The sequence below is a fragment of the Kineococcus deserti genome, assembly GCF_050871945.1.
GTDB lineage: Bacteria > Actinomycetota > Actinomycetes > Actinomycetales > Kineococcaceae > Kineococcus.
In genome coordinates this window covers 1-57,671 of the sequence record NZ_JBJLSI010000014.1, presented here as the reverse complement: position 1 = coordinate 57,671, position 57,671 = coordinate 1, and the positions used below count along the sequence as shown (strand labels likewise).

The 57,671-nt window shown below is 74.0% G+C and carries 49 protein-coding genes (1 of these 49 running past the window's edge); 34 read left to right on the top strand and 15 right to left on the bottom strand.

Going from position 1 to position 57,671, the window contains the following annotated elements; genetic code table 11:
* From uvrA to ACRYR2_RS12715, 6 genes are all read left to right on the top strand, one after another.
* On the top strand, nt 1–439 hold the 3' portion of the coding sequence (gene uvrA / locus ACRYR2_RS12740) for an excinuclease ABC subunit UvrA (protein WP_432563280.1). The gene continues 2,468 nt to the left of window position 1, outside the view; 439 of the gene's 2,907 nt are visible here — the last part of the coding sequence; its start codon lies off the left edge, out of view; the stop codon is at nt 437–439.
* A 236-nt stretch (nt 440–675) separates the two neighbouring features.
* Nucleotides 676–1,914 carry a hypothetical protein gene (locus tag ACRYR2_RS12735; protein ID WP_432563237.1) on the top strand — a complete coding sequence of 413 codons (1,239 nt, stop codon included), beginning with the start codon at nt 676–678 and terminating at the stop codon, nt 1,912–1,914.
* A gap of 52 nt (nt 1,915–1,966) precedes the next feature.
* Nucleotides 1,967–3,253: a glycosyltransferase gene (locus ACRYR2_RS12730; protein ID WP_432563236.1), complete on the top strand. Its 1,287-nt coding sequence runs from the start codon at nt 1,967–1,969 to the stop codon at nt 3,251–3,253.
* Complete coding sequence (locus ACRYR2_RS12725; protein WP_432563235.1) at nt 3,250–4,608, top strand: FAD-dependent oxidoreductase; 1,359 nt, start codon at nt 3,250–3,252, stop codon at nt 4,606–4,608. The genes ACRYR2_RS12730 and ACRYR2_RS12725 overlap by 4 nt, the downstream gene beginning before the upstream one ends.
* A gap of 220 nt (nt 4,609–4,828) precedes the next feature.
* Nucleotides 4,829–5,170 (top strand): HIT domain-containing protein, encoded by a 342-nt coding sequence (locus tag ACRYR2_RS12720; protein ID WP_432563234.1) that lies wholly within the window; start codon nt 4,829–4,831, stop codon nt 5,168–5,170.
* 9 nt (nt 5,171–5,179) lie between these two features.
* The gene (locus tag ACRYR2_RS12715) at nt 5,180–5,791 is read left to right on the top strand and encodes a chemotaxis protein CheB (RefSeq protein WP_432563233.1); all 612 of its coding nucleotides are present in this window, start codon (nt 5,180–5,182) and stop codon (nt 5,789–5,791) included.
* Between the two features lie 170 nt (nt 5,792–5,961).
* Here the strand turns inward: ACRYR2_RS12715 and ACRYR2_RS12710 are convergent, their stop codons facing one another.
* Together ACRYR2_RS12710 and ACRYR2_RS12705 are read right to left on the bottom strand one after the other, a co-directional pair.
* Nucleotides 5,962–6,336: a hypothetical protein gene (locus ACRYR2_RS12710; protein ID WP_432563232.1), complete on the bottom strand. Its 375-nt coding sequence runs from the start codon at nt 6,334–6,336 to the stop codon at nt 5,962–5,964.
* Nucleotides 6,337–6,679: 343 nt separating this feature from the next.
* The gene (locus ACRYR2_RS12705) at nt 6,680–8,617 is read right to left on the bottom strand and encodes an HD-GYP domain-containing protein (RefSeq protein ID WP_432563231.1); all 1,938 of its coding nucleotides are present in this window, start codon (nt 8,615–8,617) and stop codon (nt 6,680–6,682) included.
* A 299-nt stretch (nt 8,618–8,916) separates the two neighbouring features.
* On the opposite strand from ACRYR2_RS12705, the gene ACRYR2_RS12700 reads away from it, so the two are divergent.
* Nucleotides 8,917–10,509 (top strand): methyl-accepting chemotaxis protein, encoded by a 1,593-nt coding sequence (locus ACRYR2_RS12700; RefSeq protein ID WP_432563230.1) that lies wholly within the window; start codon nt 8,917–8,919, stop codon nt 10,507–10,509.
* 40 nt (nt 10,510–10,549) lie between these two features.
* Here ACRYR2_RS12700 and wecB read toward each other — a convergent pair whose 3' ends face one another.
* Entirely contained in the window at nt 10,550–11,662 is a 1,113-nt protein-coding gene (gene wecB, locus ACRYR2_RS12695; RefSeq protein ID WP_432563279.1) for a non-hydrolyzing UDP-N-acetylglucosamine 2-epimerase, read from the bottom strand.
* Nucleotides 11,663–11,922: 260 nt separating this feature from the next.
* Between wecB and uvrC the strand changes: the two genes are divergently transcribed.
* From uvrC to ACRYR2_RS12635, 12 genes are all read left to right on the top strand, one after another.
* Nucleotides 11,923–13,929: an excinuclease ABC subunit UvrC gene (uvrC, locus tag ACRYR2_RS12690; protein WP_432563229.1), complete on the top strand. Its 2,007-nt coding sequence runs from the start codon at nt 11,923–11,925 to the stop codon at nt 13,927–13,929.
* A gap of 160 nt (nt 13,930–14,089) precedes the next feature.
* Complete coding sequence (gene rapZ / locus ACRYR2_RS12685) at nt 14,090–14,932, top strand: RNase adapter RapZ (protein WP_432563278.1); 843 nt, start codon at nt 14,090–14,092, stop codon at nt 14,930–14,932.
* 65 nt (nt 14,933–14,997) lie between these two features.
* Nucleotides 14,998–15,996, top strand: coding sequence for a gluconeogenesis factor YvcK family protein (locus tag ACRYR2_RS12680; protein ID WP_432563277.1), 999 nt, complete (start codon nt 14,998–15,000; stop codon nt 15,994–15,996).
* Between the two features lie 85 nt (nt 15,997–16,081).
* Nucleotides 16,082–17,062: a DNA-binding protein WhiA gene (gene whiA, locus ACRYR2_RS12675; protein ID WP_432563228.1), complete on the top strand. Its 981-nt coding sequence runs from the start codon at nt 16,082–16,084 to the stop codon at nt 17,060–17,062.
* Nucleotides 17,063–17,281: 219 nt separating this feature from the next.
* A complete protein-coding gene (gene gap, locus ACRYR2_RS12670) occupies nt 17,282–18,286 on the top strand; it encodes a type I glyceraldehyde-3-phosphate dehydrogenase (protein WP_432563227.1) in 1,005 nt (334 codons plus the stop codon).
* Nucleotides 18,287–18,382: 96 nt separating this feature from the next.
* Nucleotides 18,383–19,621, top strand: a complete 1,239-nt coding sequence (locus ACRYR2_RS12665) for a phosphoglycerate kinase (RefSeq protein WP_432563226.1) — start codon at nt 18,383–18,385, stop codon at nt 19,619–19,621.
* A gap of 28 nt (nt 19,622–19,649) precedes the next feature.
* Complete coding sequence (gene tpiA, locus ACRYR2_RS12660; protein WP_432563225.1) at nt 19,650–20,435, top strand: triose-phosphate isomerase; 786 nt, start codon at nt 19,650–19,652, stop codon at nt 20,433–20,435.
* Nucleotides 20,436–20,508: 73 nt separating this feature from the next.
* The gene (secG, locus tag ACRYR2_RS12655; protein ID WP_432563224.1) at nt 20,509–20,760 is read left to right on the top strand and encodes a preprotein translocase subunit SecG; all 252 of its coding nucleotides are present in this window, start codon (nt 20,509–20,511) and stop codon (nt 20,758–20,760) included.
* Nucleotides 20,761–20,773: 13 nt separating this feature from the next.
* The gene (locus ACRYR2_RS12650) at nt 20,774–21,124 is read left to right on the top strand and encodes an RNA polymerase-binding protein RbpA (RefSeq protein ID WP_432563223.1); all 351 of its coding nucleotides are present in this window, start codon (nt 20,774–20,776) and stop codon (nt 21,122–21,124) included.
* A 109-nt stretch (nt 21,125–21,233) separates the two neighbouring features.
* On the top strand, nt 21,234–21,944 hold the full coding sequence (locus ACRYR2_RS12645) for a FadR/GntR family transcriptional regulator (RefSeq protein WP_432563222.1): 711 nt from the start codon (nt 21,234–21,236) through the stop codon (nt 21,942–21,944).
* Nucleotides 21,945–22,029: 85 nt separating this feature from the next.
* Nucleotides 22,030–23,457, top strand: a complete 1,428-nt coding sequence (locus ACRYR2_RS12640) for a four-carbon acid sugar kinase family protein (protein ID WP_432563221.1) — start codon at nt 22,030–22,032, stop codon at nt 23,455–23,457.
* A gap of 41 nt (nt 23,458–23,498) precedes the next feature.
* Nucleotides 23,499–24,401 carry an NAD(P)-dependent oxidoreductase gene (locus ACRYR2_RS12635; RefSeq protein ID WP_432563220.1) on the top strand — a complete coding sequence of 301 codons (903 nt, stop codon included), beginning with the start codon at nt 23,499–23,501 and terminating at the stop codon, nt 24,399–24,401.
* Here the strand turns inward: ACRYR2_RS12635 and ACRYR2_RS12630 are convergent, their stop codons facing one another.
* Both ACRYR2_RS12630 and ACRYR2_RS12625 read right to left on the bottom strand, forming a co-directional pair.
* Nucleotides 24,402–24,809 (bottom strand): carboxymuconolactone decarboxylase family protein, encoded by a 408-nt coding sequence (locus ACRYR2_RS12630; RefSeq protein ID WP_432563219.1) that lies wholly within the window; start codon nt 24,807–24,809, stop codon nt 24,402–24,404.
* Nucleotides 24,806–25,663: an MBL fold metallo-hydrolase gene (locus tag ACRYR2_RS12625; RefSeq protein ID WP_432563218.1), complete on the bottom strand. Its 858-nt coding sequence runs from the start codon at nt 25,661–25,663 to the stop codon at nt 24,806–24,808. The genes ACRYR2_RS12630 and ACRYR2_RS12625 overlap by 4 nt, the downstream gene beginning before the upstream one ends.
* A gap of 74 nt (nt 25,664–25,737) precedes the next feature.
* On the opposite strand from ACRYR2_RS12625, the gene ACRYR2_RS12620 reads away from it, so the two are divergent.
* The 4 genes from ACRYR2_RS12620 (at nt 25,738) to ACRYR2_RS12605 (ending at nt 28,982) form a co-directional block, all read left to right on the top strand.
* A complete protein-coding gene (locus ACRYR2_RS12620; protein WP_432563217.1) occupies nt 25,738–26,301 on the top strand; it encodes a TetR/AcrR family transcriptional regulator in 564 nt (187 codons plus the stop codon).
* A 259-nt stretch (nt 26,302–26,560) separates the two neighbouring features.
* A complete protein-coding gene (locus ACRYR2_RS12615) occupies nt 26,561–27,022 on the top strand; it encodes a DUF7010 family protein (protein ID WP_432563216.1) in 462 nt (153 codons plus the stop codon).
* A gap of 49 nt (nt 27,023–27,071) precedes the next feature.
* Nucleotides 27,072–27,434 carry a hypothetical protein gene (locus ACRYR2_RS12610; protein ID WP_432563215.1) on the top strand — a complete coding sequence of 121 codons (363 nt, stop codon included), beginning with the start codon at nt 27,072–27,074 and terminating at the stop codon, nt 27,432–27,434.
* 60 nt (nt 27,435–27,494) lie between these two features.
* Nucleotides 27,495–28,982: a protein adenylyltransferase SelO gene (locus ACRYR2_RS12605; RefSeq protein WP_432563214.1), complete on the top strand. Its 1,488-nt coding sequence runs from the start codon at nt 27,495–27,497 to the stop codon at nt 28,980–28,982.
* A 315-nt stretch (nt 28,983–29,297) separates the two neighbouring features.
* Here ACRYR2_RS12605 and ACRYR2_RS12600 read toward each other — a convergent pair whose 3' ends face one another.
* The 5 genes from ACRYR2_RS12600 to ACRYR2_RS12580 form a co-directional block, all read right to left on the bottom strand.
* The gene (locus ACRYR2_RS12600) at nt 29,298–30,881 is read right to left on the bottom strand and encodes an APC family permease (RefSeq protein ID WP_432563213.1); all 1,584 of its coding nucleotides are present in this window, start codon (nt 30,879–30,881) and stop codon (nt 29,298–29,300) included.
* A 247-nt stretch (nt 30,882–31,128) separates the two neighbouring features.
* Nucleotides 31,129–32,271, bottom strand: a complete 1,143-nt coding sequence (hflX, locus tag ACRYR2_RS12595) for a GTPase HflX (protein WP_432563212.1) — start codon at nt 32,269–32,271, stop codon at nt 31,129–31,131.
* 96 nt (nt 32,272–32,367) lie between these two features.
* The gene (locus tag ACRYR2_RS12590; RefSeq protein WP_432563211.1) at nt 32,368–32,952 is read right to left on the bottom strand and encodes a hypothetical protein; all 585 of its coding nucleotides are present in this window, start codon (nt 32,950–32,952) and stop codon (nt 32,368–32,370) included.
* Between the two features lie 122 nt (nt 32,953–33,074).
* Nucleotides 33,075–34,535 (bottom strand): aminotransferase class I/II-fold pyridoxal phosphate-dependent enzyme, encoded by a 1,461-nt coding sequence (locus ACRYR2_RS12585; RefSeq protein WP_432563210.1) that lies wholly within the window; start codon nt 34,533–34,535, stop codon nt 33,075–33,077.
* Nucleotides 34,536–34,734: 199 nt separating this feature from the next.
* Nucleotides 34,735–35,091 carry a hypothetical protein gene (locus ACRYR2_RS12580; protein ID WP_432563209.1) on the bottom strand — a complete coding sequence of 119 codons (357 nt, stop codon included), beginning with the start codon at nt 35,089–35,091 and terminating at the stop codon, nt 34,735–34,737.
* A gap of 273 nt (nt 35,092–35,364) precedes the next feature.
* Between ACRYR2_RS12580 and ACRYR2_RS12575 the strand changes: the two genes are divergently transcribed.
* The 11 genes from ACRYR2_RS12575 (at nt 35,365) to ACRYR2_RS12525 (ending at nt 49,449) form a co-directional block, all read left to right on the top strand.
* The gene (locus ACRYR2_RS12575) at nt 35,365–37,299 is read left to right on the top strand and encodes a methyl-accepting chemotaxis protein (protein ID WP_432563208.1); all 1,935 of its coding nucleotides are present in this window, start codon (nt 35,365–35,367) and stop codon (nt 37,297–37,299) included.
* A 26-nt stretch (nt 37,300–37,325) separates the two neighbouring features.
* Nucleotides 37,326–39,002, top strand: a complete 1,677-nt coding sequence (locus tag ACRYR2_RS12570) for a chemotaxis protein CheW (protein ID WP_432563207.1) — start codon at nt 37,326–37,328, stop codon at nt 39,000–39,002.
* Between the two features lie 17 nt (nt 39,003–39,019).
* Nucleotides 39,020–40,141 (top strand): chemotaxis-specific protein-glutamate methyltransferase CheB, encoded by a 1,122-nt coding sequence (gene cheB, locus ACRYR2_RS12565; RefSeq protein WP_432563206.1) that lies wholly within the window; start codon nt 39,020–39,022, stop codon nt 40,139–40,141.
* A 32-nt stretch (nt 40,142–40,173) separates the two neighbouring features.
* Nucleotides 40,174–40,803, top strand: coding sequence for a HEAT repeat domain-containing protein (locus ACRYR2_RS12560; RefSeq protein WP_432563205.1), 630 nt, complete (start codon nt 40,174–40,176; stop codon nt 40,801–40,803).
* On the top strand, nt 40,800–41,678 hold the full coding sequence (locus ACRYR2_RS12555) for a CheR family methyltransferase (RefSeq protein ID WP_432563204.1): 879 nt from the start codon (nt 40,800–40,802) through the stop codon (nt 41,676–41,678). Before ACRYR2_RS12560 ends, ACRYR2_RS12555 begins: the two co-directional genes overlap by 4 nt.
* Nucleotides 41,675–42,133, top strand: coding sequence for a response regulator (locus ACRYR2_RS12550; RefSeq protein WP_432563203.1), 459 nt, complete (start codon nt 41,675–41,677; stop codon nt 42,131–42,133). The genes ACRYR2_RS12555 and ACRYR2_RS12550 overlap by 4 nt, the downstream gene beginning before the upstream one ends.
* Nucleotides 42,130–44,583 (top strand): chemotaxis protein CheW, encoded by a 2,454-nt coding sequence (locus ACRYR2_RS12545; protein WP_432563202.1) that lies wholly within the window; start codon nt 42,130–42,132, stop codon nt 44,581–44,583. Before ACRYR2_RS12550 ends, ACRYR2_RS12545 begins: the two co-directional genes overlap by 4 nt.
* Entirely contained in the window at nt 44,564–45,007 is a 444-nt protein-coding gene (locus ACRYR2_RS12540; protein WP_432563201.1) for a hypothetical protein, read from the top strand. The genes ACRYR2_RS12545 and ACRYR2_RS12540 overlap by 20 nt, the downstream gene beginning before the upstream one ends.
* Complete coding sequence (locus tag ACRYR2_RS12535; protein WP_432563200.1) at nt 45,004–45,372, top strand: response regulator; 369 nt, start codon at nt 45,004–45,006, stop codon at nt 45,370–45,372. Before ACRYR2_RS12540 ends, ACRYR2_RS12535 begins: the two co-directional genes overlap by 4 nt.
* A 31-nt stretch (nt 45,373–45,403) precedes the next feature.
* Nucleotides 45,404–46,393: a methyl-accepting chemotaxis protein gene (locus ACRYR2_RS12530; protein WP_432563199.1), complete on the top strand. Its 990-nt coding sequence runs from the start codon at nt 45,404–45,406 to the stop codon at nt 46,391–46,393.
* A 377-nt stretch (nt 46,394–46,770) separates the two neighbouring features.
* On the top strand, nt 46,771–49,449 hold the full coding sequence (locus tag ACRYR2_RS12525; protein WP_432563198.1) for a SpoIIE family protein phosphatase: 2,679 nt from the start codon (nt 46,771–46,773) through the stop codon (nt 49,447–49,449).
* A gap of 109 nt (nt 49,450–49,558) precedes the next feature.
* On the opposite strand, the gene ACRYR2_RS12520 is transcribed toward ACRYR2_RS12525, so the two are convergent.
* The 5 genes from ACRYR2_RS12520 to ACRYR2_RS12500 form a co-directional block, all read right to left on the bottom strand.
* A complete protein-coding gene (locus ACRYR2_RS12520) occupies nt 49,559–53,131 on the bottom strand; it encodes a PAS domain S-box protein (RefSeq protein WP_432563197.1) in 3,573 nt (1,190 codons plus the stop codon).
* 409 nt (nt 53,132–53,540) lie between these two features.
* Complete coding sequence (pgl, locus tag ACRYR2_RS12515) at nt 53,541–54,287, bottom strand: 6-phosphogluconolactonase (protein ID WP_432563196.1); 747 nt, start codon at nt 54,285–54,287, stop codon at nt 53,541–53,543.
* A complete protein-coding gene (gene opcA, locus ACRYR2_RS12510) occupies nt 54,284–55,522 on the bottom strand; it encodes a glucose-6-phosphate dehydrogenase assembly protein OpcA (protein ID WP_432563195.1) in 1,239 nt (412 codons plus the stop codon). The genes pgl and opcA overlap by 4 nt, the downstream gene beginning before the upstream one ends.
* Before the next feature lie 28 nt (nt 55,523–55,550).
* Nucleotides 55,551–57,092: a glucose-6-phosphate dehydrogenase gene (zwf, locus tag ACRYR2_RS12505; RefSeq protein ID WP_432563194.1), complete on the bottom strand. Its 1,542-nt coding sequence runs from the start codon at nt 57,090–57,092 to the stop codon at nt 55,551–55,553.
* Nucleotides 57,089–57,671: transaldolase family protein (locus tag ACRYR2_RS12500; RefSeq protein WP_432563193.1), on the bottom strand; the 583-nt coding region annotated here is incomplete at its 5' end. The genes ACRYR2_RS12500 and zwf, both read right to left, overlap by 4 nt.

Below are 57,671 nucleotides of genomic sequence, written 5' to 3'. Positions count from 1 at the left end.
GGTCGGCCTGGGGTACGTGCGGCTGGGGCAGCCGGCCACGACGCTGTCCGGGGGTGAGGCGCAGCGCGTCAAGCTGGCCTCCGAACTGCAGCGACGGTCCAACGGCCGGACGATCTACGTCCTGGACGAGCCGACGACGGGTCTGCACTTCGAGGACATCCGCAAGCTGCTGGGCGTGGTGCAGGGGCTGGTCGACAAGGGCAACAGCGTCCTGGTCATCGAGCACAACCTCGACGTCATCAAGTCCGCCGACTGGCTGGTGGACATGGGTCCCGAGGGCGGCAACGGCGGCGGGACGGTGCTGTGCACCGGAACGCCGGAAGAGGTCGCGGCCCACCCCGGCAGCTACACGGGGCAGTTCCTCGCCGAGGTCCTCGCCTCCTCCGCGTCCTCGTCGGCGTCCCCGTCGCGGGCGCGGGGGCGCGCTCGGGCCAGCTGAACGACAGCCGTTGCCCGAGAGGGCGATCGGAATCGCGCAAGGATTCCGATCGCCCACTCTCCGTAGTCTTTCCGGCCTCCTCCTCGACACGCGTCGTGAGCGCCGGAAACTCTTCGTGTTTCTTCGCGGCATTTCGGGATTCAGGGTCCAACGGTGGGTTCCCTCCTGCCACACTTCGTCGCGATCAAGGCTCTGAACATCGGGGGATGTGGGCCGACGCGACGAGGGGGGAACGGATGAGCGAGACGACCACCGGCACCGGGACGACCACCGCACGGGGACCGCTGGGGGTGGTGCCGCGCCCGCGCACCAGCCGGGCCGTCCCCGCCCTGGAGGCCGCCCGTCGCGGGGTCCGCTGGCTGCACGAGTCGGGCATCCAGAGCCCGACCGGTGGTTACCACTCGTGGTTCGACCGGACGGCCGAGGTCTACCCGTTCGAGTACTCCGAGGTCACCGGGTACCAGGTCACGCTCGCCGCCTGGCTGGCCGCCCGCGGTGACCTGACCCTGCGCGAGGTGGCCCTCGGTGACGCCGAGCGTGCCGTGCAGTGGCTGGCCGAGGCGGTGCAGCCGGTCCCGGGCGCCTTCCGCTGCCTCGACGCCTCGGCCGCGGTCGGCCGCTTCGCCGGCAAGGCCGACCGGCTCTACACCTTCGACGCCGGGATCATCCTGCAGGGCCTGGTGGCCCACCACGTCGCGACCGGCAGCGAGCTGGCCCGGCGCACCGCCGTCGACACCGGGGAGTGGCTGCTGGGCCTCGTCGACGCCGCCGGCGTCGTCCAGCCGTGGCCGGCCACCGCCGAGGCCGGCCGCTGGCAGGACGCCCCGGGCGACTGGTCGACCCGCCCCGGCGTGCACCACGCCAAGATCGGGATCGGCCTGGCCGCCCTCGGCGACCTGACCGGCGACGAGCGGTACACCCGCGCCGCCGTCGCCGTCTGCGAGGACGCGCTGAAGCTGCAGCTGCCCTCGGGCCGGTTCGTCACCAACCCCGACGCCGGGACGACGAACATCCACCCGCACTGCTACGCCGCCGAAGCCCTGTGGGCCGTCGGCACCGCCACCGACCGCGAGGACCTCGTCGAGGCCTCCGAACGGGCGACCCTGTGGGCGCTGGCCGCCACCGACCGGCACGGCCTACCGCCGCGCCGGTACGGCCTCGACGCCGACGGGAGCATCGTCGCCGTCCGTCACCCGCGCGTCGACGGCGTCGCCCAGGTCCTGCGGCTGGCCGCCCTGCACTCCGCCCACGGCACGCACGCCGCGCAGCGACTGCTCACCGCGCTGTTGGAGCGGCAGGTCCACGCTCCCGGTGAACCCCGCGCCGACGGCGGCTTCGCCTTCGGCGCCGGCACCGACGGGACGCCGCTGCCGCACGCCAACGTCTGGGTCACCGCCTTCGCCGTCCAGGCCCTCGTGCTGGCCGCCGGGGAGCGCCGCGGCACCGCGGTGCTCGACTGGCGCCACCTCGTCTGAGCCGGCCGTCCACGAGAGGTCGGTTCCAGCAGTGGCTCGCATCCTGCTCCTCATGACCCGACCGCTGGCAGGCGCCGGCGGTCGGGGTCTGGTGCTGCGCACCATCGTCGACTCCATCACCGGAGCCGGGCACGAGGTCGTGTGCGCCGTCGTCGGCGGCCCGGCCGACCCCGTCCCGGTCGACCGCTCCGTCGCCACCCACCGCCTGCCCGACGTGCGCTGGTGGGAGGTCCTCGGACCCGCCGCCGCCCGCCGCGGCCTGCGCTCGGGCAACGAACGGCTCTACTGGTCGCCGCGCGTGGCCGCCGAGGTCCGCCGCCTCGTGGAGGTCGAGCGGATCGACGCCGTCGTCGCCGACGGGGTCCGGCTCGCCCCCTACGCCGAGGACTCCGGCCGGCCCTGGTTCGTCGACCTCGACGACCTGCTGTCGGACCGGTACGACCTGTGGCGCTCGCGGGCGATGGACCTGCACCAGCTCCTCGGGCACCGCCGCCCGACCTCCCGGCTGGCGGCCGAGGTGCTGCGCCGGGTGCCGGTGGGGCGCGTGCTGGCCCTGGAGGCCCGCCGGCTGCGCGAACGCGAGGACGTCCTGGCCCGTACCGCCCACGGCACCTCGCTGGTGTCGCCGACCGAGGCCGCCCGGCTCGCCGAGCGGGTCGGGGTCGAGGTGCAGGCCCTGCCGATGGCGGTCACCGCGCAGGTGCGGCGGCAGTGGACCGGTGGTGCGCCCCTGGACCGGCGGCTCGCCTTCCCGGGGTCGCTGACCGCGTTCGCGAACGAGGAGGCGGTCCGCTGGTGGATCGACGAGCTCGAGCCGGCGTTGCGTGCCCACGGCCTGCAGGGGTGGGAACTGCACGTCTTCGGCGAGGTGCCGGACGCGGTCCGCGCCCGGGTCGGCGCGCCCTCGGTCGTCCTGCGCGGGGCCTTCGACCGTGAACGGCTGCACACCGAGCTGGTGCAGCACTCGTTCCTGCTGGCCCCGCAGCGCGAGGCGCTGGGGCTGACCGTCAAGGTCGTCGAGGCCGCCGTCCTGGGGCTGGTGCCCCTGACGACGCCGCAGGGTGCGTCCGGCATGGGCGTCGCGCACGGGGACCAGATGCTGTTGTTCCGCGACGGCGACGGGCTGGCCCGGGCACTGGGAACGCTGGAGCGGTGGGCCGCCGAAGGTGGTTCGCAGACCGCGGAACTGGCCGGCCGGGCGCACGCGTGGGCCCGGTCGAGCTTCGCCGCGGAAGTGCTGACCCGGCGGTGGGGCGCCGTGGTCGAGGGGTTGGTACCGGGCGCGGCGGCGTCCGGGCCGCAGTCGGGAGTTCAGGTGGGGGAGAGGGGTTCGAGGTGAGCGCTCCTGTCGTGGAGGGTGTGGCCGGTCGCCACGGGGGCGACCAGCCGGTCGTCGTCATCGGGGCCGGGCCGGCGGGCCTGGCCGCGGCCGAGCACCTGCTCGACGCCGGCGTCCAGGTCGTGGTCGTCGACGGTGCACCCGGGGTCGGTGGGCTGAGCCGGTCGGTCGAGTTGTGGGGGCACCGCTTCGACCTGGGGCCGCACAGCTTCCTGTCGAACTCGCACCCGGAGTCGGTGACCCGCTGGCTGGACCTGGCCGGTGCCGCCGGTGGCGTCGAGCGGACCGAGGCCGTGCGTGCCGCGGTGTGGCGCGGACGGGTGGTGGGTTTCCCGCCGAGCCCGGTGGACGTGCTGCGCACGACCGGGCCCGCGCGGACGGCCTCACTGGTCGGCGCCCGGGTCGCCGCCCGGGTCCGCCCGCAGGCGGCGCCGGCCCGCACCGCCCACGACGCGCTCGTGGCGCGGCACGGCCGTGCGGTCGTGGAGGAACTGTTCGTCCCCTACTGCCGCAAGTACCTCGGAGTGCACCCGCGCGAGCTGTCGAGCGCGTTCGCGGACAAGCTGCAGGGAACCCGCCGGGGCTGGCGCGGGCCGGTGGAACTGCTGACCCCGCGCGAGGGCACCGGGGCGGTGTGGGAGGAACTGGCCCGCCGGCTGCGGGCCCGCGGTGCGCGGATCCTGCTGGGGACCACCGTGACCGGGTTGGCGACCGAGGGCGAGCGGGTGACCGCCGTGCAGGTGCGCGACGCCGTCTCGGAGTTCGCCGTGCCGGCCCGCGCGGTCGTGTCCAGCGTTCCCGCCCCCGTGCTGCTGCGCTGGCTGCCGGGAACCCGGGCCCCGGCGGGGCCGGCGCTGCGCAGCCGGGACACCTACCTGGTCCACCTGCTGCTGGAGGGCACGGGGAACGGCCGCGAGGTGGGCCAGAGCAGCCACTACGTCACGGCCTACGACGAGCAGGTGCGGACCGGGCGGCTGACCAACACCCGGGCGTGGCGGCCGGCGACGTTCCGCAACGAACCCCGGACCGTGCTGTGCGCGGAGTTCTGGAGTTCGGGGGACGACGACCTGTCGGCCCGCTCGGACCACGAACTGGCGGAGCTGGCGATCTCCGAGCTCCCCGCCTTCGGTGTGGACCCTCGCGTCCGGATCGTCGACACCGACGTGATGCGCCTGCCGCGCAGCGTGCCGGTGCTCACGGCCGGGGTGGAACAGGCTCGCGCCGCCGTGGACGCCCAGCTCGACCGCTTCACCAACCTGGCTCGCGTCGGCCGGCACGGCAAGCACGACTGGGACGGCCAGGAGGACTCGCTGCTGACCGGCCGCAGCATCGGCGCGCACGTCCTCGCCGTCTGAGCCGTTCGAGCCGTCCGAGTTCCCGACCGGCCGTGAGGGCCCTGCGCCGCAGCGCAGGCCCTCACGGGCCCAGGCGCAGTCGCCGGTCAGCGCCTCGGGGTGACCGCTGGACCGCCGGGGACCAGTGCGCTGCTCACCTGGCTGCCGGGAACCCGGTGGCGCCCCTCCCCGCTCCGGGACGTGCTGCGGGGGTGGGCGACGCGGGCCAGGACTGCCTCCGGTGCCGTCTCCGGGACGGCGGCTGGAGACCAGCCGGGTCCTCGAGGACGAGCACGTCGTCGCCCTCACGGACCACCAGCCGGTCGATCCCGGTCACGTCCTGGTCGCCCCGCGCCGGTACGCCGCCGGCCTGGAGGACCTCGAGGCGGACTGGCGTGCCCGGGAACGCGCGGAACCGGACGTTGCGGCCGCGCAGGTGCGCGGGAGTCCCGCGGCGCTCGCGGGGCGGCCGGGACCGGCCGGTGACGGGTCGGACACGGGTGACCCGTCGGTCCGGGGGCCCAGGGGGGACACGAGCGGTGCGGTGCTCGGTGGTCGTCGTGCTCGCCCGCCCTCGCCGTAGGGTGCTGCGATGCGCGGCGTCACGGATGAGGAGCACCTGTCCACCACCGCGGTCATCGCCCTGGTCTGCTCCAGCGGAGGACTCGAAGCGCTGATCCAGGTCCTGGGTTCCCTGCCGGCGGACCTGCCGGCCGCGGTCGTCGTGGCGCAGCACCAGGACCCCCGGGCCGACGACCTGCTGGCCCACGTCCTGCAGCCGCACACCGACCTGGCGGTGCGTCCTGCCCGGGACGGGCTCCTGCTGGAACCCGGGGCCGTGCACCTGCCCCCGGCGGGTCACCACCTGCTCGTCACCGCCGAACGGCGCCTGCTGCTCCTGCCCGTCGGACCACCCCCGCCCCCGCGTCCCAGCGCGGACCTGCTGCTGTGCAGCCTGGCGGTGGCCGCGGGCAAGGACGCCATCGCCGTGGTCCTGTCCGGACGCGGCAACGACGGCGCCACCGGCGCCACCGCCATCGACCGCTGCGGCGGCCTGGTCATCACCGCCACCGAGGCGGGCAGCTCCCAGCCGGACATGCCCCGCGCCACGGCCGAACGCGATCACATCACCGACCACGTCGTGGATCCCGTCGACATCGCCGCCCTGCTGGTCAGCGCGGTCACCGGCGCCCGGCTGGGGTGAGCGGCCAGGCCGGCCGCCGCGCGGACCGCCGCCGGCAGGCCCGACTGCGCCGGGTCGGGATGCTCGCCGGAGCATTCCTCGTGTCCGTCAGACCGGGTCGGCCCCGGACGGGGCGGGAGCCATCGGTGAGCGGTGCCGTCGGGCGAGGAGGCAGCGCACGGACGTGCTGGTCAGCGGTGGGTGCGCTGTGCCGGGACGACCCGGTGCCCCGCGGGGCGAGGTCGGCCGGCGGTCAGGAGCCGCTCGCGCAGGAACGTCTGCACCGTCGCGCCCAGCGGCTCCCCGGCCACGACCCGGTGCGGGTCGTCCAGCCCGCGCCGGTCGGCGGCCCCGGCGCTCAGGGCGGTCCGCAGCGAGGCCAGCAGGGCCCGGGAGTAGGTGCCCGACGACAGGCAGGCGCGGGCTTCGGCCAGTCCGACGCCGTCGAGGCCGGCCAGCCACTGGTCCAGCGCGGTCCAGGTGTCGATGGTGACGCGCGTTCCGGCCCCCCGCGTCTGGTCGGTCACAGCCTGCACGGTCACGGCCTGGTCGGTCACGGTGCTCACCCGGGCAGTCTGGCGACCCGCGCACGACGGAGGCAAACGGCGGGAGTCCCGCGTGTGACGGCCGGTGTTCCCTCGGCTCCACCGGTGGCCGGTCCGGCACCGCCACCGTCTCGTCCACTCCGGTGCAGCGACCGACTCCGGGGCAGCTCGCCGTCCACGACACGGCCGTGCCCGCGTTCCCGTCGCCGTCCGAGACCATCAGAGGTCCTGGGTGGTCGATGCCGAGTCCGGTACGACGTGAGCGTCGCCGCGCACGTCGGAGCACCGGCCACCGCCCGGTCACGGTCACCGTTGCACCGTGCCTCAGCACCCGTCGTGGACCGCCGGCCGCCCTGAGAGCAGTTCAGCAGTGGGCGTTGCCGTTGCCGTTGCCGTTGCCGACCCCACCGTTGCCGTTGCCGTTGCCCCGAGGGGTGCACGTGGGGCTGGGGCTGGTGGTCGGGCTGGTGGTGGGGACGGCGGTCGGGCTGACGGTCGGGCTGGCGGTCGGGCTGGTGGTGGGGACGGCGGTCGGGCTGGTGGTGGGGACGGCGGTCGGGCTGACGGTCGGGCTGGTGGTCGGGCTGGTGGTCGGGCTGGTGGTGGGGACGGCGGTCGGGCTGACGGTCGGGCTGACGGTCGGGCTCGTGGTCGGACTGGTGGTGGGGACGGCGGTCGGGCTGGTGGTGGGGACGGCGGTCGGGCTGGTGGTGGGGACGGCGGTCGGGCTGACGGTCGGGCTGGCGGTCGGGCTGGTGGTGGGGACGGCGGTGGGGCTCGTGGTGGGGCTGGTGGTGGGGCTCGTGGTCGCCGCCGAGCGCGTCGGAACCGACGGGGACGTGCGGGCGGGCGGGGTCCGGACCGGGGAAGGCGACCGCACCGGCGTGGAGACGCTCCGGGTGGGAACCGCGACGGCACGGGACGCCGGCTCGCTGGGGAAGCCCGTGCCCGCGGTCGCCGGGTCGATCACCGTCTGGTCGGGGAGTGCCGGTGCAGGCGCCGGGGAGGTGGGCTGCCCCGCAGGGACGCTCGCGCCGGTGTCCACCGCAGGAGCCGAGCCGGACGAGGTCGCGGCGGGAACCGCAGGCTCCGCGCCGGCCGCGACCTGCGCCGCCGGACCCGCCACCGCCTGCGCGGGAGCGGTGGCCATCGCCTGCGTGACGCCCAGCCCCCCACCCACGCCCACCCCGGCGGTCAGCACGGCGGCCAGCACCTGACCGCCGGTCGTCTGCACCAGCGCGGAAGCGTGCGAGAGCGCCTGCGCGGGGGTGGCGCCCATCCCGGGCAGCGCGGCCAGCAGCGTCGCCGGGCCCGCGATCAGCCGCAGCCGGCCGATGCCCACGGCCAGGAACGCTCGCACGACCTCGGGGTCGAACTGGGTTCCGGCGCAGCGGGTGATCTCCGCGCGGGCCTGCTCGGCCGACATCGGCTTCTTGTAGGCGCGCGCGGAGGTGATCACGTCGTAGGTGTCGGCGACGGCGATGATGCGCGCGGCCAGGGACACCTCCTCGCCGGCCAGTCCGTTCGGGTAGCCGCCGCCGTCCCAGCGCTCGTGGTGCTGCTCGACCCCCTCCAGCCACGGGCCCAGCCAGGCGCGCAGCGGCTGCACCAGCCGCCCGCCGTGGCAGGGGTGCTGCTGCAGGGCGGCCCACTCCTGCTCGGTGGGTCGGCCGTTCTTGTTGATGATCGCCACGGGAACGTGGACCTTTCCCACGTCGTGCAGGAGCGCGGCCCAGCTGAGCCGGTCCACGTCCTCGTCCGGCAGACCCAGCTCGCGACCGATGAGGGCTGCGTAGGCCTGCACGCGCTCGCCGTGCGCGCGGGTGCGCGCATCGTGCTCGGCCAGGGCGCCCACCAGGGCCAGCACCCGGTGCGCCGAGCCGTGCCGGGCGTCCCCGTCACTGTCCTCACCACCGCCGTGCGCCCCCTCGGCGCGGTCCGGCGCCGTGTGCAGGCGTGCGGGGGCCCAGGTGCGGCGGGCGATGGCGAAGCGGCCGGGGACGCGGTCCGGCAGGACCAGGCTCAACCGCAGCAGCGCCGAGAGGGGCACCAGCCTGCGCAGCCAGCGCGAGCCGGCGATCAGCACGACGCAGGACGAGCCCACCACGAGCAGCAGCCACACGGTGGCGGGCAGGCCCAGGCGTTCGGCCGGCGCCCACCGGGCGGCGGCGACACCGACGCCCAGGGCGAACAGCAGCGGCCCGGCGAAGACGGCGGCCCGCACCGCGGTGGCCAGGACGGGCCGCGGGCGCCAGGTGGTCTGCGCCGTCTGCCCGTAGTTCTGCGTCGGTCCCGAGGCCATTGTTCCGGCCTCGGAACGGGAGCCGGGGCGGTTGAGCGGTTCCCGGGAGGTTCACCCGCGCAGGCCACACCCCTCGCCCGAACGGTCGATCCGCGTCCCAGCCACAGCTCGCCCAGGCGCAGGTGCGGTCCGCTCCGGTGACACGTGCGAGAGCCGCCCAGCCGCTGAACCGGCCCGCTCAAGAAGACCGACGAACCGCCGATGCCTAGAACAGTGCGTCCAGCTGGCCGATCAGGCGCACGACCTGCTCCCCCCGTGGCTCGGCACCTCCCTCCTGAGAGAACCCCGAAAGGCGCCTCATGCGTACCCTGCGCGACCTGAAGGTCGCTTCCAAGCTGTTTGCCGGGTTCGGCGTCGTCTGCCTGCTGCTGGCCGCCGTCGTCGCTGTCGGGATCGCCAAGTTGGGCTCGTCCCAGCACACCCTGGAGGTCATGAGCTCCAGCGGGCTGACCTCGGTGCGCAGCATCGAGCAGATCCGCGCCGGCTACGTCCAGACCCGCCTCGACCTCGCCAACCTCGTCATGGTCCAGGGCGAGGCCGAGATCGACAAGGCGCTGCAGAAGATCGACGAGACCGACACCCGCGTCGACGGCTACCTGGCCGACTACCAGGCCAGCCAGCCTGCGGCCGCCGACGCCGACCGTCAGCGCCTCGTCGAGCTGGTCGACGACTACCGCACCAAGCGCGAGGACCTCGTCCCCCTGGCGAAGGCGGGCGACACCCAGGGCTTCATCGCCCTGCGGGCCACGACGACCACGCCGATCTCCCAGGAGGTCGAGAAGACTCTCACGAGCCTGTCCGAGCAGGAGTCCAAGGCCGCGGACACCATCGCCACCAACGGTGCGTCGGCCTACCACGCCGCCGTCGTCCTCTTCCTCGTCCTGGGCGCCGTCGCCCTGCTCGTGGCGGTCGTCGTGGCCGTCGTCGTGGCCCGCGGGATCGCCAGGCCGCTGGCCCGCACCCTGACCGTCGTGCAGGGCCTGGCCTCCGGGCGCCTGGACCAGCGCGTCGGCATCACCGGCAAGGACGAGGTCGGCCAGCTCGCCGACGCCCTCGACGTGACCATGGACCGGCTGACCGTCACGATGCGCCGCATCGCCGGGAACGCGACCACCCTGGCCGCCTCCAGCGAGGAGCTGACCACCGTGGCCACCCAGCTGTCCGGTGGGGCCGAGGAGGCCTCGGTGCAGGCGCAGGTGGTCTCGGCGGCCACCGAGCAGATCAGCGCCAACATCGGGACCGTGGCCGCCGCGGGGGACGAGATGAGCTCGGCCATCCGCGAGATCGCCACCTCCACCGCTGAGGCCTCCTCCACCGCCGCCAGTGCGGTGGCCGCGGCCACCGCCGCCGGTGACACCCTCTCGCGGCTGTCGGCCTCCAGCCGGGAGATCGGTGAGGTGGTCAAGCTGATCACCTCCATCGCCGAGCAGACCAACCTGCTGGCCTTGAACGCCACCATCGAGGCCGCCCGGGCCGGGGATGCGGGCAAGGGGTTCGCGGTGGTGGCCGGTGAGGTCAAGGAGCTGGCGCAGCAGACGGCGCGGGCCACCGAGGAGATCATCTCCAAGGTCGATGCGACCCAGGCCGATGCTGCGGCCGCTGCGGGTGCGCTGACCGAGATCACCGAGGTGATCGCGCGCATCGACGGGTTGCAGGCCACGATCGCGGCGGCGGTGGAGGAGCAGTCGGCCACCACCAGTGAGATGGTGCGCAACGTGACGGAGGTGTCCACCGGTAGTCAGGAGATCGCCTCGAACATCTCCGGGATCGCGGCGGCGGCCGATCAGACCACCTCGGGGGCCACGCACACGGCGACCACGGCCGGTGAGGTCTCGCGCGCCGCGACCGAGCTCAACGAGCTCGTGGGGTCCTTCACCCTGCCGCGGGACTGACCCCGTCCGCGTCCGCGGAACGGATCCGCCCGGCGCGCCCTCAGAACGGCGCGACGAGCTTCACGACCGCCTCGACGACGACCCGGCTGGCCGATCCGTCGCCGTAGGGCGAGGGCACGTCCCGCAGCGCCGCAGGGTCCTCGGCCAGCGCCGAGCGCACTGCGGCGGCCAGCCGCAGCCCGCCGGGCACCAGCGAGGCGAACGTGCCCATCACCTCCGGACGTTCGGTCGAGCGGCGCACCACGACGAGGCGCTTCTTCAGGACGCTGACCTCCTCCTGCACCCCGCCGGAGTCGGAGACGACGAGCCGGGCGCGGTTCTGCAGGGCCAGGAACTCCGCGGGCGGTTGCGGGGCGATGACGGTGAACTTGTCCAGCAGGTCACCGAGACCGTTGCCGCGCAGCCGGTCCAACGTCCGCGGGTGGGCGGGGAACACGACCGGCAGGCCGTCGTCGGCGATCGCGGCCATCTCGCTGAGCACCTGGCGCAGCACGGCGGGGTTGTCGGCGTTCTCCGGTCGGTGCACCGTCAGCAGCACGTACTGCGCGGGCAGCCCCAACCCGGCCACGACGGCGTCCTGCACGCTCTCGGACGGCAGCAGGTGCAGCACCGACTCCACCACGGTGTTGCCGGTCAGCAGGATCCGCTCGTCGGCGATGCCCTCGGCCCGCAGGTGGCCCACGGCCGTCGCGGTGGGGGCGCAGCACAGGTCGGCGAGGTGGTCGATCACCACCCGGTTGTGCTCCTCGGGCATCCGCCGGTCGAAGCTGCGCAGCCCGGCCTCGACGTGCACGACCGGCAGGTCCGCGGCGTTGCCGGCCAGGGCCCCCGCCAGGGCGGCGGTGGTGTCGCCCTGGACGATCACGGCCGAAGGGCGGTGCCGGGCGAAGGTGGCGTCGAGCGCGGCGACGGCCGCGCCGAGCTGCTGCCCGCGCGAGGAACCCCCGACCCCCAGGCCGATCGGCTCGGTGCCGAACCCCAGCTGGGCCGTCACGTCCGACCACATGGCCGCGTCGTAGTGCTGCCCGGTGTGCACCAGCAGCCCGGCCGCGCCGAGCCGGCGCACGATCTCGGCGAGCTTGATGGCCTCCGGACGGGTGCCCAGGACGACCGCGACCGGTCCCGGTGCACCTTCGCCGACGGGGAAGCCCAGTGGCCGGCGCTGCGCCTGCGGGGAGCCGGCGCCTCGCGCCGGAGGGAGCTGGTGCGCCGGAGCAGGAGTGGTGATCGTCGGAGTGGCCACGGCGGGGACGCTAGGCCAGCACGCCCCCGCTGCGGGGCGCTTCGCGCAGATTGCGGAACGCGTTCACGCACACCGCGCACGTGTTGTGGCGCAACGTGATCGACGGCTCACGAAGGGTTGAGGCGAGACACGCCGGGACGGTGTCCGAGCGGCGACCTAACCTCGTACCCGTGCCCGACCCCGCCACCTACCGCCCCAAGCCGGGGGAGATCCCGGTCGAACCCGGGGTGTACCGCTTCCGCGATCCGCACGGCCGCGTCATCTACGTCGGCAAGGCCAAGAGCCTGCGGGCCCGGTTGTCGAACTACTTCCAGGACCTGTCCGCGTTGCACCCGCGCACCATGGCCATGGTCACCACGGCCGCCAGCGTCGAGTGGACCGTCGTGGCCACCGAGGTCGAGGCCCTGCAGCTGGAGTACTCCTGGATCAAGGAGTTCGACCCGCGCTTCAACGTCAAGTACCGCGACGACAAGTCCTACCCCTACCTCGCCGTCACCATGGGCGAGGAGGTCCCGCGCGTGCAGGTCATGCGCGGCGCCAAGCGCAAGGGCACCCGCTACTTCGGCCCGTACACCCACGCCTGGGCCATCCGCGAGACCGTCGACCTGCTGCTGCGCGTCTTCCCCGTCCGGACCTGCTCCACCGGGGTGTTCAAACGCGCCGGCCAGGTCGGCCGGCCCTGCCTGCTGGGCTACATCGACAAGTGCTCGGCCCCCTGCGTCGGGAAGATCTCCACCGACGACCACAAGGCCCTGGCCCAGGACTTCTGCGACTTCATGGCCGGCAACACCGCCCGCTTCGTGCGCCGCGCCGAGCAGCAGATGAAGGCCGCCGCGGCGGAGATGGACTACGAACGCGCCGCCCGGCTGCGCGACGACCTCGGCGCCCTGACCAAGGCGCTGGAGAAGTCCGCCGTCGTCCTGCCCGACGCCACCGACGCCGACGTCTTCGCCATCGCCGACGACGAGCTCGAGGCCGCCGTGCAGGTCTTCCACGTGCGCGGCGGCCGCGTGCGCGGCCAGCGCGGCTGGGTCTCGGAGAAGGTCGAGGACGTCGGCACCCCCGAACTCGTCGAGCAGCTGCTGCTGCAGGTCTACGGCGGCGAGAGCGGCGAAGGCGTCCCCCGCGAGGTCCTGGTCCCCGAACTGCCCGCCACCGTCGAGTCCGACGTCGAGGACTGGCTGTCCGAACTGCGCGGCTCCCGCGTCGACCTGCGCGTGCCCCAGCGCGGCGACAAACGGGCCCTGATGGAGACGGTGCACCGCAACGCCACCCAGGCCCTGGCCCTGCACAAGACCCGCCGCGGCGGTGACCTGACCACCCGCAGCCAGGCCCTGCAGGAACTGCAGGAGGCCCTCGGTCTGGACGAGGCCCCGCTGCGCATCGAGTGCTACGACGTCTCCCACACCCAGGAGACCAACGTCGTCGCCTCCATGGTCGTCTTCGAGGACGGCCTGCCCAAGAAGTCCGACTACCGCCGGTTCGCCGTCCGCGGTGACGAGGGCGGCGTCGACGACACCCGCGCCATGCGTGAGGTCCTCACCCGTCGCTTCCGGCGCATGCGCGCCGAGGAGACCATCAGCGAGACCGCCGACCCGTCCGGCGGGGTGGTCGAGGTCGAGACCTCCGGGGCCGTCGGGGGTGAGGTGCCCGCCGGCATCGACCCCGACACCGGCCGCCCCCGCCGCTTCGCCTACGCCCCCAACCTCGTCGTCGTCGACGGCGGCCAGCCCCAGGTCGAGGCCGCCGCCCGCGCCCTGGCCGACGCCGGCGTCGTCGACGTCGCCCTGTGCGGTCTGGCCAAGCGCCTGGAGGAGGTCTGGCTGCCCGGCGAGGACCACCCCGTCGTGCTGCCCCGCACCAGTCAGGGCCTGTTCCTGCTGCAACGGGTGCGCGACGAGGCCCACCGCTTCGCCATCACCTACCACCGCTCCAAGCGCAGCAAGGCCATGACGACCTCCGCCCTCGACGGGGTTCCCGGTCTGGGCCAGGCCCGCAAGAGCGCGCTGCTGAAGCACTTCGGCTCGGTCAAGCGACTGCGCGCCGCCAGCGAGGACGAGGTCGCCGCGGTCCCCGGCATGGGACCGCGCACCGCCAGGGCCGTCGTCGAGGCGCTCGCCGCCGGCAAGCCGGCCGAGCCGACGATCAACACGGCCACGGGGGAGATCCTGGACTGAGACGCGTTCGCCACCGCACGTGATGGAGCGAGCGCGACGCGTGCTGGCCTCGTCGCGAACGACACGCCCGGGATGACAGGATGGCCGGGTGGAGGACCAGACGGGCGGTGCGCAGCGCGCAGGAGGGGCCGAGCGGCAGCAACGCCGTCCCGAACTCCTCATCATCACCGGGATGTCGGGGGCCGGCCGGTCGACGACCGGCAAGGCCCTGGAGGACCTCGGCTGGTACGTCGTGGACAACCTGCCGCCGCAGATGCTCGAACCGCTGGCCGAGCTGGCCGCCCGCGCCGGGCTGACGATCCCGCGGCTGGCCGTCGTCGTCGACGTGCGCGGCCGCAGCTTCTTCGCCGAGCTCACCGGCGCCCTCGCCGCCCTCGACACCCGGCACGTCTCCCCGCGCGTGCTGTTCCTCGACGCCACCGACGACGTGCTCGTCCGCCGCTTCGAGTCCGTCCGCCGCCCCCACCCGCTGCAGGGCGACGACCGCATCGTCGACGGCATCGCCCGCGAACGCGCCCTCACCGGGGAACTGCGCGCCCGCGCCGACGTCGTCGTCGACTCCAGCTCCTTCAACGTCCACCAGCTCGGCTCGCTGGTCGCCTCCCTGTTCGAGGCCGACCGCGCCGAGGACCTGCGCGTCACCGTCATGAGCTTCGGCTTCAAGTACGGCACCCCCGCCGACGCCGAGCACGTCGCCGACGTGCGGTTCATCCCGAACCCGCACTGGGAACCCGACCTGCGCCCGCTGACCGGCCAGGACGGACCGGTCTCCGACTTCGTCCTGGCCGCCGAGGGCGCCAAACCGTTCCTGGACCGCTACGAGTCCGCGCTCGGGCCCGTCTTCGAGGGCTACCGCCGCGAGAACAAGCGGTACGCGACGATCGCGATCGGCTGCACCGGAGGCAAGCACCGCTCGGTGGCGATGGCCGAGGAACTGGGAACGCGACTGCGCCGCGACGGTGTGCCGGTGCGCGTGCTGCACCGCGACCTGGGTCGGGAGTGAGCCCCGGTTCGTGGGCAGGGCCCGCCACCGCCCACCCTTCCGCCACCAGTTTCCCGACCGGCCTGATCCCCACCGTTCCGGCCGGCGGCGCCCTGCCCGGGCCGACGGGCACGTCGGCGGCCCCGGCCGTCGTCGCCCTCGGCGGCGGCCACGGCCTGTCGGCCTCGCTGTCGGCGCTGCGCCACCTCACCGACCGCCTCACGGCCGTCGTCACGGTCGCCGACGACGGCGGTTCCTCCGGCCGGCTGCGCCGCGAACTGGGCGGACTGCCGCCCGGCGACCTGCGGATGGCGCTGTCGGCGCTGTGCGACGACTCCGAGTGGGGCCGCACCTGGCGCGACGTCCTGCAGCACCGGTTCACCTCCTCCGGGTCGCTGCACCAGCACGCCACCGGCAACCTGCTCATCGCCACCCTGTGGGAACTGCTCGGCGACGAGGTCGCCGGCCTGGACTGGGTCGGGCGCCTGCTCGGCGCTCGCGGCCGGGTGCTGCCGATGGCCGCGGTCCCGCTCGACATCGAGGCCGACGTCCGCGGGCTGGTGCCCGGGGCGCCGGAACAGCTGACCGCCGTGCGCGGTCAGGTGGCGGTCGCCTCGACCACCGGCCAGGTGGCGGCCGTGCGGCTGGTCCCCTCCGACCCGCCGGTGCGCCCGGAGGTCGTCGAGGCCGTCGAGGCCGCCGACTGGGTCGTGCTCGGCCCCGGGTCGTGGTTCACCAGCGTCCTGCCGCACCTCATGGTGCCGGGGCTGGCGCAGGCGCTGACGAGGACGCGGGCGCGCACGTGTGTCACGCTCAACCTCGCCGTGCAGCCGGGGGAGACCGACGGTTTCAGCGCGGAGGCGCACCTGGAGGTCCTGGCCGCGCACGCCCCGGACCTCGTCGTCGACGCCGTCGTGGCCGACCCGGTCGCCGTGGGCGACGTCGACGCGCTGACCCGCGTGGCCGAGGGACTGGGTGCGAAGGTGTTGCTGCGCAACGTGTCCCTGGGCGACGGCACGGCACGGCACGACGCGCTGCGGTTGGCCGCGGCCTACCGTGACGTCTTCGGCGGCGCCGGGTGGTGAGCGGTCGGGTAGCGGGCCCCGCAGTGCGGGCAGAGGAACGACGAGGAAACTGCGTGATGGCGAAGGTGTCGGGGAAGGACCAGTCATGGCGATGACGGCGGCGGTCAAGGACGAGCTGAGCCGGTTGCCGGTGACGACGACGGCGGCGCGCAAGGCCGAGGTGTCGGTCATGCTGCGCTTCGCCGGCGGGCTGCACATCGTCTCGGGGCGCATCGTCATCGAGGCCGAACTGGACTCGGCCTCGATCGCGCGGCGGCTGCGCCGCGACATCGCCGACGTGTTCGGCCACCCCAGCGACCTGCTGGTCGTGCAGGCCGGTGGGCTGCGGCGCGCCACGCGCTACGTCCTGCGCGTCGCCCGGGAGGGGGAGTCCCTGGCCCGGCAGACCGGTCTGCTGGACGGGCGCGGTCGCCCGGTGCGGGGGCTGCCCTCGCACATCGTGTCCAGCTCCACCCAGATCGCCGAGGCGGCCTGGCGCGGAGCGTTCCTGGCCCGCGGTTCGCTGACCGAACCGGGCCGGTCCGCGGCGCTGGAGGTCACCTGCCCCGGCCCCGAGGCCGCGCTGGCCCTGGTCGGCGCCGCCCGCCGGCTGGAGCTGTCGGCCAAGGCGCGCGAGGTGCGCGGCGTGGACCGCGTCGTGCTGCGCGACGGCGACGCCATCTCGGCGCTGCTGACCCGCCTCGGCGCGCACGACGCGATGATGACGTGGGAGGAGCGGCGCATGCGCCGCGAGGTGCGCGCCACGGCCAACCGGCTGGCCAACTTCGACGACGCCAACCTGCGCCGCTCGGCCCGCGCGGCCGTCGCGGCCGGGGCCCGGGTCGAGCGGGCCCTGGAGCTGCTGGGCGACGACATCCCCGACCACCTGCTGCAGGCCGGCCGGCTGCGGCTGGAGCACAAGCAGGCCAGCCTGGAGGAGCTCGGCCAGCTCGCCGACCCGCCGATGACCAAGGACGCGATCGCCGGCCGCATCCGGCGGTTGCTGGGGATGGCGGACAAGAAGGCGATCGAACTGGGTGTCCCGGGCACCGAGTCGGGGTTGACCGCGGACATGCTCGACGCCTGAGGGCACCTCGGGGTGCAGCGCCCGTCGCGCGGCCCGTCGCACCCCGGGTTCTCCCCGACGTGACCTGGGCCATAGGGTCGGCTCGACGCCGCGGGGCCCGCGGCGGGTACGAGTGCGGGGTCCGTCCCGAACGGGTACCGCCACCAGTACAGACCACGTACCGGACGCACGAGACGCACCAGGCCCGCCCGGTCACGGTGCGTCAAGGATGGAGAGCGCATGACCACTCGGGTCGGCATCAACGGATTCGGTCGCATCGGCCGCAACTTCTTCCGCGCCGCACTCGCCCAGGACGCGGACGTCGAGATCGTGGCGGTCAACGACCTCACCGACGCCAAGGCGCTGGCGCACCTGCTCAAGCACGACTCCGTGCTCGGCAAGCTGTCCGAGGACGTGCGTGTGGACGGCGACTCGATCGTCGTCGGCTCCAAGACCATCAAGGTCCTCGCCGACCGCGACCCGGCCAACCTCGGCTGGGGCGACCTGGGGGTCGACGTCGTCGTGGAGTCCACCGGGTTCTTCACCGACGGGGACAAGGCCAAGGCCCACCTGGCCGCCGGCGCCAAGAAGGTCGTCATCTCCGCGCCCGCGACCAACAACGACGTCACCGTCGTCATGGGCGTCAACGACTCCGACTACGACGCGTCGAAGCACTCGATCATCTCCAACGCGTCCTGCACCACCAACTGCCTGGCCCCGCTGGCCAAGGTCCTCGACGACGCGTTCGGCATCGAGCGCGGTCTGATGACCACCGTCCACGCCTACACCGCGGACCAGAACCTGCAGGACGGCCCGCACAAGGACCTGCGCCGCGCCCGCGCCGCGGCCCTGAACATCGTGCCGACCTCCACCGGTGCGGCCAAGGCGATCGGCCTGGTCCTGCCGCAGCTGAAGGGCAAGCTCGACGGCTACGCGCTGCGCGTCCCGGTCCCGACCGGCTCGGCCACCGACCTGACCGTCACCCTGGGCCGCGAGGTCAGCGTCGACGAGGTCAACGCCGCCTACCAGGCCGCCGCGGACGGGCCCCTCAAGGGCTACCTCGTCTACTCCGACGAGCCGCTGGTCTCCAGCGACATCGTCACCGACCCGGCCTCGTGCATCTACGACTCGGGCCTGACCAAGGTCAACGGCAACCAGGTCAAGGTCGTCGGCTGGTACGACAACGAGTGGGGCTACTCCAACCGCCTCGTGGACCTCGTCACGCTCGTGGGCTCCTCGCTCTGAGCCTCTGACACACTCCGGCCCGGGTACTCGATCACGCAGTCGAGTGCCCGGGCCGTCGTCCGTCCGGATCCCGGACAGCAGCAGAAGGGAACGTCCGTGAAGACCATCGACGACCTCGAGGCCCAGCTCGGCGGCCTCAGCGGCAAGCGCATCCTGGTCCGCAGCGACCTCAACGTCCCGCTCGACCACAGCGGTGAGCAGCCCGTGATCACCGACGACGGCCGCATCCGCGCCTCGGTGCCGACGTTGGAGCGCCTGCTGGACGCCGGCGCACGGGTCGTCGTGACGGCTCACCTCGGCCGCCCCAAGGGCACCCCGGAGGCCAGGTACTCCCTGGCCCCGGTGCACGCTCGCCTCGCCGAGCTGCTCGACGGCGTCTCCGTCGGCTTCTGCGAGCAGACCGTGGGCCCGCAGGCGAAGGCCGCCGTGGACGCGCTCGCCGACGGCGAACTGCTGCTGCTGGAGAACATCCGCTTCAACGCCGGGGAGACCAGCAAGGACGACGGGGAGCGCGGCGCCTTCGCCGACGAGCTCGCCGCCCTGGCCGACGGTTTCGTCTCCGACGGGTTCGGCGCGGTGCACCGCAAGCACGCCAGCGTCTACGACATCGCCCGGCGCCTGCCGCACGCCGCCGGTGGCCTGGTCGCCACCGAGGTCGAGGTGCTGCAGCGGCTGACGACGGGTCCCGAGCGCCCCTACGCCGTCGTCCTGGGCGGCTCGAAGGTCTCCGACAAGCTCGGCGTCATCGACAACCTGCTCGGCTCCCTGCTGAGCTCCGGCGACCGGCTGCTCGTCGGCGGCGGCATGGTCTTCACATTCCTGAAGGCCGCCGGCCACGAGGTGGGCAAGAGCCTGCTGGAGGCCGACCAGCTGGACAAGGTCCGCGAGTACATGGCGACCGCGCAGGACAAGGGCGTCGAGCTGGTCCTGCCCAGCGACGTCGTGGCCGCCACCGCCTTCGCCGCCGACGCCGACCCGCAGGTGGTGCCCGCCGACGCCATCCCCGCCGACCGGCTGGGCCTGGACATCGGTCCCGACTCCGCCGCGGCGTTCGCGCAGCGGCTCACCGACGCGCGCACGGTCTTCTGGAACGGCCCGATGGGCGTGTTCGAGATGGAGCCCTACGCCGGCGGCACCCGCGCCGTCGCGCAGGCCCTGGCCGAGGCCAAGGTCGACTCCGGCGCGTTCAGCGTCGTCGGCGGTGGCGACTCCGCCGCCGCCGTGCGCACCCTCGGCTTCGCCGACGAGCAGTTCGGGCACATCTCCACCGGTGGTGGGGCGAGCCTGGAGTACCTCGAGGGCAAGCAGCTGCCCGGCCTCGACGTCCTCGACTGACAACCCCGACGGAAGAGAAGGATCGACGATGACCCGCACCCCGCTGATCGCCGGGAACTGGAAGATGGTCCTGGACCACCAGCAGGGCACCCTGCTGGTGCAGAAGCTGGACTGGACGCTCAAGGACGCCAAGCACGACTACTCCGCCGTCGAGGTCGCCGTCCTGCCCTCGCACACCAGCCTGCGCACCGTCCAGACGCTCATCGAGGGCGACAAGCTGTCGGTCAGGCTCGGTGCCCAGGACGTCTCCGAGCACGACGCCGGCGCGTACACCGGCGAGGTCTCCGGCGCGATGCTGGCCAAGCTCGGCGTCACCTACGTCGCCGTGGGGCACTCCGAGCGCCGGCAGTACCACGGCGAGACCGACGAGGTCGTGAACGCCAAGACGAAGAAGGCGCTGGCCAGCGGCCTCGTGCCGATCGTCTGCGTCGGTGAGCCGCTGGACGTCCGCAAGGCCGAGCAGCACGTCGAGTTCACCGTCGGGCAGGTCGTCCAGGCCCTGGCGGGGCTGCCCAAGGAGCAGGTCGCCGGTCTCGTGCTGGCCTACGAGCCGGTCTGGGCCATCGGCACCGGTGAGGTCGCGACCCCCGAGGACGCCCAGGAGGTCTGCGCCGCACTGCGTCAGGCGGTCGCCGAGCAGTTCGACCAGACCACGGCCGACGCCGTCCGGATCCTGTACGGCGGCAGCGTGAAGCCGGCCAGCATCGCGGCCATCATGAAGCAGGCCGACGTCGACGGGGCCCTGGTCGGGGGCGCCAGCACCGACGCCGCCGACTTCGCCGCGATCGTGAGGTACCGCGACCACCCCGCCTGATGGCCTACGCTGAGCGAGCCCTGACAACAGCGCCGAGCCCGCGACGGGCCCGGCCCCGAGCAGAAGGATCGACGTGAGCGTCCTCCGCATCGTGCTGCAGGTGGTCCTGGCCATCTCCAGCCTCTTCCTGACGCTGTTGATCCTCATGCACAAGGGCAAGGGCGGCGGCCTGTCGGACATGTTCGGCGGTGGCGTCACCACCAGCCTGTCGGGATCGAGCATGGCCGAGCGCAACCTCAACCGCTTCACCGTCACGGTGGGTGTGGTGTGGGGTGTGACGGTCGTCCTGCTCGGCCTCGTCGAGCGCTTCACCAACGAGTTCTGAGGAGACGACCGACGTGGCAGGTGGCAACGCCATCCGGGGCAGCAGGGTCGGCGCCGGCCCCATGGGCGAGGCGGAACGCGGCGACACCGCTCCCCGCATCCGCATCTCCTACTGGTGCGCCAACGGGCACGAGACGAAGCCCAGCTTCGCCGAGGAGTCCGGCGTCGAGCCGCCCGAGACCTGGGACTGCCCGCGCTGCGGGTTCCCCGCCGGGACCGACCGGGCCAACCCGCCGGCCCCGCCGCGCAACGAGCCGTACAAAACGCACCTGGCGTACGTGAAGGAGCGTCGTTCCGACGCCGACGGCGAGGCGATCCTCAACGAGGCGCTCGACTCGCTGCGGGCCCGCGGTCTCATCCGCTGACCCGACGCTCCACCACGAGGCCCTCCGCGCACCGCGGGGGGCCTTCGTCGTGGGCGCGGGGGTCGTGGGCGCGCCAGGAGTCGGACGAACGTCGAGGGAGGTCGGTCAGGTGGCGCGCAGGTCGCTGGCGAGTCAGGTCGCCGAGGCGATGCTGGACGAGATCGTCCGCGGCGACGTCGCGGCCGGGGAACCGCTGCCGACCGAGGCGGAACTGTGCGCCACCCACCAGGTCAGCCGCCTGACCCTGCGCGAGGCGCTGAAGGTGCTGCAGTCCCAGGGGGTCGTGCGTGCCCTGCCCGGGGTGGGCAGCTACGTCAACCCGATCAGCCGGTGGACGGGACTGGAGGCGGTGCTGCGGGCGACCTCGGCCGGCGCCGGTGCGGGATCCACCTCGCTGCAGCTCATCGAGGTGCGGCAGATGATCGAGACCGGGGCGGCGGGGCTGGCCGCCATCCGGCACACGCCCGGCGACCTCGCGGCGCTGGAGGAGTCCCTGGCGCAGATGCGCACCGCGCACTCCGAGGCGGACCTGGCGGGTTTCGTGCGCGCCGACATCGCGTTCCACGACGGGGTGCTGCGCGCCAGCGGCAACGTCTTCGTCCCCGTGCTGCTGGATCCGCTGTCGCGGATCCTGCGCGAGAAGCGCGAGCAGACGTCCGCGATCCCGCAGATCCAGGCCAACGCCGTCACCGCGCACGCGGCCGTGCTGGACGGCGTGCGGTCGGGGGACCCGCAGCGGGCGCGGGCGGCGATGGAGTCGCACATGGCGCAGACCGCGCAGGACCTGCGGCGGTACGTTCTGAGCGCCGAGCAGTTCTGAGGGCCGAGCGGTCGGCAGGGGAGTTTGACCCTGGCCGCCGCCGTCGACGAAGATGTCAGACATCTGACAACGAGGGAGTTCTCTGGTGGACCACCGCCCCATCCCGCCCGCCCGCACGGGCACGGCCGTCACCGCGAGCGACGTGGCCGCGGCCGTGGCCCGCACCGGCACCACCCTGGTGGTGCTGGACGACGACCCGACCGGAACCCAGTCGGTGGCCGACCTGCCCGTCCTGACCCGCTGGGAGGAACCCGACTTCGTCTGGGCCTTCGAGCAGCGCTCGCCGGCGGTGTACGTGCTGACCAACACCCGCAGCCTGGGCCGCGAGGACGCCGCCGCGCGCAACCGCGAGGTCGTAGTCGCCGCCCTGGCCGCCGCCGCCCGCACGGGGACCCACGTCCGGTTCGTCAGCCGCAGCGACTCCACGTTGCGCGGGCACTTCCCGCTGGAGACCGACACCCTCGCCGCCGTGCTCGCCGAGCACGACGGCCGGTCCGTCGACGCCGTGGTGCTCGTCCCGGCGTTTCCCGACGCGGGACGGATCACGCTGCACGGCTGGCACTTCGTGCGGGTCGGGGGAGAGTTCGTCCCGGTCGGGGACAGTGAGTTCGCCGCCGATGCGACCTTCGGCTTCAGCAGTTCGGACCTGCCGGCGTGGGTGCAGGAGAAGACCGGCGGCCGGGTGAGCGCCGCCGACGTCGTCGTCCTGGACATCGACACCGTCCGCGCCGGCGCGCAGGCCGTGCGCGACGTCCTGCTGCCGCTGACCGGTGGGCGCACCGTGGTCGCCGACACCGTCGACGAGGACGACCTGCGCGCCGTCTGCCTCGGCCTGGCGCTGGCCGAGGAGGCGGGCCGGGAGTTCCTCTACCGCGTCGGCCCCCCGTTCGTCCGCGCCCGGATCGGGCAGGAGGCGCGCCCGCCGCTGGAACGGGCCGAGATCTTCGCCGACGTCCCCGTCCGCCGCGGGGGCGGCCTGGTCGTCGTCGGGTCGCACGTCGGCCTGACCAGCCGGCAACTGGCGGTGCTGCAGGCCGAACGACCGCAGGCGCGGTCGGTCGTCATCGACGTGCCCACCGTCCTGGACCCGGCCCGCGCCCCGGCGCACCTGCAGGCCGTCGGCGAGGAGATCGCACGACGGCTGCCCGACGGTGACGTCGTCCTGCACACCAGCCGGGTGCTGCAGCGCAGCGACGACCCGGCCGAGAGCCTGCAGATCTCGCGGACCGTCTCGGCGGCCGTCGTCGACGTCGTGCGCGCCGTGCTCGCGGCCCACCCGCCCCGGTTCGTCGTCGCCAAGGGCGGCATCACCTCCAGCGACGTCGCCGCGCACGGTCTGCAGATCCGGCACGCCGTGGTCCGCGGGCCGATGCTGCCCGGCATCGTCTCGCTCTGGGAACCGGTCGCCGGGCCCGCCGCCGGGATCCCCTACGTCGTGTTCGCGGGCAACGTCGGCGACGACGACTCGCTCGCCGCCGTGGTCCGCACCCTGGCCGACCCCGCCCACCCCTGATCCCTGCACGATCCCTGTCCCACCCTGCACCGAGGAGCGCCATGTCCACCTACCGCGTCGCCGTCCTGGGCCTGGGCGCCATGGGTCTGCCCATGGCGACCCGCCTGACCCGGGGACTGACCGTCCACGGCTTCGACATCTCGCCCGAGCGGATGGACCTGGCCGCCACCGCCGGCATCGCCACGTTCGACTCCGCGCGGGCGGCGTCCGAGGGCGTCGACGCCGTGCTGCTCGCCGTGCGCAACGGCGAACAACTGCGGGAGGTGCTGTTCGGCGAGGCCGGCATCGCCGGCGTGCTGCAGCCCGGTGCCGTCGTCTGCATGACGAGCACGGTCGGCGTCGACGACGTCGTGGAGGTCGCGGCCCGGCTGGCCGGGCACGGTGTCCACCTCGTCGACGCGCCCCTGAGCGGGGGGCCGGTCCGGGCCGGTGAGGGGGACCTGCTCATCGTCGTGGGGGCCGCCCCCGAGGCCCGCGAGAAGGCGCGGCCGGTGCTGGAACTGCTGGCCTCCACGCTCACCGTCATCGGCGACCGCGCCGGGGACGGCCAGGCGTTCAAGACCGTCAACCAGCTGCTGTGCGGGGTGCACATCGCCGCGGCCGCCGAGGCGCTGGCGCTGGCCGAGCGCCTCGGCCTGGACCCGGCCGCGACCCTGCAGACCCTCGCCGCCGGTGCGGCCGGCTCGTTCATGCTGGCCAACCGCGGCCCGCGGATGCTGCAGGCCTACGACGAGGGTGGGGCCGAGGTGCTCAGCCGGCTGGACATCTTCGTCAAGGACATGGGGATCGTCACCAAGGCTGCGCGCAGCACCGGCCTGCCCACCCCGCTGGCCGCGGCCGCCGAGCAGCTGTACCTGCTGGGCGCCGCGGCCGGCAGGAGCGCCGAGGACGATTCCGCGGTGATCACCGTGGTGGCGCCGCGGCGCGGCCGCGAACAGGGCTGATCACGGTCGCCGTGGTGGTTCCCCGAGGCCGACGTGCCGGCTCGTCCGTCCCACCGCCTGCATCGCAGCGGATGCGTAGGGTTGCCCCACGTAGGCCGTCAGCAAGATCATGAGCTGGGTGAGCCCGGCGTCGTCGAGCCCGCTCCTGCGAGCCAGGCCGACGTAGACGTCGAGACGTTCGTCCACGACGTCGGAGGCGACGAGGGCGGCGATCACCGCGAGGCTCCGGTCCCTGTCGGTGAGCGCGTCGCCCTGCCACCCCGGGCCGCCGGCGGCTTCGTAGGCTTCGGTGACGTAGTCGCGGCCCGCCCGTTCCCGCATGAGGCGCCGGGTGGTCCGCTCATCGGTCCCGAAGTTGCGCGCGTACGTCCGAAGGCCCGCCCGGGCACGTCTGCTGGACCTGCTCACGAGGTGGGACCCGTCGTCGCGGGGGTCAGGTGGGGGATCCCCTCGTAGGCCCTGGCGTCGTGAGCCGGTACCAGGTGCACCTCGTCGGCCAACGCGATGACCCGCGCCAGGTCGCGGCGCACCCCGGCGGGATCGCTGTCGGCCAGGGCTCGCAGCAGCAGTGGCCGCTCGGCCTGGCGCGTGATGCCCTCCAGCTGCCACGTGAGGTCACCGATGAAGGCGAACCGCCGTCCGGAGGGCACGGTGACGAAGACGACGACCGATCCCGGGGTGTGCCCGGCGGCCGGGACGATGACGACCGACCCGTCGCCGTGGACGTCGCGGCTGGCGCTGAACCCCAGGTGGGCCGGCCCGTCGAAGCTGTACTCCCGCACCTCGTGGTCGTCGGTGACGCGGGAGAACACGCGGTCGTCCTTCGCGCGCCCGGCGTGCGCTCGCTCGCCCGGCGCCGTCCAGACCGGCGCGGCCAGGGAGTCCAGGCCGCTGACGTGGTCCCAGTGCGAGTGGGTCAGGACGATCCCGAGCAGCCGTCGGTGGTCGTAGCCGGCGGCGTCCAGCTGCTGCCTGGCGGTGGCACCCAGCCGGTGACGCGCCCTGCGGAACGCGGGCAGCGTCCGGATGTGCTGCGCGGCGTTCGCGCCGAAGCCGGCGTCGATGAGCAGGTCACCGGCGGGGTGCCGGACCAGGACCGCGGTCGAGGCGAACTCCCGTCGGTCGCTCCAGCGTCCCCCGCGGAAGGCCAGGGCGGCTCGGGTGACGTAGCTGCCCGTGGGCAGCTGGAACAGCTCCATCCCGGGCGGTGGGGTGGCGACGGGCATCGGGCTGGTGAACGGGGTGACGGTGATCGGCGGCATGTGGACAGGGTGAGTACTATTGGACGAGTTGTCCAGTAGTGAACCCTGACGAGGTGCGCGGTTAGGCTGCGGCTGTGCAGACCGACTCGTCCGCCGTCGTCGACCCGCGGGTCCTGCGGACCCACCGTGACGTCGTGCGGTCGACCGCGGAGCTGCTCGTGGCGGGGGGGTGGGACGCCGTCACGCACGCAGAGGTCGCCCGCCGCTCCGGCTACTCCAAGGCGACCGTGTACGCGCACTGGCCGACGCGGCTGGACCTCATCCGTGCCTCGATCGAGCGCATCTGCGACGAGGCCGACCACCCGCCCGCGACGGGGGACCTGCGCGCCGACCTGCGGGCGGCCCTGTCCGACTTCGCGAACGACCTCGCCGAGGGCCGCCTGGACCGGCTGCTCGCCGGGGTGGTGGAGCACGCCGACGACGGGCAGGCCGTGGCGGACCTGCGCCTGAGGCTCTACGACACCGGCACGCGGGGCCTGCGGGCGATCCTGACGACCCACCTGGCCGCCGCCGACGTCGAGCCGGTCCTCGTCCTGCTCACCGGCGGGGTCCTGGTGCACGTCTCCTACGCCGGCGCAACGGCCACGCCCGCCTTCATCGACGACCTGATCGATCGCGTGGTCGGCTCCCCGCGCTGACGTCCCGCGGCCGCGCCGACCGGGTGGGAGGCGCGCCCACCCCGACCTGTCCGGAGGGCGGCGGGCAGGGTGAGGATGTGCAGGTGGCGACGACTCCCCGGCGAGGTGGACCGTGAGGCGATCACCGAGGCCCGCTCCCGGCACGCGGCCACGCCGTGGTCCCGGAGCGGGTGAACCACCGCTCCTGGTCGACCCGAGACGGTGGGGGAGCCTCATCGGTCTCATCGGCGGCCTGGTCTTCGTCGGCAGCTGCTCGCCCGTGCTGGGGACGGCCGCCTCGACGGTCTCGTGGGTGCTGGGACTGGCCGGGGTCGTCGCGGCCCTGTTCTTCCACTACGTCCGCCCGGTTCCGCTCGGGCCACTCGCCCGGCCGGGCCGGCGAGCGCTGGCGGCCTACGCCGGATGCGTCGCCGGGGAGCTGGTGCTGATCGCCGTCGGGACGCGGGTCCTGGACGCGGTGGACCACGCCGAGCTGCGCCCGGCGCTGATCGCCGCCGTCGTGGGGCTGCACTTCATCCCCTTCGCGTGGGTCTTCCGCGAGCGGATGTTCCTCCACCTCGGCGGTGCCGTGGCCGCCCTCGGGGTGGCCGGCCTGACCGCGGGCGCGCTCGGCCTCCGCCACGCCCCCGAGGGCGCTGCGGTGGCCGCCGGCCTCCTCATGATCGCGATCGTCGTGCAGTACGCGCGGGGGTGGTTCGCCGGCTCGGGTGCGAGCGCGTGACGTGCATCTGCCGCCGCGCGGGTGCCGCACCCCGGTAGCGTCGACTCCCGTGCTGCCCGCGAGCTGGATCGAGCACCGTCGCCAGGACGGTGAGGCCGTCGGCTGGATCGTGCCCGACGGCGAGGGTTTCCGCCCCGTCGACGTCCTCGGGCGGCCGGTGACCGCGGGGCCCGTCGACTGGCTCGAGGCCGAGGAGGCGCTCGAGGACCTGGGCATCGGCTTCCTGGCCGACCGCCACCTGCTGCGGATGCCCGACGGCGTGGAGCGACCGGTCCGCATCAGCGAGGTCAGCGCCGAGGGCGTGACCGTCGTGACCGACGACTTCGGCAGCGCCTCCGTCGTCGGGGCCGGCAGCGAGCGCATCAGGCTTCCCTTCCCCGTGCCCGCGGCGCTGCGCCCCGCGCCGCGGTGAGAGGCGCCCCGCGGCGCGGGCCGGCTGGTGTCCCGGCGCATCGTGCGTATCGTCGCCGGGGTGAGCCTGGCACCGTCCTCGACCGTCGTCCTCGACCACCGCTTCGCGCGGGAGTTGCCGGAGATGGCGATCCCCTGGCAGGGCGAGGCGGCACCCGATCCGCGGCTGCTCGTGCTCGACGAGCGGCTGGCCGTCGAACTCGGCCTCGATCCCGACTGGCTGCGCAGCCCCGACGGGCTGGGCCTGCTCCTGGGGACCGAGGTTCCCGACGGCGCCGAGCCGGTGGCGCAGGCCTACGCCGGGCACCAGTTCGGCGGGTTCTCCCCGCGCCTGGGTGACGGGCGCGCGCTGCTGCTCGGCGAGCTCCTCGACCCCGGCGGTCGCCTCCACGACCTGCACCTGAAGGGCTCCGGGCGCACGCCCTTCGCCCGGGGCGGCGACGGCCTGGCCGCCGTCGGCCCCATGCTGCGCGAGTACGTGGTCAGCCGGGGCGTGCACGCCCTGGGCATCCCCACGACCCGCGCGCTGGCCGTGGTCGCGACCGGGCGCGAGGTGCTGCGCGACACCGTCCTGCCCGGTGCCGTCCTGGCCCGGGTCGCGGCCAGCCACCTGCGCGTCGGCAGCTTCCAGTACGCCCGCGCCAGCGGGGACCTCGATCTGCTGCGGCGTCTGGCCGACCACGCCATCACCCGCCACCACCCCGCCGCCGCCACGGCGGCGAACCCCTACCTCGCGCTGTTCGAGGCGGTGGTCGCCGCCCAGGCGTCGCTGGTGGCCCGGTGGATGCTCGTGGGGTTCGTCCACGGCGTCCTGAACACCGACAACACCACGATCTCCGGGGAGACCATCGACTACGGGCCCTGCGCCTTCCTCGACGCCTTCGACCCGGCCACCGTCTACAGCTCGATCGACCACGGCGGGCGCTACGCCTACGGCAACCAACCGGCCGTGGTCCAGTGGAACCTCGCTCGACTCGCCGAGGCGCTGCTGCCGCTGCTGGACCAGGACCAGGAGCGGGCCGTCGCCCTCGCGCAGCAGGCCCTGGAGACGTTCCGCACCCGCTACGCCGCCGTCCACGCCGACGGGATGCGCGCCAAGCTCGGCCTGGCGCACCGTTCCCCCGACCCCGACCCCGACCCCGACCCCGACGGCACGGACCTCGGCCCGCTCGTCGGGGACCTGCTGGAACTGCTCACCCGGGCCCACCCCGACCACACGTCGTTCTTCCGCGCCCTGGCCACCGCGGCGCGCGGTGACCGCGCGCCCGTGCGTGCGCTGGTTCCCGATCCCGCGCTCGACGGCTGGCTGGAGCGCTGGCTCGCCCTGGGCCCCGACGCCGCGGCGATGGACGGGGTGAACCCGGTCTACATCCCGCGCAACCACCTCGTCGAGGAAGCCCTCACGGCCGCCACCGGCGGTGACCTCGGGCCGGTGGAGCGGTTGCTGGAGGCCGTGGACGCCCCCTACGACGAGCGTCCGGGGCTGGAGCGCTACGCCGCACCGGCCCCGGGGGACTTCGGCCCCTACCAGACCTTCTGCGGCACCTGAGTCCTGCCCGGCCGCCGGGTGGCGTCACCGGCAGGGGGACCTCGGCCCGCGGGCGGCCGACCCGGCGGGGGGTCGCCGGGCCGGCCTGCACCCGCCCTCCACGGGGGGAGTGAGGACGGGTGTGCGCCATGGGTAGCAGGGCGCCCGTGACGACTCCGGCGGAACTCCCGAGTCGGTCAGGGGACCGCCGACGCCGTCGTGGCGCCGCACAGGACACGCCGAAGGCGTTGACGGGGCGAGGACGGGGGCGAGGACGGGGGCGAGAACACCACCGGTCCCCGGGCGCCGTGGTCGCCACCCGCGCCGGCGGCCGGCTCAGCGCGCCGCCCCACCGCGATGTGCGCCGCCGGCGGCGACCGCCCCGGCCCCGGCGCGGTGGTGTTCGTGGGCGTCGGCGAAGTGGCCGCGGCGCCTGGCGAACACCACCGCCCCGATGGCCCCGGTGCCCACCAGGAACAGCTCGGGCAGGAAGCGCAGGTACCAGGTGCCGGCCTCGGGGTCGTAGACCTCCTGCCGGGGCCAGGCCATGTTGACCACCATCAGCGCCCCGAAGACCACGGCCACGACGTTGACCGGCCAGCCCCAGCGGCCCAGGTCGAACCCGAGCCGCGGCTGCTCCCCGCCGCCGACCAGCGGGTGGGCCCGTCCCCGGAACCGGCGCACCAGGGCCGGCACGGTGACCAGCAGGTAGGCCAGGTAGACGATCATCACCGACACGCTCGTCACGGCGGTGAACACCCCGGCCCGGCCCAGGTTGACCAGCAGCACCAGCACGGCGGCCGCGGCCACGACGACGGCCGCGCGGGTCGGGGTGCCGGTCCGGGGATCGACGTGCGCCAGGAAGCGCGAGCACGGCAGCGCGCCGTCACGGGCCATGCTGAACGCCACCCGCGAGGCCGAGGTCTGGATGGCCAGCAGCGCCGCCACGATCGCGATCGCCACCACGACCAGCAGCACGGTCCCCAGGGTGCTGCCCAGCCGGCTCACCAGGACGTAGGAGATCCCGGCCGAGGCCAGCTCGCCGTCGGTGAGGCTGGGCGCGGCCATCAGCGCCGCCACCAGCAGCAGCGCCCCGCCGACCGCCGAGGCGCTGATGGCCTGCAGGACGGCCCGGGGGGTGGTGCGGCGCGGGTTGCGCGTCTCCTCCGACAGTTCCGCGGCGCTGTCGAACCCGTACATCACGTAGGCGGCCATGAGCGAGGAGGCCAGGAAGGGCCACACGTAGCTGCCCGAACCTCCGGTTCCCGCGGTGTCCAGCACCACCTGCGGGCCCCGTTCGGCGTGGGCGAACAGCAGCACGACGAGCAGCACCACCCCGACGATCTCGCAGCCGATCCCGACGACGTTGACCGCCGACACCACCTTCACACCCAGGGCGCCGACGACCGTGGCGGCGGCGATGAGCACGATGCCGAGCACGATGGCGTTGGTGGCCCCCGTGCGGGTGTCCAGGGCCGGATCGCCGCCCACGACCTGGAAACCGCCCCAGACCACCGGCAGGACGCTCTGGGCGGCGACCGCGATCGCGGCGACGCTGACGACGTACCCGATCAGCATCCACCAGCCGGCGAACCAGCCGACGGTCGTCCCGGCCAGCCGGCGGGCCCACTGGAAGATGCACCCGGCCACCGGGGTGTGCCCGGCCAGTTCGGCGAAGACCAGGGCGACGCAGAACTGCCCGGCGATGACCATCGGCCAGGTCCAGAAGAACGCCGGCCCGCCGAAGGAGTACCCGAAGGAGAACAGCTGGAAGACCGTCGTGAGGATCGAGACGAAGGAGAACCCCGCCGCGAAGGCCCCCACCGCACCGACGTCCCGGCGCAACTGCCGCTGCGGTCCTCCCGGCTGCGGGCCCGGTGGGTGCGGAGCCGGGCCGCCGGCCGGGCGGTGAGTGGTCACGGGCGGTCCTCCGGTGCACCGGGCGCTGCGGGCGGCCCTGTTGCACCCGGGCAGACCGGAACTGCCCGTTCCGGCCCGGTTCCACGTCGTCGACGCAGAACCCGTCCAGTGGAACCCACACCGGGCCGGACCGCGCGGCGAGGAACTCCCGGCGCTCGAGCAAGCACGTCGGGGCCGGTCGACCGGGGGCCGACGTCCTGGACGAACTGCACCGCCGGCGCCGGCGCCGGGACCGCGGTGCCGCCGGTCAGCGGTTGCGGCGCAACCGGTCCGCCAGGGTGGCCCGCAACTCCGGCACGCCCTGCCCGGTGAGGGCGGAGACCACGGCGGCCTCGGGGTACAGGCGCTGCAGTGCCGCCACCCAGTCCGGCGGCGCCACGTCGGCCTTGTTGAGGACCAGCAGTTCGGGCACGTCGGCGGCACCGATCTCGCGCAGCACCCCGCGCACCGTGCTCACCCGGTCCAGGGCGTCGGGGGCCGCGGCGTCCACCACGTGCACCGCCAGGTCGGCCTGGGCGACCTCCTCCAGCGTGGAGCGGAACGCCTCGACCAGCTGGTGGGGCAGGTTGCGCACGAAACCGACGGTGTCGGTGACGGTGAACGCCACGTCGTCGACGACGACCCGCCGCACCGTGGGGTCCAGGGTGGCGAACAACTCCGCCCGCACCTCCACGTCCGCCGCGGTCAGCCGGTTCAGCAGCGCGGACTTGCCCACGTCGGTGTACCCGGTCAACGCGGCGGAGGGAACGGCGTTGCGCGACCGGCGGTCCCTGGTGCGCTGACGGCGGGCGGCGATCGCGGCGGCCTGCCGGCGCAGTTCCCCGGCGCGCCGCCGCAGCCGGCGCCGCTCGGACTCCAGGCGGGTTTCCCCCGGTCCGCGGACACCGATGCCCTGCCCGGCGGCCACCCGGCCACCACCGACGCGCGACAGGTTCCGCCCGCCGCCGCGCAGGCGGGGCAGCTGGTAGGCGATCTGCGCCAGTTCCACCTGGGTGCGGCCCTCGCTGCTGCGGGCGTGCTGGGCGAAGATGTCCAGCACCAGGGCCGTGCGGTCCACCACCCGCACGCCGAGTTCGCCCTCCAGGGAACGCACCTGCGCGGGAGTGAGTTCGTCGTCGGCGATGACCAGCCGGGCGCCGGTGCGTTCCAGGGTGCCGGCGATCTCGGCGACCTTGCCGCGTCCGACGTAGGTCGCCGGGTCGGGGTGGTCGCGCGTCTGCCGGACGTCGGCGGCGATCTGCACGCCGTCGGTCTCGGCGAGCCGGTGCAGTTCGTGCAGGGCCGCGTCGACGTCGTGGTCGCCGGTGTCGACGGCCAGTGCCACGGCCCTCAGGGCCTCGTCCGCGGCGGGGGCGTCGGGAGACCTCCCGACCAGCCAGGCTCCGGGCACGGTGCTCCTCCTCGGTGGGGAAGGGGCCCCGGCTCTGGAGCTGCCACGAGGCTACCGGGCGGAGGCCCACCCGGCAGCCTCGCGACGCCGAACCGGTCAGGACAGGTGCAGGCGCCCCAGGACACCGCGGGCCGTGGCGGCCAGCCGGTAGCTCTGCACGAGCTTGGCGTTGCACACGATGTTGCCCGCCGCGCAGACCACCGGCAGGAACTGCGCGATCCGCTGGCGACGCTGCCACGTCGCCACGTCCGCGGGGGTGTTCGCCGTGGGAATGGTGGCGTCCTTGACCGACACCGGCTCGCCGCGCTGTTCGGCCGCGGCGGCGGCCTTGGCGATCTTCTGCCCGGCGAAGGCGGCGTAGGCCGTGGCGACCGCGCCGGTGACGACGAAACCGATCTTCAGGGCGCCGGTGCTGGCGTAACCCTGCTGCAGCGCCAGCCGCTGGCTGCTGGAGGCCGTCAGCTGCGAGCCGGTCACCAGGACCGTGGCGATGCTCGCCCACTGCACCGGCTGGAACCTGTTCCAGGCCGAGGCGGCGACCGCGATGCGGTCCCTGCCGACGCTGAGGTCGGAGCCGGACTTGTTCACCCCGGCCACGCCCATGACGGCACCGCCGAACCACAGGGCCGAGGCGAGGTCGTGCGCGGACTGGGCGAGGGTGTGCTCGTCGTGGGACGTCATGGTTCCTCCGGTGGGATGTCGGTGTTCCTGGGGGTTTCTCACGGTTCGTGGTCGGTGCGGGAAGTCTGGCCCGTCCGGCGCCGGGTCGCGCGCCGGAGCGCCCGCCCGGTGCGGGGATGCGGTCAGCGGGCCACGACGCGCAGCGTCTCCATCGAGCCGTCGGCGGCGTCGGGGACGAGCATTCCCGCGGCGACGCCCGACCGCAGGTAGTCGACGGCCTCGGCGCCCACGACCTCGCCCGGCGTCAGGACGGGCACTCCGGGCGGGTACGGGCTGACCACCTCGGCGGCGATGCGGCCGACGGCCTGCTCGGCGGGAACCTGCTCGGCGGGGCCGAAGAACGCGTCCCGGGGCAGCATCGCGTTCTCCAGTTCCAGCGAGTGCGGGGGCGGCAGCTGCACCGGCGGCAGTTCCTCCAGGGTGCCGCTCTCGGCGGCCAGGCGGCGCAGGGAATCCAGCAGCCGGGCCAGCCGGCTCTCGTCGTCGGCGTAGGTGAGGCGGGCCCCGATGCGGCAGGTGTCCGCCGAGCCGACGTCGACCTGGCAGGCGGACCGCAACCAGTCACCGGCCTGGAAACCGCTGATGCCCAGGGCCCGCACGTCGATCGTCAGGGCCAGGGGGTCCAGTTCGAAGGCGCCGCCGGTGCCGAGGACCTCCCGGCCCATCAACTCCAGTCCCTCGATCCCGGCGACCGCTTCGCGCAGGCGCCCGGTCCGTTCCAGGGCCGCGCCGAGCAGTTCGCCGCCCTGCTCGACCATCTGACGGCGCCAGCCGTCCAGGCTGGCGTAGACCAGGGGGGAGGAACTCGTCGTCCCGAGCAGGTCCTCGCGCGCGGAGAGCACGTCGGGGTCGACACGTCCACCCTTGAGGTGGAAGACCGAACTCTGCTCGATGGCGCCGCCCATCTTGTGCACGCTGGTGACGACCAGGTCGGCGCCGACGTTCATCCCCCACTCGGGCAGGTCCGGGTGGAACGGCAGGTGCGCGCCCCACGCCTCGTCCACGACGAGGGGGACGTCGAACTCGTGGCAGACGTCGGCGACGCCGCCGATGTCGGCGCAGGTCCCCCAGTCCGTCGGGGAGATGAGCAGCATGCCCTTGGCGTCCGGGTTGGCCTGCAGCGCAGCCCGGACGTCGGCCGGCTCCGGCGGGTGCGCCAGGTGCAGGCGGGCGTCGAAGTGCGGGTGCACCCAGACCGGGTCGATGCCGGAGATGATGACCCCGGCGATGACCGACTTGTGCGCGTTGCGCGAGACCAGCAGCTTCTCGCCCGGTCCCGCGACGGAGATCATCGCGGACTTGACCGACAGCGAGCTGCCGCAGGTGGAGAAGAACGCCTTGTCCGCCCCGACCGCGTCGGCCATGAGTTCCTCGGCCTGGCTGACCACGCCCTGGGACTCGCGGCGGTCGTCCAGGCCGTTGAGGGTCAGGATGTCGGCGGCGAACATCCGCTCGCCCAGGACCGCCAGCACCCGGGGGTCGACGCCCAGGCCCTGCCGGTGGCCGGGAGGGCCGAACACCACGTCACCGCGGCGGTGGAAGGCCTCGACGGCCTCCAGGACGGGTGTGCGTGCGTGGTCCATCGTGTGGTGCTCCGTTCACGTCGTCCGCCCGCAGGCCGTGGGCCGCCCGCGCGCGCAGGGTGCGGCTACCGGGCGGCTCGGTGCCACGGTCACGGGTCTCCTCCAGGTCGGTCGCCCTTCCCCTACCCGGTGCGGGGCCGCGGACACCTCCGGCCGCCGGGCGGCTCGCCCGAAGCCGGGCGCGAGGCGGGTACCGGTGTCAGCCGGCGGTCGTCTCCCGCGGCGTCTGCAGCAGGGTGGACACGCGCTGGCGCGTCACGCCGAAGAGGTCGGCGATCTCGGCCACGCTCAGCTCCTCGTGCAGCAGGGCCTGGGCCTGGTGCCGGCGGTAGGCGGCACCGGCCTCGCTGAGGTCGGTGACCAGCGTGCTGAGCGCCTCGACGACGAGGGGGCGCTCCTTGCGGGTGAGGATCTCGTGGTAGCTGCGTCCGGCGCGGCGCTGTCCGGTGACGTCGTCCACGCGCGCGGCGAGGGCCTGGAGGTCCCGGATGGCGACGTCCATCTGCTCTCGCAGCGCCTCCAGCGCCCCGAGGGTGCTGTCGGGCTCCTCCTTCAACGTCAGCGTCGTGAGGGTGTCGTGAGCACCGGGCAGGTGGCCGCCCGCAGGGGACGGAGGCTCGGTGCGCACAGGAGGCCGTCGGCAATCGCGCGCCCCACCTTGAGCCGGTGCGCGACGGTGCGTCGGTGACCCCGGCGCTCAAGGTGCAACGGGGGTTGCCGATACCTAGAAGGTCCCGGCTGCGCAGGGCCCCCGCGATCCTTGGTGATCGCCCACCCGCGCCGGAAGACGATCACCTCCAGAAGCAGCTCACAGCGCGAAGGAACACCCATGCCCTTGACCAAGAACGGCGCCAAGGCGACCATCCCCGCGGCCCGTCCCGCCGTCACCCCCACCTCGTCGACCGGTCCCCGCAAGGACACCCGCGAGTCCGACGAGGCGCGCCGCCGGGCCCGCACCGTCGCCAAGCAGCAGCAGGCCGCCGAGCGCATCGCCGCCGCCACCACCGAGCTGGCCGCTTCGACGGCGCAGTCGGCGGAGGCCTCGCGCCAGCTGCGCGAGGCGATGCAGCAGATCGCCGCCGGCGCCGAGGAGGCCTCGGGCGCCACCCAGGAGTCGCTGGCCGCCACCAACCAGGTCGCCGGGCGCATCCAGACCCAGAAGCAGACCAGCGCGCGGGTCAAGGACACCACCACCAAGCTGCAGACCCTGCTGGGCGAGACGGCCGAGGGCATCTCCGGCCTGGTCGCCAACGTGGGGGAGGCCGCCGACCGGCAGACCGCGTCGGTGGAGATGATCTCCGAGCTGGAGAAGCAGGCCGAGGAGATCGGCACCATCGTCGCCGCCGTCGCACGCATCGCCGACCAGACGAACCTGCTGGCCCTCAACGCCGCCATCGAAGCCGCCCGCGCCCGTCAGCACGGCAAGGGTTTCGCCGTGGTCGCCGACGAGGTCCGCACCCTGGCCGAGACCTCGGAGCGCTCGGCCAGCCAGATCCGTGAGCTCATCGACTCCATCCGCACCGGCGTCAACTCCGTCGCCGAGGGTGTGCAGGCCTCGGCCGACACCTCCCGCGGCGAGGTGGAGAAGGGCCGGGCCGTCACCGCCCAGCTCGCCCAGATCCGCGACGACATGGTCGTCATCCTCGACGGCGCCGGTGAGATCGCCGCCGCCGCCTCCCAGGCCGAGCGCGCCTCCCAGGACGCCCAGCTGCGCGCCGAGGAGATCGCCGCCGCCGCCGAGCAGCAGTCCGCCGCGGCCGAGGAGGTCCTGCAGACCGTCGACCAGCAGGGTGCGGCGCTGCAGCAGAGCGAGCAGGCCGCCGAGCAGCTGTCCGAGATCGCCGACGAGCTGCGCGGCTCGGCCGACATCGGCAAGAGCGCCGAGGAGGTCGCCGCCTCCGCCGAGGAGCTGGCCGCCGCGGCCGAGGAGATCAACCGCGCCGCCACCCAGATCTCCCAGGCCATCGGGGAGATCTCCAGCGGTGCGCAGGCGCAGTCCGCCAAGACGCAGGAGTCGGCCGGGGCGATCAGCCAGATCGAGTCCGGAGCCCAGCTGGCCGAGACCCGCGCGGGCGTGGCGATCGAGAAGGCCGACGAGATGATCACAGGCCTGGCCACCAACAAGGAGGCCGTCGACGCGATGATCACCGCGATCACCACCGCCTCGGCCGCCGCCAAGGACAGCGTCAAGCAGGTCGTGGAGCTGGAGATCGTCTCCCGCAAGATCGACAAGATCGTCGACGCCATCGCCAACGTGTCCATCCAGACGAACATGCTGGCCGTCAACGGGTCCGTGGAGTCGGCCCGCGCCGGCGAGTACGGCAAGGGTTTCGCGGTCGTCTCCACCGACATCCGCAACCTGGCCCGCGACTCCGCCGACAACGCCGAGCGCATCAAGGACCTCGTCAAGGAGGTCCAGGACCGCATCAGCGCGGTGCGCGCCGACCTGGAGGAGACCTCCCGCCAGGCCCTGGTCGAGGTCGAGCGGGCCAAGGCCAGCACGGCCCGCCTCGTCGAGGTCGAGCGCGACATGGTCGAGGTCCGCGCCGGCAACGAGGAGGTGCGCGCCGCCTCGGCCGAGATCGCCTCCGCGCTGAGCCAGGTCAAGACCGCCCTGGACCAGATCTCCGCCGCCGCCAACCAGGCCGACGCACTCTCGGGGCAGGCCTCGGCCGCCGCGCGCCAGCAGTCCACCGGCGCCGAGGAGCTGGCCACCGCGATCGAGGAGATCGCCGCGCTGGCCGACGAGCTGCAGCAGCCCTGAGCCCCACCCCCCGGACGAGGAGTGCGATGAGCACCATGGAGACCCCTCTGCACGAGGGGAGCGCCGCGGCGACGCCCGCGGACGAGACCGGCTGGGACGAGGCGGGGGCCGCAGAGGCCGCCGGTGAGCCCGCCGGGCAGGACGACACCGACGGCGCCGCCGACTTCGTGACGTTCGAGATGGCGGGGGAGTCCTACGCCCTGCCGATGGAGCGCGTGCAGGAGATCATCCGCATGCCCGAGCTGATCCGGGTACCGCTGGGCCCGGCCGCGCTGGAGGGCCTGGCCAACCTGCGCGGGCGGGTGCTGCCGGTGGTGAGCCTGCGCTCGTGCTGCGGCCTGCGGGCCGCCGAGCACGACGAGGCCACGCGCGTCGTCGTGGTGGAGGCCGCCGGCGCCACCCTGGGACTGGTCGTCGACCGCGTCACCGCGGTGGTGTCGGTCGAGCCCGACCAGCTCGAGAGCGCCGAGGGCGTGCAGGGCACGGTGCGTTCGGAGCTGCTGGCCGCCGTGCTCAAGGGATCGGCGGGCCGGTCCGCGGGCCGGATGACGACCGTGCTGGACGTGCAGCGCCTGGTCCGCACCGAGTTCGCGGTGCTGGCCGCCAAGGTCGCCGCCCAGGGCGGCGCCGGCGCCTGGTCGCCGGCCTCGACGGTCGTGGAGGACGACTCCTCCGACACCCTGGAGCTGGTCAGCTTCGCCGTCGACGGCCAGGAGTACGCGCTGCCGATCGACCGGGTGCAGGAGATCGTCCAGGCGCCCGAACGGGTTACCGCGGTACCCAACGCGGCCGCGCGGGTGCTGGGCGTCATGGACCTGCGCGGCGGGCTGCTGCCCGTCGTCAGCCTGCGCCAGGTGTTCGGCCTGGAGGTTCCGCCGCTGCAGCCGCACAACCGCATCGTCGTCGTGACGGTCGAGCGCGAGGGCCGCGAGTCCCTCGTGGGCGTCGTCATGGACACCGTCCGCGAGGTGCTGCGGGTGCCGGCCGAGCTGGTCGGCGCCCTGCCGCACGTGGTCTCCGGCGGTGGGCGCAACCGCGAGGTCGAGTCGGTGTGCCGGCTGGAGGACGGCAAGCGCCTGGTGTCGGTCCTGTCGGCCGACTCCCTCGTCGACGTCGGCGCGCTCGACGCGCTCGAGACGGCCCAGGGCGGGCCGGCGCAGGTCAGGAACACCCGCGAGGAGCTGGAGGACGACGTGGTGGACGACGGCCGCGGGGACGACGAACTGCTCGTCGTGTTCCGCCTGCAGGGCGAGGAGTACTGCGTGGCGGTCGACGCCGTGCAGGAGATCATCCGCGTGCCCGACACGCTGATCCGCGTGCCCCGGACCCTGGAGTTCGTCGAGGGCCTGGTGAACCTGCGCGGTGCGGTGCTGCCGGTCGTGGACCTGCGCACCCGCCTGGGCCTGGACCGCAGCGCCCGCGACGAGCGTCAGCGCATCGTCGTGCTCATCATCCAGGGCGTGCGCACGGGTTTCGTCGTCGACTCCGTCGCCGAGGTCCTGCGGGTCTCCGGCGCCGAGCTGGAGAGCGCCCCCGAGCTGTCCCGCGAACAGGCCGAGGTCGTCACCCGGGTGGCGAACCTGCCCCGCTCCGGGCGCATGCTGCTGGTCCTGGAACCGGCCCAGCTGCTGGGCGGGGAGCAGGTCGCGCAGCTGGCCGACGAGGTCTCGGCCGCTTCCACGGCCGGCTCCACGGCCGCCTGAGCGCGGGAGTCGCAACGGTGAACGGTTCGACCCTGAAGGTGCTCGTCGTCGACGACTCCGCGCTCATGCGCAAGGCCCTGAAGACCATGCTCACCGCCGACGGTGACGTCGAGGTCGTCCTCGCCCGCAACGGCGAGGACGCCCTGGACGTCCTGTCCCGCGAGGAGCCCGACGTGGTCACCCTGGACGTCAACATGCCCGTCATGGACGGGTTGACGTGCCTGTCGCGGATCATGGACGAACGGCCCGTTCCGGTCGTCATGGTCTCCTCCATCACCGAACGCGGTGCGGTGGCGACGCTGGAGGCCCTGGAACTGGGGGCCGTGGACTACGTCGCCAAACCCGGCGGCACGGTGTCGCTGAACATGTCCGAGGCGGCGGAGGAGATCCGCCGCAAGGTGCGCCGCGCCGCCGCCGCCCGGGTGCGGCCCGGCTCGCTGACCTCGCGGCTGCGCCGTCAGCGGGAGGAGGCGTTCGCCGCCGGGCGACCGTCCCGGCGAGTCGACCGGCGAGTCGACCGGCCGGCTGCGGTGTCCTCGGCGACCGGCGGCGGCACCGGCGGCACCGGCAGCACCGACCTGGTGCTCGTCGGCTCCAGCACCGGGGGACCGGCCCTGCTGTCGGCGCTGCTGTCGCAGTTCCCGGCGGACTTCGCCGCCCCGGTGCTCATCGCCCAGCACATGCCGGCCTCCTTCACCGGGGCCCTGGCCAACCGGCTCGACGCCTCCTGCGCCCTGCCGGTGCAGGAGGTCACGGGGATGGTGCCGGTGCTGCCCGGCCACGTCTACGTCGCCCGCGGCGACGCCGACGTGGTGCTGGGGCGGCGCGGGGACAGCCTCGTCGTCCGCTCCACCCCGGCCGGTTCGGCCTACCGCTGGCACCCCAGCGTGGACCGGATGGTCGCCAGCGCGCTCGAGCACGTCGACCCCCGGCGCACCATCGGCGTCCTGCTGACCGGCATGGGCGACGACGGCGCCGAGCAGATGGCGCGGCTGAAGGCCCGCGGCGGGCGCACCGTGGCCGAGTCCGAGGAGTCGGCCGTCGTGTGGGGCATGCCCGGGCAGCTGGTGGCCCGCGACGGCGCCACCCGCGTGCTGCACGCCGACCAGATCGCCGCACAGGTCCTCACCTGGGCCTGAACCCCGTTCCACCCCGAACCCGAGGAGACGCCATGGGCCTGAAGAAGGCCACCGCCACCCCGTCCGGCGGCCACCCCGTCGAGCGGCGCGCGACCGGGCGGGACGTCGACGGTCTGCTGGCGCAGCTGCGCAGCGCCGACGCCGAGGACCGCCGGCTCGCCGCCCTGGACCTGGCCGGCCTCGCCGAGGTGGTGCCGCACCTGCTGGCCGCCGTGGACGCCGAAGCCCAGGCGACCGTGCGCGACGCCCTGCTGACCACCCTCGCCGGGCACGACGAGCACGACGGGCCCGCCGTGGCCGCCCACCTCGCCGGCTGGCTGTCCACCGACGACGCCGCCCGGCGCAACGCAGCCGTCGCGACCCTGCAGACGATGCCGAACGGTGCCGCCGCCGTCGTCGGTGACCTGCTGGTCACCGGCGACGTGCGGGTCCGCACGCTGGCGGTCATGGTGCTCAGCGCGCTGGCCCACCCGGGTGTGCCGGACTGGCTCGAGGTCGTCGTGGACGCCGACGCCGACGAGAACGTCGTGGCCGCGGCCGTGGACGCCGCCCAGCTGCTGGAGGACGAGGTGGCCCACCGGCTCGCCGACGCCGCCGCCGCGCGGTTCCCCGACAACCCCTACCTGCAGTTCCTGGCCACCCTGGCGGCGGGTGCCCGGTGACCCTGCCCACCACGAACCCGGCCGCGGGGAACCAGCTGACCGAGGCGCAGTTCGCCCGCGTGCGCGAATGGGTCTACCGCCGCACCGGCATCCACTTCGGCGACAACAAGCGCTACTTCGTCGACAAGCGTGTCACGACCTGCGTGCGCGAGCACGGCGGTGACTTCAACCTCTGGTTCGCCTCCCTGCGCGCCGGCGCCGACGAGCGGTTCGCCCAGCAGCTCGTCAACGAGCTGACCGTCAACGAGACGTACTTCCTGCGCGAGGACCACCAGTTCGACTCCCTCGTGCGCACCGTCATGCCCCGGATCGCGCAGGCCCGCACGGCCGCCCGTGACCGCAGCCCGATCCGGATCCTGTCGCTGCCGTGCTCCACCGGCGAGGAGCCCTACTCCATCGCGCTGCGCCTGCTGAGCGAGTGGCCCGGCATCGAGACGTTCGACGTCGAGATCGTCGCGGCCGACATCGACACCCGGGTGCTCGAGCACGCCCGGCGCGGGGAGTACGGGGCACGGTCCATGCACCGCGTGCCCCCGGCCGTGCGCACGGAGTTCTTCGAGCGCGCCGGTGAGCGGCACCGGGTGCGCGAGGACGTCCGCGAGGCCATCGAGTTCACCACCGCCAACCTGTGCGACACCGACCAGATGCGCTCCTTCCGCGCCTTCGACGTCGTGTTCTGCCGCAACGTGCTCATCTACTTCGACGAGATCTCCTCCCGCCGTGCCGCCGAGAACCTCTTCGGCGCCCTGCGGCCCGGAGGTTTCCTCTTCCTCGGGCACTCCGAGTCCATGAGCCGCATCTCGCCCATCTTCGACCCCGTCCGGCTGCCGGAGGGGATCGCCTACCAGCGTCCCGCGATCGGAGCCACGGCATGAGCCAGCCCACCGAGAAACCCGACCTCGAACTGCCCGGAACCGACGAGCAGACCCCGCGTCGGCGAGCCCTCGTCGTCGACGACGCCCCCACCGTGCGGATGTACCACGGTGGCATCCTGCGCGCGGCGGGTTTCGTCGTCGAGGAGGCCGGCAACGGTTTCGAGGCGCTCGAAGCGCTGCTCGCGCAGCGTTTCGACCTGGTCGTCACCGACGTCAACATGCCCCAGATGGACGGCCTGACCCTGGTGCGCCGGCTGCGGGCCGAAGCCCTGGGCCGGTCCGTGCCCGTCATCACCATCAGCACCGAGTCGCAGGAGTCCGACGCCGACGCCGGGTACGCCGCCGGCGCCAACCTGTACCTCGTCAAACCCGTCGCGCCGGACCTGCTCACCCGCGTCGCCGGCCTGCTCACCGCCCCCCTGCCGTCCTCCACCCCCACCGGGAGCCGGTCGTGACCAACCCCCTGCTCGTCCAGTTCGTCGCCGAGTCGGCGGACCTGCTCGCCGACGTCGACGACGGCCTGCTGCGCCTGGAGGCCGATCCCGGCGACAGCGAGCTCGTCAACGCGGTCTTCCGCGCCGCGCACACCTTCAAGGGCTCCTCGGGGCTGTTCGACCTGCCCGAGCTGACCCGGCTGACGCACGCCGCCGAGGACCTGCTCGACGCCGTGCGCGCCGGCCGGCTGACGCTGGTCCCCGAGATGGTCGACGCGCTGCTGTGGGCCTTCGACACCGTCCGGCGCTGGATGCCGGTCATCGAGAGCACCGGCCGGGCCCCGCAGGACGCCGCCCGCGAGGCCGACACGCAGTCGGCGCTGCTGCGCTCCTGGCTGGGGGAGGGCCCGGCCGAACCGTCCGCGGCCCCGGCCGCCGAACCCGTCGCGGCGCAGCCGTCGGCGCTGCCCGGCTGGGTCCTGGACCTGCCGGCCGCCCACCTGGCCGAGCTGCGCGGCTGGCTGGCCACGACGTCCGCCACCGTGCGCGCGGTGCGCTACGAACCGGACGAGGCCTGCTTCTTCCGCGGCGAGGACCCGCTGAACCTGTTCCGGCAGGTCCCCGCCCTGGAACTGCTGCACACCGCCTCCGCCGAGCCGCTGCCCGGCATCGAGGACCTCGACGAGTACGAGTGCCGGCTGCGGTTCACCGCGCTGACCCGCGCCTCCGTCGGCGAACTGGCGCACGTGTTCCGCTACGTCCCCGACCAGGTGCAGGTCGCCGAGGTGAGCGCCGAGAACCTCGCCCGGCTCCTCGACGGCACCCCCGAGGACGAGCCGGCGGGTGAACTCGCGCCGGCGCAGGCCGCCGCACCGGTCGCCGACCCGCTGCACGCCCTCGTCCTGCAGGCCCAGTGCCGGCTGCTGGCGTGCATCGGCGCCGACGGTGACGACATCGCCGACGGCCCGCCCGCCGGCGCCGCCCGGGTGCGCTCGGCCGCCGGGGTCGCGCTGCGGGTGGCCACGGCCGCCGGCCTCGACACCGCCCCCGGCACCGCGGCGCTCGCGGAGTTCCTGGCCACCGGGTCCTCCGGCGCGCTCGTGGCGTGGATCGCCACGGTCGCCGCCGGTGCGGGCACCCCCGCCCCCACGGTCGCCGAGCAGGGCGAGGCCGCCGCTGCCGCCTCCTCCGTCGCCGTTCCGGTCGCCGTCCCGGCGCCGCGCACCTCCCCGGAGGAGCCGGCCGCACGTCCCGACGCGCCGGCCGCCGACGACGCCTCCCGCGCCTCCCGGGTGCTGAAGGTGGAGCAGGCCAAGGTCGACAAGCTGCTCGACCTCGTCGGTGAACTCGTCGTGGCCAAGAACGCCCTGCCCTTCGTGGCGCAGGAGGCCGAGGAGGCCGGCTCCCGGGCCCTGGCCCGGCGCCTGCTGGACGAGTACGCCGTCATCAGCCGCGTCAGCGAGGAACTGCAGCAGGCCGTCATGGACGTGCGGATGCTGCCGGTGTCCACCGCCTTCGCCCGCGCACCGCGCCTGGTGCGCGACCTGTCCCGCAAGCTGGGCAAGAAGGTGCGCCTGGTGCAGGAGGGCGAGGAGACCGCGGCGGACAAGGACGTCATCGAGATGCTCACCGAGCCGCTCGTGCACCTGGTCCGCAACAGCCTCGACCACGGCATCGAAACCCCCGAGCAGCGCCGGGAAGCCGGCAAACCGGAGGAGGCGACGCTGGTCCTGCGGGCCGCGCCCGACGGCGACGCCGTCCTCGTCGAGATCGTCGACGACGGCCGCGGCATCGACACCGACACGGTGCGGGCCAAGGCCTACCAGCGGGGGCTGATCGACGAGCACGCCCTGGAGTCGATGTCCGACGAGGACGCCGCCCAGCTCATCTTCGCCCCCGGCTTCTCCACCGCCGAGGTCATCTCCGACGTCTCCGGCCGCGGGGTCGGCATGGACGCGGTGCGCAGCTCCATCGAACGCCTCGGCGGCTCGGTCACCACCGAGAACCGCCGCGGCCAGGGCCTGACCGTCCGACTGCGGCTGCCGCTGACCATGGCCGTCTCCCGGGTGCTGCTGCTGACCGCCGGCGACCAGCGCTTCGGTGTGCCGCTGGACGACGTGGTCGAGACCGTCCGCGTCGACCGCACCGACGTCACCCGCGTCGCCGGGCACCCCGTCCTCGCGCTGCGCGACGACGTCGTGCCGCTGGTGTGGCTCGACGCCCTGCTGGGCGGCCGCGGAGACACCGGCGGCGACGCGCCGCTGAACGTCCTGGTCGTGCGCACCGCGACCGGCCCGCTCGGCGTCGTCGTCGACCGCTTCCACCAGAACACCGACGTCATCCTCAAACCGCTGGAGGGCCTGCTGGCCGGAACTCCCGGCTACTGCGGCACCGCCCTGCTGGGTGACGGTCTCGTCCTGCTCGTGCTCGACGTCAAGGAGCTGAACCACCGTGCCACTGCACTTCGCTGAGAACACCGCCGTGCTGACCGGGGCCGTCGTCGTCGAGGAGGCCGAGCCGCTGGCGACCTGGCTGCGCGGCGCCGCGGACCCGGCCGTCGACCTGGTCGACTGCCGGCACCTGCACACCGCCGCCCTGCAGGCGCTGGTGGCCGCCGGGGTCAAGGTCGTCGGGGTTCCTGCCGATGACTTCACCAGGGCCTGGATCCTGCCTCTGCTGCAGAGCACGCCCGGCGCCGCGGCGCTCGCGGACCACCCCACGGTCGAAGGCGCGGCCGTGGCGGAGGGCCTCGCGCCCAGCCCTGCGGAGGACCTCGATGCCTCCGCCACCTCCCACCGCGTCGAGGACCTGGTCGACGACCTGGCCGACGAGCTGGTGGGGACCCGTACCGACACCCCCGCCGAACATCCCGCACCAGAAGAGGTCCTGCCATGACCACCGTCATGCTCGTCGACGACTCGCCCACCATGCTCATGAGCATCAAGTCGATCCTCACCAAGGAGGGTCTGACGGTGGAGACCGCTGCGGACGGCCAGGAGGCGCTGGACCGCATCAAGGGCGGCCTGAAGCCGAACCTCGTCATCAGCGACGTCAACATGCCCCGTCTGGACGGCATCAGCTTCGTGCGCGAGGCACGCCGGGCCGGTCTGCGCTTCACCCCCATCCTCATGCTGACCACCGAGTCCGAGCAGACCAAGCGGGACGAGGCCAAGGCCGCCGGCGCGACGGGCTGGCTCGTCAAGCCCGTCCAGGCCGATGCGCTGATGAGCGTCATCCGTCAGGTCGTTCCCGGGGCCTGAGATGGGTTTCCTGCGTAGGAAGGAGCAGCTCGTGCAGGAGCGACCGTCGTTCGACGCACCAGCGGCCACCGACGTCCTGGGCCGGTCCGGGCGGTTGCTCGAGGTGCTCAACGCCCAGCTGACCGACGTCGTCGAGGGCACCGAGAAGGCCGCTTTCGGCCTCATCAGCGAGGTGCAGCAGATCGACAGCGGGGTGGGGCAGATGAGCGTCCTGTCCGACCGGCTGGTGCGACTGTGCGAGCAGGGCGCCGAGGAGGTGGCCCGCCGCACCCAGGCGAACGCCTCCGACGTGCACGAGCTCGTCCAGCTGGTCACCGACCGCGACCGTTCCGTGCTCGACCTGGTCGAGGAGGTGCGGGCGCTGGACCGTGAGGTCGACGCGATCGCGGCCGTGGCGCACGCCACGACCATCCTGGCGCTCAACGCCAAGATCGAGGCGGTGCGCGCCGGTGACGCCGGTGAGGGCTTCTCCGTGGTCGCCGACGAGGTCCGTGAGCTGTCGCGGCAGTCGGCGCAGGCGGCGTCCAGCGTGCGCGCGGGCATCACCCGGGTGACCACGCTGATGGCGGAGCGGCTGGGCAGCACCACCGGCTCCACCAGCAGTTCCGAGCACATCAACGCCCGCCTGGAGACCATCGCCGCCGCGCAGCACGAGGCGTCGGAGGTGCTCAACGCCAGCGTCGGGGCGACGCGCGAGGTCGCCGAGCAGATCGCGGGGTCCATCGCGGGCCTGGGACTGCGCACGACGGCCGCGCTGGCCCAGACGCAGTTCCAGGACATCACCCGCCAGTCCGTCGCCGCGGTCACCGGGGCGATGGAGGAGATGGGCCGGCAGCTGGCCGTGGTCGGTGAACACCTGCGCGGTGAGGCCGACGCCGAGGCGTTGCGGGCCCTCGGCGACGCGGTGGCTGCCCTGCAGGCGTCCTACGTGTCCCAGCGCCAGCGAGCCGTGCACTCGGGGCAGGACGGCCGGAGCGTCGCCCCCGCTCAGCCGTCGGCGCCCGTCATCGAGCTCTTCTGAGCCACCGCACGGCCCCCGGACCTCCCGCTGCGAGGTCCGGGGGCCGCCGGCGTTCCCGGGACCGGCGTCCACCCCGGGCTGCAGGCGCCGCCTGCCCCGGTCCCGTCGACCTCCGTCGAGGGGCGGACGGGAGCTGGACGGGCAGGGCGAGCTGAGCCGTCGGGCCTCTCGGCGCCGCACCCGAGGCGGGACGCCGCCGCGGTCCGTGCGAGGAGCCACTGACGCGGCATCTCGTGACGTGCCGTTGCGGCGGGAGAAGTGCAAACGGAGCGTTCACCGGCGCGCACGTAGTGTTGAGGGCTGTGGGGGCCGTGCAGGCCGCCGCCGCCGAGGAGGACGGGCGCCGCAGCCGCGAGGCGGAAGACGAGGTCAGGCCAGTGGACGCAGCACCGGAGCCGGGGCACCCCGGCGAGCGGCCTGACAGCCAGGACGCGGCGGCACCGGGTGGGCAGCTGGTGGGAGCCGCGGCGCCACTGCGGGCCGCGGCACGGCTGGTGCAGGCGCCGGCCGACCCGGCGTTGCAGCGCCTGGCGGGGCTGGCCGCCCGGCTGCTGTCGGCGTCGTCCGCGCAGGTCTGGCTGCTGGGCGGGGTGCAGACCCCCGGTGCGGTCGCGGGCCAGGACCTCGCCCTGGTGGGGTCCACTGGTCCGTCAGCGGACTCGCTGTGCACGGTGACCGCCACCGGCGGTGGTCCTCTGGTCGTCGAGGACGCCACCGCCGATGAGCGGGTGGCCTTCCTGCCACCGGTGACCTCAGGGGCGGTGGGCGCGTACCTGGGAGTGCCGCTCTTCGGCCAGGACGGGCACGTGGTGGGCACGCTGTGCGTCTTCGATCCCGTGCCGCGCACCTGGCGCAGCAGCGACGTGGACGCGCTGTGCGAGCTGGCGGTAGCGGCGGCCGCGGAACTGGAGCTCTCGGCGCTGTCGCTGCAGTACGAGAGCGAGCGGTTGCGCCGGCAGCTGGCCGTGGCCGCCGGCGGGGTGGGCAGCTTCGACTGGAACCTGTCCACCGACGTCCTGGAGTGGGACGAGCAGGTCCTGCAGCTGTTCGGCTACACCGCCGGCGACTTCGACGGCACCATGGCCGCCTTCGAGCGGCGGGTCCACCCCGACGACGTGCAGCGGGTGCGCCGGTCGCTGGCTGACGCGGTGAGCAGCGGGGCCACCTTCGAGGCGGAGTACCGACTGGTCCTGCCCGAGGGCACCACCCGTTGGGTCAAGGCGCGCGGGAGGGTGCTGCCCGGTGCCGACGGGCGTCCGGCGCACCTGCTGGGCGCGGTGTACGACACCACTCGCGAGCACGACGAGGACCTGCGTGTGGCGCGGGTGCTGGAGTCGATGTCGTCGGCCTTCTTCTCCCTGGACCGCGACTGGCGCTTCACCTACGTCAACGCCGAGGCCGAACGGGTGCTGCAGCGCTCGCGTGAGCAGATGCTCGGCCAGGACGTGTGGGAGCTGTTCCCCGACGCCATCGGCGCCGAGTTCGAGGCGCAGTACCGCCACGCGATGGCCACCGGCGAGCAGGTGAACTTCGAGGCGCACTACCCCCAGCCGCTGGACCGCTGGTACGAGGTGCGGGCCTGGCGTGACCCGGACGGGTTGTCGGTCTACTTCCTGGACGTCACCGCCCGCCGCACCGCGCAGGAACAGGCCGAGGCCGAGCGGGCCGCCACGCGCGACGCGTTGCGCACCGCCGAGCAGGCGCAGCAGGCCGCCGAGCGCACTGCCGAGCGGCTGGCGCTGCTGGCCCAGGTCAGCGCCGACCTGACCGCGACCTTCGATGCCGAGGAAGCCGTCGCCCGCCTGGCTCAGCACCTGGTGCCGGCGCTGGGGGACTGGTGCATCGTCACCCTCGTCGACGAGCACGGGAACCTGCGCGACATCGGCTCCTGGCACGCGGTGGAAGCCATGCGCCCGGTGCTGGAGCGCTACCGCCGGGTCCGCCTTCCCTGCCTGAGCGCGAAGGCGCCGTTGCACCGAGCTCTGCGCGAGAACCAGCCCGTCCTGGTGGCCTGCGACGCCACCGAGCGGCTGGGCGCGATGCTCACCGACCCCGCCCGCCAACTGCTGCAGCACCTGGCGCCGCAGGCCGCGCACATGCTGCCGCTGCGCGCGCGCGGACGCACCGTGGGACTGGTGACCCTCTTCCGCAGCCCCGGGACGCCGGCGCCGACCTCCGAGGACCTGCTGACCGTCAGCGAGGTCGCCGACCGCGCCGGACTGGCACTGGACAACGCGCGCCTGTACGGCCAGCAGCAGCACATGGCCGAGGGACTGCAACGTGCGCTGCTGAGCGCGCCGGTGCAGCCGGACCACCTGCAGGTCGTGGTGCGCTACCGGCCCGCGGCGGCCGCCGCGCAGGTCGGGGGCGACTGGTACGACTCCTTCCTGCAGGCCGATGGGGCCACCGTCCTGGTCATCGGTGACGTCATGGGTCACGACGTCACCGCAGCGGCGGCGATGAGCCAGGTGCGTTCGCTGCTGCGTGGCATCGCCTACTACAGCGGTGAGGCACCGGCAGCGGTGCTGGCCGGGCTGGACGCGGCCATGGCCGGCCTGGCGGTGAGCACCTCCGCCACCGCCGTGGTCGCCCGCCTCGAGCAGAGCGCGGACGAGCGTGCCCGCGGTGTCACCCGGCTGCGCTGGTCCAACGCCGGGCACCCGCCGCCGATGCTGCTGACGCCCGACGGCACGGTGACCGCTCTGACCGGGCTGGGCCACGACCTGTTGCTGGGCATCGACCCGCACTCCCCGCGCAGCGACGAGCAGATCACCCTCGACCGTGGCTCGACGGTGCTGCTGTACACCGACGGACTGGTCGAGCGCCGCGACCAGGACCACGACCAGGGTCTGCTGCAGCTGCGCCAGGCGGTCAGCGAGCTGGCCGGGGAGAGCCTGGACCAGCTGTGCGACGGCGTGCTGGCGCGCCTGCTGCCCGAGCGGGCCGAAGACGACGTCGCCCTCGTCGCGGTGCGCCTGCATCCCCAGGACCTGCCCCGCCCACCCGACGCCGGACCCGGCTGGACGCCTTCGCCGACGGCAGCACCGCTGCAGTGACCGCCGGCCGCAGCGAACGCCGGCGTCCACGCCCGCCCGCGGCTGGTGCGGTGGGACACCGCCAGGCCCGCCACGCCGCGGACGGCGAGCTCCGGTCACCCGCCACCCGTCACCGACGTCTCGCCGAGTACGGCTGGACGGCGGGTGACCCCGCGGGGGACGTCCCGGCGGCGCCCGCCCGCAGCCGGGCGAGCAGCTCCGCCTCCGGGCGGGGCGGGCTGTACAGGTACCCCTGCGCGGTGTCGCAGCCGTAGCGCTGCAGCAGGTCGGCCTGGTGCGGGGTCTCCACTCCCTCGGCGACCACCGTCAGGCCCAGGGCCGCCCCGATGCTCAGCACCGCACGCACGACGGCGTCGCAACTGGGGTCGCGGCCCAGGCCGGCGACGAAGGCCAGGTCGATCTTGAGGACGTCGACGGGCAGTTCGGTCAACCGGGCCAGGCTGGAGTAGCCGGTGCCCAGGTCGTCGAGGGCGATGCGCACGCCGTCCTCGCGCAGGCGTTGCAGGTCGGCCAGCAGCGAGTGCGTGATCTGCGGCATGGTCGTCTCGGTCAGTTCCAGGACCAGGCGGTGCGCGGGCAGGCCGTGGCGGGCCAGCGCGTCGCGCACGTCGGCGCTGAGGGTGCCCGCCTCGAGCTGGCGCCCGGAGACGTTGACGTGGACCGCCGGCGCGGCCGGCCCCAGGGCCTCGCTCCACCGGGCGGCCATCCGGCAGGACTCCTGCAGCACCCGCCGGCCCAGGGCCAGCACCAGGGGGCTGGCTTCGGCGACGTCGAGGAACTCCGCGGGGGAGAGCAGGCCGCGCTGCGGGTGCTGCCAGCGCAGCAGGGTCTCCACCGCCACCGGGTGGCCGGTGGCCAGGTCCAGCACCGGCTGGCCGTGCAGGACGAACTCGTCGCGCTCGAGGGCGGCGTGCAGCTGCGGCAGCAGCCGGGCGCTGTGACCGCCGTGGGTGTCGCCGTCCCGGTGGGACCGGGCACGGTTCTTGCCGGCGCGCTTGGCGTCGTACATCGCGGTGTCGGCGTGGGCCAGGGCCCGTTCGGCCGCCGTCCAGACGTCGTCGGCGCCCCGGCCGGCACCGCCGCGACCGCTCGTCCCCTCGCCGGGGAGGGTGGCCAGGTAGCTGCCGATGCTGACCCCGACGGGGAAGGTTCCGGCGGCCACGGTCACCGGTTCGCGCAGGCAGGTCAGCAACCGCTGCGCGACGACGTCCAGGGCTGCGGGGTCGGTGATGTCCGGGCAGACGACGGCGAACTCGTCCCCGCCCAGGCGGGCCAGGGTGTCACCGGGACGCAGGCAGCCGGCGAAGCGTTCGGCGACCACGCGCAGCAGCTCGTCGCCGGCGGCGTGCCCGGCGGAGTCGTTGACCGCCTTGAAGCCGTCGAGGTCGCAGAAGAAGACCCCGACGCCGGTTCCGCTGCGGCCGGCGGCGGCCAGGGCGTGCTCGAGGCGGTCGTGCAGCAGGCTGCGGTTGGGCAACCCGGTCAGGCTGTCGTGCAGGGCCTGGTGGCGCAGGGCCTGCTCGGCGGCCTTGCGGGCGGTGACGTCCTCGATCAGGCACAGCAGCTGCGGCCGCGCGCCGTCGGCGCCGGCGCCCGCGCCGCTCACGGGCTGCGCCGTCATGGCGGTGACGGTCAGCAGTCCCCAGCGCGTGGTGCCGTCGGCGTGCCGGTAGCGCTGCTCCACCTGCCCGTGGGTGAGTTCGCCCAGGAGGAAGGGCGCCAAGGCCAGCAGGCCCTCAGCCCGGTCGTCGGGGTGGATCAGGTCGTGGACCTCGCGGGTCAGCAGCTGGGCGGTGCTGAGGCCGGTGAACCCGCACAGGGTGGAGTTGACCTGCAGGATCCGCGCGGCGTCGTCCTCACCCAGGCCCACGATCATCATGCCGACCGGGGCGGTGTCGAAGGCGAGGCGGAAGCGCTGCTCGGACTCGACCAGACGCTGGCGGTCGGCGCGCTTGCCGGTGATGTCCTCGACGTGGGTGACGCTGTAGCGCGGCTCGCCGTCCTCGCCGTGGATGACCGCGGCGTCCAGGGCGACCCAGATGACCGTGCCGTCGGCGCGGACGTAGCGCTTCTCGAAGTGGGCGCTGGAGGCGCTGCCGTCGACCAGGCGCTGCAGCCGCCCGGTGGAGGCGACGACGTCCTCGGGGTGGGTGACGTCGGCGAACGTCCTGCCGATCAGCTCCTCGCGGGAGTAGCCCAGCATGGTGCACGCGGCGGGGTTGGCGCTGAGGAACCGGCCCGCCTGCTCACCGTCCAGAGCGGTGATCAACACTCCCGTCGGAGCGTGGGTGAAGGCCAGGCTGAAGCGCTGTTCCGCCTCGCGCAGCGCCTCCTGCGCCCGGCGGCGTTCGGAGACGTCGCGGGCGGCGAGGGAGGCTCCGACCACGACACCGGCGGCGTCCAGGACGGGCGAGACGGTGACCGAGACGTGCAGGGGACGGCCCAGGCGGTGGCGGCCGAGCGCGTCCGCGGGACCGGTCGCGGCGACGTGCTCCCCGGCGGCCGCCCGGGCCAGCCAGCTCGCCAGCCGGCGCACGTCGCCCGCCTCGGCGATCAGGTGCAGGTCCTCGCCGATCACCTGCTCGGCCTGGTAGCCGTACAGCAGCTCGGCCGCGGCGTTCCACGACGTGATGCGCCCGTCCAGGTCCACCGAGACGATGGCGTCCCGAGCGCCGGCGACGATCCCGGCCAGGGACCGCGCTTCCTGCTCCAGGCGACGGCGTTCGGTGACGTCGCGCAGCGCGGCGTAGATGCGTCGCTGCCCCTCGACCTCGACCGGGGTCAGGGTCAGTTCGACCACCAGCTCGGCGCCGTCACGGCGACGGGCGGGAACCTCCACGGTTCCGCTCAGCCGCTGGGTACCGGTACGCACGAACCGTTCGAAACCGGCGTGGTGGGCCGCGGCCTCGCCCGCCGGCAAGACGGTGTCGGCCAGGGTGCGGCCCAGCGCCTCCTGCGCGGTCCAGCCGAACATCGTCTCGGCGGCCGCGTTCCAGGAGGTGATGCGCTGGTGCTCGTCCACGGCCAGGAAGGCATCGCTGGTGGCGGCCAGCACCAGGCGCAGTTCGGCGTCGCGGTGGGCCAGGCGCTGCGCCTGGGCCGCGTGCTGGCGCGCCTCCACGGCGTGCTGGCGCGCCTCGTCGGCGTAGCGCTGGGCGAGCCGGGCCTGGCGCGCGCGCTCGAACAGGGCCACGACCACCTGGGCCAGCCCTTCCAGCCCGCTCAGCTGGGCGGGGGTGAGATCACCGGGGGCGGTGTCGAAGACGCACAAGGTGCCCAGGACGTGGCCGTGGGGGTTGACCAGCGGCGCGGAGGCGTACAGGCGCACGTGCCCCAGCCGACCGTCGACCCACGGGTTGGTGCGGAAGCGCTCGTCGTGGCTGGCGTCGCGGACGTGGACGACCGCGCCGTCGAGGAAGTGCACCGCGCACATCGAGTCCTCGCGCGCGGAGTCGTCGCCGTCGAAGCCGACGGTGGTGAGCTGGCACTGCCGGTGTTCGTCGATGAGGTTCAGCGTCGCGTGAGGAACCCCGGCCAGCATCGCCGCGGCGCGCACCACGTGGTCGAGTTCGGTGTCGGCGGGAGCGTCGAGCACGTGGTAGTCGTGCAACGCCGCCAGGCGCTGCACCTCGACGTGGAGCCGGTCGGTGTCCGGACGGTTGGTGGGCAGCGACAGAGGCATCAGTGGAACGTTCCTCGACGTGAAGGGGCGTGGTCGCGAGTCCGGCGTGAGGGCGGGGTGGGGGAACGGTGGCCCGGCTCGTCCTGGACGGTCCCGTGCCGGCCGTGTGCGCTCGCCCCGGGTGCGGCCGGGCACCGGTCTGCGGGCGGCCGGTGTTCCGCCCGTGGCGCGGCGTTGTGCACCGTGGTCTGCGTACTCCCTTCGTCCGTGGCGTCGCCGCGTTCGGGCGGCGTGCGCGCGGTGCCGCCGGGGGCACGGATGCCGTGCCCTCCGACGTCTCCATCGGCAGCAGCGGTGTCCCCCTTGAGGGGGCTGGCTGCACGGCCACCGGTCACCCCGTGACCCGGGAACGCGAACGGCGCCGGCCGGGCGTCTCCGCCCGGCCGGCGCCGTTCCACTCCTGGGTGGCTCAGAGGTCGGCGGCCGCCGCCTCGTCCACGAGCCACAGCGTGCGGTCGGTGCCGAACACCCCCGCGGCGGGCGTCTCGGCGACGTCGCCGGCGGCCACGCCCCGCGCGACGGCAGGAGCCTTCTCGGCGCCGGAGGCGACCAGCCACACCTGGCGGGCGCGCGCGATGGCGCCGAAGGTGAAGGACACCCGCAACGGCGGCGGCTTGGGGGACCCGCGGACCCCGATGACGCTGGACTCGTCCCGGGCCAGGCCCGGGTGGTGCGGGAACAGCGAGGCGACGTGCCCGTCCGGGCCCATGCCCAGCAGCAGCACGTCGAAGGCGGGGACGTCCGCGCCGCCACCGAACTGCAGCAGCTCCGCGGCGTAGCGGGCGGCGGCCGCGTCCAGGTCGTCCCCGTCCGGGCCGTCGGTCGCCGGCGGGTAGTGGACCGTCGAGGGGTCCAGGTCCAGGGCACCCAGCAGGGCGTCCTGGGCCTGGGTCGCGTTGCGTTCCGGATCGCCCGTCGGCAGGAAGCGCTCGTCGGACCACCAGAAGTGGACCCGCTTCCAGTCGACGGCCTCGCGGGCCGGGGCCGCGGCGACCGCGGCCAGCGTCTTGCCGCCGATCGTCCCGCCCGTCAGCGACACGTGCGCCACCCCGCGCGCGGCCTGCGCGTCGGCGATCGCCGACAGCAGCCGCCCGGCCGTGGCCGCGGCCAGCAGCTCGGGGGAGGAGTGCCGCACGACCAGCACCTCGCCGCTCACGCGGTCGCCTTCTTCGCGGCGCGCTTGCGCGGCGCGGCCTGCTTGGCCGGAGCCGCCTTCTTCGCCGCGGCGGTCTTGGTGGCGGCGCTCTTGGTGGCGGCGCTCTTGGTGGCGGCCGACTTCACCGCCGTGCGCCGGGTGGAGGCCGTCTCCTCGTTGGCCGGCGGCAGTCCTTCCCCGCGCTCGGGCTCGGGCGGCGCGCCCTTCATGCTCTCGGAGACCTTCGCCGACTGCGCCTCGGCCGCGGCCTGCCGGGCCGCGGCCTTCTTCGTCCCCGACAGCTTCCCGGCGTTCTCGGCGTCGCGCACCGACATCACCCGCTTGTTGACCTGCGGCAGGCCCTCGGCGAGGACCTCGCCGTAGACCTCGTCGGGGTCCAGACGCCGCAGTTCCTCGGTCAGGCAGTCCTTCACGGGCCGGCGGGCCAGCGACAGGCGCCGGTCCGGCTGCCCGGGCTGGGTCAGCGTGGCGACGACCTGGTCGGGCCGGATCAGTTCCACCGCACCGGACTTGCGCTCCAGCCGGACGCTCTGCACGCCCGTGCCCTTCTTGGTGCGCGCGCGCACGACGGGAGCCTTGAGCTTGGCCGCCAGCCAGGCCGCGAGCAGTTCGGTGCTCGGGCTGTCCGGCGCGCCGGCCACCGTGATCGAGGTGACGGGCTCGTACGGCGGCTGGTCCAGGGCCGCGGCCAGCAGGGCCCGCCAGTTCGTCAGCCGCGTCCAGGCCAGGTCGGTGTCCCCGGCCCGGTAGGTCGCCCGGCGCAGCTCCAGGGCCTTGGCGGGGTCGCGGGCCTCGGCGGAGTCGGTGATGCGGCGCTGGGCGATGCGGCCGATCGAGTCGGTCCGCAGGTCCTCGGGGGCCGCTCCCGGCCAGTAGGCCACGATCGGCGCGTCCGGCAGCAGCAGCGAGACGATGGTCGTCTCGCCGTGCTCGACGAGCGGGCCGTAGGCGCGCAGCACGATGACCTCGCTGGCGCCGGCGTCGCCACCGACGCGGATCTGCGCGTCCAGGCGGGCCGCGCCGCGCTTGTTGCCGCGGGCCAGCACGAGCACCCGGCACGGGTGCTCGCGGCTGGCCTCGTTGGCCGCGGAGATCGCGTCCTCGGCGTGCGCGTCGTCGGTGATGACGACGAGGGTCAGGACCCGGCCGAGCGCCACAGCGCCGCCGGAGTCGCGCAGGTCGACCAGCGCCTTGTTGATGGCGCTGGTCGACGTGCTGGGCAGGTCGATGATCATCTGCGGCTCTCCAGCTTCTCCACCACGGTCACGGTCGCCGCCACTGCCGGCCGGTGCGTTCGAGCATGGCGTCCGCCGACGGCGGGCCCCAGGTGCCGGACGCGTACGGCTCGGGCTTGCCGTTGCGGGCCCAGAACGAGGTGATCGGGTCGAGGATCTTCCACGACAGCTCGACCTCCTCGTGCCGGGGGAACAACGGCGGGTCACCCAGCAGGACGTCGAGGATGAGCCGCTCGTAGGCCTCGGGGGAGGACTCGGTGAAGGCGTGGCCGTAGCCGAAGTCCATCGTCACGTCGCGCACCTCCATCGCGGTGCCGGGAACCTTCGACCCGAACCGCATGGTGATGCCCTCGTCCGGCTGGACCCGGATGACCAGCGCGTTCTGCCCCAGCTCCTCGGTGGCCGTGCGTTCGAACGGCAGGTGCGGCGCGCGCTTGAAGACGACCGCGATCTCGGTGACGCGGCGGCCCAGGCGCTTGCCGGCCCGCAGGTAGAACGGCACGCCCGCCCAGCGGCGGGTGTCGATCTCCAGCTCGATGGCCGCGTACGTCTCGGTCTTCGACTCCGGGTCGATGCCGTCCTCGTCGAGGTAGCCCTTGACGAACTCCGAGCCCTGCCAGCCCGAGGCGTACTGACCGCGCGCGGTCGACCTCGCCAGGTCCTTCAGCGGCCGGACCGCCGAGAGGACCTTGGCCTTCTCGGCCCGCAGGTCCGCGGCCTCGAACGAGACCGGTTCCTCCATGGCGGTGAGGGCCAGCAGCTGCAGCAGGTGGTTCTGGATGACGTCGCGGGCCGCCCCGATGCCGTCGTAGTACCCCGCGCGGCCACCGATGCCGATGTCCTCTGCCATGGTGATCTGCACGTGGTCGACGTGGTTGGCGTTCCACAGCGGCTCGAACATCTGGTTGGCGAAGCGCAGGGCCAGGATGTTCTGGACCGTCTCCTTGCCCAGGTAGTGGTCGATGCGGAACACCGAGTCCGGCGGGAACACGTCCTCGACGACGGCGTTCAGCTCGCGCGCCGACTTCAGGTCGTGCCCGAAGGGCTTCTCGATGACCACGCGCCGCCACTGGTCGCCGTCCTGCGCGCTCAGCCCGCTGCGGGCCAGCTGCTTGGCGACGACGGGGAAGAAGCGCGGCGGGATCGACATGTAGAACGCGTGGTTCCCGCCGGTCCCGCGGACCCGGTCGAGGTCGGCGACGGTGGCGGCGAGCTGGTCGAACGCCTCGTCGTCGTCGAACTCACCGGGCACGAACCGGAAACCCTCGGCCAGCTGGGCCCAGACCTGCTCGCGGAACGGGGTCCGGGCGTGCTGGCGCACCGAGTCGTAGACGATCTTGCCGAAGTCCTGCTCGGCCCAGTCGCGACGGGCGAAACCCGTCAGGGCGAAGCCCGGGGGCAGCAGCCCGCGGTTGGCCAGGTCGTAGATCGCCGGCATGAGCTTTTTGCGTGCCAGGTCGCCGGTCACGCCGAACATCACCATGCCGCACGGCCCGGCGATCCGCGGGAGCCGGCGGTCCCGCGGATCGCGCAGCGGGTTCTCGTCGTGCAGCACCCGCGCAGGACTCACTGGGCTTCGACCTGCGTCTTCACGCGCTCCAGCTCGTCGGTGACGGTCTGCAGGAGTTCGGTCCAGCTCTTCTCGAACTTGCCCAGGCCGTCGGTCTCGAGGAACTCGACGACGTCGGTGTACGAGACGCCCAGGCGCTCCAGGTCGTCCAGGACGGCCTGCGACTCGCCGTAGGAACCGCGGACCGTGTCACCGGTGACCTCGGCGTGGTCGATGGTGGCGTCCAGCGTCTTGCCGGGCATCGTGTTCACGGTGTTCGGCGCGACGAGCCCGGTGACGTACAGCGTGTCGGGCAGGTTGGGGTCCTTCACGCCGGTGGAGGCCCACAGCGGCCGCTGCGGGCGGGCGCCGGCCTCCTTCAGGACCTGCCAGCGCGGGGTCGAGAAGACCTCCTCGTAGGCCTGGTAGGCCAGCCGCGCGTTGGCCAGGCCCGCCTTGGAGCGCAGCCCCTTGGCCTCCTCGCTGCCGATCTCGTCGAGGCGCTTGTCGATCTCGGTGTCGACGCGGGAGACGAAGAACGAGGCGACCGACTCGATCTTGGAGATGTCGTGGCCGTTCTGCTTGGCCTGCTCCAGACCG

Coding starts and splice junctions, on each gene's coding strand:
- ACRYR2_RS12735 (WP_432563237.1), top strand. CDS start 676: ATGAGCGAGACGACCACCGGCACCGGGACGACCACCGCACGGGGACCG.
- ACRYR2_RS12730 (WP_432563236.1), top strand. CDS start 1,967: ATGACCCGACCGCTGGCAGGCGCCGGCGGTCGGGGTCTGGTGCTGCGC.
- ACRYR2_RS12715 (WP_432563233.1), top strand. CDS start 5,180: ATGCGCGGCGTCACGGATGAGGAGCACCTGTCCACCACCGCGGTCATC.
- ACRYR2_RS12705 (WP_432563231.1), bottom strand. CDS start 8,617: ATGGCCTCGGGACCGACGCAGAACTACGGGCAGACGGCGCAGACCACC.
- ACRYR2_RS12700 (WP_432563230.1), top strand. CDS start 8,917: ATGCGTACCCTGCGCGACCTGAAGGTCGCTTCCAAGCTGTTTGCCGGG.
- whiA (WP_432563228.1), top strand. CDS start 16,082: ATGGCGATGACGGCGGCGGTCAAGGACGAGCTGAGCCGGTTGCCGGTG.
- gap (WP_432563227.1), top strand. CDS start 17,282: ATGACCACTCGGGTCGGCATCAACGGATTCGGTCGCATCGGCCGCAAC.
- tpiA (WP_432563225.1), top strand. CDS start 19,650: ATGACCCGCACCCCGCTGATCGCCGGGAACTGGAAGATGGTCCTGGAC.
- ACRYR2_RS12635 (WP_432563220.1), top strand. CDS start 23,499: ATGTCCACCTACCGCGTCGCCGTCCTGGGCCTGGGCGCCATGGGTCTG.
- ACRYR2_RS12625 (WP_432563218.1), bottom strand. CDS start 25,663: ATGCCGCCGATCACCGTCACCCCGTTCACCAGCCCGATGCCCGTCGCC.
- ACRYR2_RS12590 (WP_432563211.1), bottom strand. CDS start 32,952: ATGACGTCCCACGACGAGCACACCCTCGCCCAGTCCGCGCACGACCTC.
- ACRYR2_RS12585 (WP_432563210.1), bottom strand. CDS start 34,535: ATGGACCACGCACGCACACCCGTCCTGGAGGCCGTCGAGGCCTTCCAC.
- ACRYR2_RS12575 (WP_432563208.1), top strand. CDS start 35,365: ATGCCCTTGACCAAGAACGGCGCCAAGGCGACCATCCCCGCGGCCCGT.
- ACRYR2_RS12570 (WP_432563207.1), top strand. CDS start 37,326: ATGAGCACCATGGAGACCCCTCTGCACGAGGGGAGCGCCGCGGCGACG.
- ACRYR2_RS12560 (WP_432563205.1), top strand. CDS start 40,174: ATGGGCCTGAAGAAGGCCACCGCCACCCCGTCCGGCGGCCACCCCGTC.
- ACRYR2_RS12550 (WP_432563203.1), top strand. CDS start 41,675: ATGAGCCAGCCCACCGAGAAACCCGACCTCGAACTGCCCGGAACCGAC.
- ACRYR2_RS12535 (WP_432563200.1), top strand. CDS start 45,004: ATGACCACCGTCATGCTCGTCGACGACTCGCCCACCATGCTCATGAGC.
- ACRYR2_RS12520 (WP_432563197.1), bottom strand. CDS start 53,131: ATGCCTCTGTCGCTGCCCACCAACCGTCCGGACACCGACCGGCTCCAC.
- opcA (WP_432563195.1), bottom strand. CDS start 55,522: ATGATCATCGACCTGCCCAGCACGTCGACCAGCGCCATCAACAAGGCG.